We start from the raw sequence: 55,942 nt of genomic DNA, 5'->3' as shown, positions 1-55,942 counted from the left end.
GAGCAAAATATTGTCCATTTCCTTTAAAGAAATCAGATATTTCGTGAAGGTCTAAAGCAGTTTCAAAAGTGGTCTTCATTGAAGCTTTTCCCAGTCATCGATGTTTTTCAATGAAAAAGGGGATGAGTTTAATTTCAGTAATTTTTCATCCGTAAGCGAAATAAATCTGTAAGCTTTTGTTGCCTGTTTTGTATTTTTTGTCTTTTGATTTGTCTATAAAAAATGCTATCGACCAGTTAAGGTTCTTGTTGTGTGTGCTGCAACTATTCATGCATTCAGGTTTTCGTGAGGATACCTTTGGTTGAAACTTTCCGCAAAAGCTCCTGAATAATCTCTTCCATATGGCCCCGGTTCGTTACATTTCTATACTATGTATACTCGATAGCCTGCATCAAAGTTGCTTATCATATGAGAATTGCTAAAGTTGGTATCGAATATTCCCTGGATTTCAGGTTGGGAGCGATTTGCTTGTGAGTTCAATATTCCTACTGATTTCTGAAGTTCTTCGTATGTGGGTATATAGATGTGGTTTGAAGCGTTGAAGTCGAGGGTTACTTTTTTTGGTGAAATGATGGCGAGGTTAATTAATAATTCAGGAGTTGAAAACGATCTCCCGCCGATGTCGTATATTTTATCTTTGTTCTCGAGTTTTGGGCCGTAAGACTCGTGCGTCAAGTAGCCACTTTCCTGGTTCAACAGGCGTATTAATTTTTCGTGACCTTTTGTTTTTTCAAATGTAATAATAGCTTGCTTAATGATCAGGAAGCCGTCTTCGTCCATCTTTTCTAGAAAGTTTGGATTCTGATTTTTTATTGAGTAAATTACTGGTTTGTCTATTAAGTTAAGGACAAAATTAAATAGTTCGATATGGTATTTGTCTTGGATGTTTTCGTTTGGCGGTATATGTATATGTGAAATAACTCCGCCTGCATTATCGAAATCGATAGCGCCAAATGATTCTGTAATGTCAATTGAAAAATTCATTTTGCTATCTCAATTACAAACTGATCAAGTTGTTTTGATTCGATTTGGCTACCATCAATTGAAAAGGGGGCGGATTTATTTCCTTCAACGAAAACAAATTAGCTCCCCTCTGTTTGCAGTTCGGCAACTAGAGCGGGTATTCACACCGCCATGGAGTGGTGAAAAGTTCTGGGTCGATGTCAAGCTTCTCAAGAAGTGCGTTGATTTCCGCCTCAGAGTTCATGGTTTCTATTTTTAAGAGATTGATGTCTCGGTCGTCCACGCCGTCACTTATTTCAAGTGTTTCGGTTGGGATTGTAAATATCACTGTTGCATATCGAAAATTTTTCGATTGATGGATAAAGTCGTAATGCTGATATGGATCACTGGTAAAGGTGTATTTGTAAATGGCGTATACTGAAATCCATTTTCTTAGTGAAGGGGCTTCGGATTCTAGCTCTTGCGCAATGTTGTTGTAGCCTATTCCGTCGAGCCCAAACCATACACTTCGTGCGATATATTTCTGTATTGTCATTTTTGACCCTGGAACCGGTTTGGCCAGCGTATTCCTGCGCCGATCTGAATTGGTTGAAAAAATAAATCTGTCGTCTTTTTGTTATGTTTTAGAGTTTTTAGTTGGCCGCAGATTGAAATGTAGCAAAAAGGTGACAGATTTATTTTCAGTATCTTTGGGGCTGTGGAAATAATCTATCTCCTTTGATCGCTGTCCGGATTGCTGTGAGCGTCTGGTGAACTCCGCTGCGGATTATATCTATATAAGCAAATCTGTTGAGAATTATATGTTTGAAGATTTAGTTAGGGCTTCCAAAATTTAATCCTTTCCATGTGGCGCTCAATGTCATCCATATTGTCGTCCCCTAGTGTCGAATCAAAATTCTTGCTTATGATTTTTCTTATTTTGGCAAGGCGTTGGGTGACTCCTTCGTTATCAATGAAATCAGTGGTGGCTTTTTGGTAGTCTTTGATCGGTTTGCCGGAGTAATAGCTGCCCATATTGTGCAGTGAAATTAATATGAACTCGATATCTACAAGGACTTCGAGAGCATCTTCTCCATTAAGTGCTATTTTTTTGTTTGTTTCTAACATTCTTTCCGCCGATTAAATGTGGGGTTTAAGCGCCACATTTCCTTTGGTCGTAAGATCTGTTGTGCCGTATCTACAGGTCTTTACCCATTCAGGTTGGATAGCAGAAGGGCATTTTAAAAAAAGGGAGTGAATTTATTTTCAGTGTCTTTTGTAAAGTGTGAAAAATAAATTTCCCTCTTGCTTTATTTGCTTTATTTGCTTTGGCTGTTTTGGTGAGTGCTGGGTTTTAAATGTCTGTATCTCACGATTCGATCATGAATGATTCAATTTTTTTAATGAATTCAATTTTGCTTTTGGTTCTGAACTCACCAAGAAAAACTTCGGAGTTTTTAATCGGTTTTCCTTTTTGGTCATAATCGATTTTCAGGAAATCAATTACAAACTCTCCCTTGCGGTCGCCCTCTGGTTCTAATCTAGAATCGAAGCAGTGCCCGCTACTTCGACGCACTCCGCCCAATAGTACTGAGCAAGTGAACCAGTCGCTGGTCTCTGGCGTTAATTCAACTTCAAAAAGGTTGTTGATTGTTACTGTCCAACCGCTTGGCACTCGAATTGGTTGAAGTTCATATTTGAGTTTTGGTCTCATTTTATACTTTCTATGCTTGAAATTTTACGTCACAATGACAGGTCGTCTTTCAAGATTTTCTTGTGATATGTTGTTGGTGTAAATATATATTCTTTGTGCTCATGGTTTTTGGAGAGGGTGCAATTATCTTCATTCTTGAGAAAATTAAAATTTCATGTTTTTTGGTTGTTTGGTTGTTTGTTTGTTTGTTTGTTTGTTTGTTTGTTTGGTTGTTTGTTTGTTTGGGTGGAGATTGAGTTTTTTAGGATGTTTTTCCTCAGTAACTGCCTCGATTCAATAGGGCTTCAACTATACATTCACAAAAGGTCGTCGATTAGCTTAAGGTCTTGCTGTGAGTGTTGAATATTGTTGTACCGTCTAATTTCCTTAAACAGTCCTCTGATTAAAGTTTTCCGCGGAAGATTCTGAAAAATTTTGATCAGACGATCGTAATGGGGGGGGCTCCCTTTAAGTATTTTTCAATCAGTTCTTTTAGCGCTACGTGCGCTTCTGAATCGATCAGCACTGTTACCTCTCCGGCAATACAGCGACTTCATCCTCTTTGATCATATTGGTAGCGCCCAGTTTCGTAAAAACTGTCGCGTACCACCTGAGCCGTAGTCACAGTATTTAGATTAATCTAATGGGTAGTCGCAATTCCACGGAGGAGTGAATAGCTCAGGGTTTATCTGGTTTTTCTCTAGGAAGTCGTTTATTTCGTCCTCTGTCTCCAATGTTTGGAGTTTTGTAATGGTGGTGTCGCTAGCGCCGATGCTATCTCTGGTTTCCAACAAATGAGTTGGTAAAGTAAATTCAATAAAGACGAATTTTGAATTTTTTGATTCCTCTAAGAAACTATAATAGCGTTCTCCCGGATACCTGTTTTCAAAGTTTAAGTGGTATACGGCGTAAATTGCAGCCCATTTTCGAATTGAGCTATCATTTGAAGGGAGTTCTTGGGCGATTTCTGTGTAAGACTTTGCTTCTAGTCCCCACCAGACTTTTCTAGGAATTTTTTTTTGGATGCTCATTTTTGCCCTTCGAATTGGTTTGGCCAGTAGATTCTAATTACTTCACCTTTCACTGGGTGAAGTTGCAAGTGTGGGTTGGCGCCATGTGGGTCACTCGGGTCATGATTCGCCATCGTGACTTTTCTTGTCTGAATGTCTGAAACTGGGGTGTCATCCCAGTGGTAGTATTTTTCAGGGTCCTTTACTTTTCTAAAGTGTGTCTTGGCAGTTGCGGAGTTGAACTCTTCAGCATTCCTGTATCCTTGGCCTGCATATTTGCCCAAAAATAACTCCTCAGCTTCCGCTCTGCTATTGACGGTAACAGAAGTAGCACCTCTATCAAGTGCCTCGGACGCTCTTTTTACAGAGCTATTTGTCCACGGAATTTCCGGTGTCGACGGTTCTTTGGTATCAACTCTTGCGTTGGTTGTCGGTGCCGTTGAACTACCTTTGCCATCGCCATCAGGGGGGCATCCATTCAACCCCAACGGATCCACCCACCCCGTAGGGTTAGGCACGTACTGGTAGCTATTCAAACCGCCTGCAAGCTTGATCGGATCCGGCGTCAAAAACCGCCCAGTGCTCGGATTGTAGTAGCGGTGCCGGTTGTAGTGTAGGCCCGTCTCTGCATCGAAATACTGACCCTGGAAGCGCAGCGGGTTATCAATCTCGCTGACGTCCAAAGCAGCGAGGTTGCCGTAGGCGCGGTATTTCGCCGACCACATGATTTCACCACTGTAGTCGGTGAGCTCCTGCGGTGTGCCCAAGTGGTCGAGTTGGTAGTAAAACGGCGTGGCTTTGCGCGGGCCTTCGCCGTCGAGCATCGCCAATGGACGGAAGCTGCCCGGTTCATAGATGTAGCTGCGGTAGCGGTTGTCGGCGCTTTCAGCGATCAGACGTTCGCCTTGCCACAGGAATTCCGTGGTGTGGCCGTCGAGGGTTTTTTCGACACGGCGACCAAAGGCGTCGTATTTGTAAGACGCGGTGCTGCCACTCGGCAGGCTGACGCCAATGAGACGGTGCTGGCAGTCGTATCTGTATTCAGTGACGAGTTTCTGGCCGGTGCCGCGACGTTCGCGGATCAGATTGCCATAGGCGTCATAGTCGTAATGACGATCGCCCTGCATCAGCAGACGGTTGCCTTTGACGTTGGCGAGGTTCGCTGTGCCTTCGTTGTTCTGACCCAGGAGGTTACCCGCTGGATCGTGGGCGAAGCTTTCCGGTGTCGTGCCACGTACGCTGACCAGACGATCGAGCGGATCGTAGTGATAGCTGCGATTGCCTTTGCGGCTATCGTCGATGCCGGCGAGGTTGCCGTTGGCGTCGTAGTTGTAGCGACGCTGGAACAGGTTTTTATCACGCTGACCGACAGTGTGGGCTTGCAGGCGGCCTTGTTCGTCGTATTGGTATTGGCTGAGCAACAGGCCTTGCTGGCGCTGTTGTTCGCGACCGGCGCTGAACTGGTGAGCGGTGAGGCGTGAGCCGTTGAGGTCGATGCTGCTCAGGCGTCCGCCGGACAGGTGACGGTAGTCGAGTTTGCTGCCATCCGGAAGGCGGCAGTGGCTAAGCTGGCCAACGCTGTCGTACTCGTAACGCAGGGTGCCCCAGCCTTGGTGTTCCTCGATGAGGCGGTCTTGCAGGTCGTACTTGTAGGCGAGCGGCCAGTGACCGTCGTCGACGTTTACCAGGCGGCCGAGAGCGTCGTAGCTGTAGTGAATCTCCTCGCCATCGGCGAGAGTTTTTACCAGCAGACGGCCAGCGGCATCGCGTTGATACTCGGTAACGAGTTCGCTGCCGTCATCACCGAACTCGGTTTTCTTCAGCAACTGGCCGTTGAGGTCGTATTCGTAGGCGGTACGACGACCGTCGAAGCCGGTTTCCTGCTGGATCAGGCCGTTCGAGTAGTAATCGAGTTGGTAATGTTCGCCGCGCTCGTTCTCTATTTCGGTGAGCAACAGACGCGAGTTGTCGTAGCGGTAGCGCAGCTGGCTGCCGTCCGGATTGATGCGGCGGCTGACCAGGTGCAGGTTGTCCGCATACTCATATCGCGTGACGCGACCGAGTTCGTCGCGTTCGGCGGTGACGTTGCCATAGGCGTTGTAGGTGAAGGCACGTGTTGCACCGCCCGGCAGCGTGACTTGTGCCAGGCGGTTGGCCGCATCCCATTGGTATTGGGTGATGGCGCCGGATTCTTCCTGGCGGGTAATCTGCCGACCCAGTGCGTCGTAGCGATACTTGCGTTGACCGCCGTCCGGCAGGCGTTCTTCCAGTAACTGCCCGAGGTTGTTCCAACCGAGTTGATGGCGGCTGCCATCGGGGTGGCGGATCTCCAGCAGGCGACCCTGGGCATCGTAGCTGTATAGCGTGGCATTGCCGTCCGGGTCGATTTGCTGGGTGATGTCGCCCTGACGGTTACGTTGGTACTTCCAGCTGGCTTTGCCGCGATGAACATCGCTGACGAAGCCATTGATGTATTCATACGTGGTGGCTTCGTCTTCCGGCGGGATGACGGCAGTCATCAGTCCGTTGTCGTCGTACCGGTATTCGGTGACGGCCCCTAACGGATCTTTTTCCGCGATCAACTGACCTTTGTCGTTATAGGCCTTGAGGTGTTCGGCGCCGTCCGGGTCGACCTTGCTGATCAGTCGCGCCTGGTCGTCGTGGGTGTAGACCTCTTCGCTGCCGTCGGCGTTGGTTACCGTTACGCTGCCTTTATCGTCCCAGGCGTAATGCGCTTCCATCTGCGAGAAGTTGGCCCAGTGACGGATGCAGCGAGACAGTTTGCCTTCGTTCTCCCACTCCCAATAGAAGGCCGCGCCGCCCGCCAGTTGCCGCTCCAGAATCACGTGCTGTTCGTTGTAGCGATAGCGCTCGGCTTCGCCGGCCGCGTTCTTCGCTTCGATCAGACGGTGCTGTGCGTCATAGCTGTATGTCACCAGCGTTTGAACGGTGTTCCAGGCATCTTCAAGGTTGTCCGCCGGCAGGAACTGTTGATAGTCCACAGCGATAATGTGTTTGCGGTCGTAGCGCAGCAGCAGGGCGCGACCGGCACCGTTATCGAGACGCTTGATCCGACCGTGGATATCGCGCGTGACGTGCAGCCGATTGCCATAGCTGTCGCTGATGGCGATCAGGGTGGCGCCTTTGCTGTTGAAGCGGAAGTGGTAGAAAGATGGGCGTTTGCCTGCCTGCGCCAGAACCAGTTCTGACGGATCGTCTCCAAGAAATATCGCGGCCTTCGACAGGCTGTTGGTAATTGCCGGACGTTGTTCGCTTGGGAGGGGGAAGGGTGTCGAGCGGTTTTCGTGGTCTGTCCAGATGACTTCGTCGTCACTGATCTCGAGGCGATGCGCCAGAGCATGGCTCCAGCCATAACCCAGGCCACAATCGATTTCCACTGCACTGGTTCGGTAGAGACGGGTCCATTCAAACGGCAGCAGACCGTCAAGTTGGCCGTCGGTCAGCGTCAACAGTTCTTCACCGGTCACCATTGAAACCGGACATCCATTGGTGCAAGTGTCGGCTGCCGGTTCCGCGCTTTTGTCGGCGGGCGTTTTTGCCTGTTTGGAGGCATCGTCGGCTATTTTGCCATCCGCGAGTTTGGCGTTTTTCTTCCCGTCAAAACGCAACTCTGAAATACCATTCCTCACCTTGGCCGTCACACCCCGCGCCGCAACCGCTGTGTACTTCGCGACGTATTCCATAAAGCCGTTGATGATCTTGAACAATGACTTCACGAAACCGATGACGGCGTTGAGCACCAACTCACCGTACTTCTTCAGTCGGGCAGCGAGATAGATGATCCCGGTGCCTTCGGCTGCGATGGTCAGGACCACACCAATCACGATGTCGATCGCGATACCAACGACGATCGCTGTGGTCATTTTCGCCACGTCGCCTGCCATCTTCATGGGTGGCAAACCGGCCAGCCAGATCACTGCACTGCGCACCAGCAGGAACAGTGCGGCTTCGTCACTGGCCAGCAACATGGCCTTTTTCATGACTTCTGGTGAGCTTTTGGCGACCTTGATCAGCTCATCTGCGCCAGCCCCAAGATCCTTAGCAAATTTCTTCGGGTCTTGCAGGATATCGAGCACCAGACTGATGCCATCCCACACACCCTTGATGGCCTCCCAGCCACCTTCAAGAATGCCATTGCCGATGGCCATCGCGGTGCCCGAAGCTGATAGGTTCGACCATTGCGGTTTGAACCCGGCCCACTCTTTACGCAGGAAACCCTCCAGGTCAGCGGTCACGCCGCTGTAGGAGCTGAAGAGGGCGTCGATCTGCGCCGGTGTCACTTCGTTGTGAACGCGGATCTGATAGAACTTGCCGGGAATACCTCCGGTCCACTCAGCTTTGCCTTGAGCGTCGAGTTTGACTTTGCTGACCGCACCACCTTCCACGGCGACGATCTCTACTTCGATCTCGCCAATCGGGATGTCGTAGACCGATTCGAATTTACTTTCGATCAGCAATGGACCTTTGAGAGGACACTGAGCCACGTTCGAGGAGAAATCACCGTCGGTCATGCTCACCGATTTACTGGTGTCGCCCACCTTGATCACACGCTCCATGCCTAGCAGGGAGGGCAGGTCTGCGGCTCGACTGGCCTTGTCGGCAGCCCTTGCGTACCAGGTTTTGGTTTGTTCCTGATACAGCTTCAGACTGTCCTTGAAGGTGTTCAGTTGGTTGTCAACAAAGGCAACGCGATCCATCAGCCTTGCTCCAGAATCAGGTGGTTTAACAGTGCTTCTTTAAGGTTTTTCGGCGCATCCGGGCGGCGCACGAAACGGCTGACTTTCAGCTTCAGGTTGTGCTCAGGCCAAGCGTTGTAAATGTCCGGGCGATCTTCTTCCAGCCACTGCATCAGGTTGCTGATCAGTGTCGTCGGGTTCTCCTTGGCTAAGCCATCCAGCAACTCCTTCGGCACCTCCCACCACGGCCAATCCTTCACCTTCGGCAACACCCGTGTCCCAACCTCCAGCGTCTGTCCATTAATCAGATACCGTTCAAACATCGGCAGTACTTCCCCAGCCTTCTCCCCAAGCCCCTTCAGAATCGGGTAGATATGCCGCCCATCCCAAAAGCGGAAGAACACCTCGGTCCCGTCGGGCATCTTCACCTGCGTCAGGCTGCGCAGGTGCTCGAACACCTCGTTCGGTTCGGCGCGTGAGACGGCCAGCCAACCCCAATCGAGCGCGTCGGTTTCGGCGATCCATGGCAGGAATGCCGAGTTCGGTTTGAGTTCGTTGACGTAGGGCATCACTGGTTGCCAGGTGGAGTAGGGCGTGCCGCCCCAGATTGGCAGGAGCTGGGCGGTGGGTTCGGTCAGGTACAGGGTTTTCAGCGCGTCGGCATCGCTTGCTGCGCTGATGATCAGGTACAGGCGCTCGCCGGTTTGCAGCGGCTGTTGTGCCAGCCAGTCCTTGGGTGTCAGTCGATCAGATGGCACAGGCACCTGCCTTGCATTTTTCGCATTCTTCGCAGAACGGCGCGTTGCGTTTTAGGGTGTTGATCTGGGCCGGGGTCAGGACCTGGCCGGCCTTGTCGGCGTCGGCCTGTTTCAGCACGCCGGGCATCAGCGGGGCGGCGCCGGTGCCGCTGCCGGGGCTGCCGCCGGAGTTGATGTTGATCGTCGGGCCGCTCATGGTCACGCCGCCGGCGTCGATCTTGATGAAGCTGCCGCCGCCGACCAAGGTCAGCTCGGCGCCGGCTTCGAGCACGACTTTCATGCCGCTGCTGAGGTGGATTTCCTGACCGGCATCAATGAACTGGCCGGTGCCGATCTTGATGTGCTGGTTGACGCCCACGGTCAGGTGGTCGTTGGCGCGGGCTTCGACTTTGCGGTCTTCGTAGACGGTGTGATGTTCTTCGGCTTTGAATTCCGTGTAGCTGTTCTGCTCGACGGTGTCGTGGCGTTCGTTGCCGACGCGGATCTTCTGGTCGTGCTCGATGTTCTCGTCCCAGTCGCGCTGGGCGTGGAGGAAGATCTGCTCCTGACCTTTTTTGTCTTCGATGCGCAGTTCGTTGTAACCGCCGCCACCCATCGAGCTCAGGGTCTTGAAGGTGCTACGGGTCTTGTTTGCCGGCAGCTCATACGGGACGGTGTTTTCCTTGTGGTACAGGCAGCCGCTGATCAGCGGTTGATCGGGGTCGCCCTCAAGGAAGGTGACCAGCACTTCCATGCCGATGCGCGGGATGGCGATGCCGCCGTACTGGGCGCCGGCCCAGGCGCTGGAGACGCGCAGCCAGCAACTGGTCTTGTCGTCGGCCTGGCCTTCGCGGTCCCAGTGGAACTGGACTTTGACCCGGCCGTACTGGTCGCAGTGGATCTCTTCGCCTTTCGGGCCGGTAACCACTGCGCTCTGGCTACCGAGGATGCGCGGTTTCGGGTGGCGCAGCGGTGGACGGTTCGGCACGTCCCACGGGGTCGCCTGGAAGCGGTTGCGATAGCCCTGATGGAAATCGTCTTTAAGGGCAGTGGTGTCGCTGGTCACCGACTCTTCGAGCACTTGCGGCTGTTTGCCTTCGTGCAGGACTTCGGTGAGTAGCCACAGGTCGTTCCATTTGGCTTTCGGGTGTTCGGTCAGGGCGAGGAAATGGCCGCTGACCAGCAGCGGCTGATCGCTCTTGCCTTCGGCGAGCTGGAAGTCGCTGCGGTGGCGTTCGAGGGCGCGTTTGGCCAGGTGTTTGCCGCGCTCGCGGTCGATGAACCGGCCCGGGTAATCGTAGTCTTCGAGGTCGGGAAGGGCGTCGCCGCGGTTTTCGCTTTCCAGCGTCAGGCGTGGTTTTTCGAAGTCGTAATCGCGGCGCGTGGTGCGGCTGGTGCGGGTTTCCAGGCGCAGGTCGAAACGCTTGATCACCGGGTTGCTGGCGACCATGCCGGAGTCTTGCTGGTAGGCCACAGGCTTGAGTTTCGGGAACACCGTCTGGTCATCGCCGAAGACGAGCTTGTGCGCTGTAGCGCTGTGCTGGAAGTGGTAGTGAATACCTTCTTCCTCGCACAGGCGCTGGATGAAATGCAGGTCCGATTCATCGTATTGCACGCAGTAGATGCGCTCGGGATAGATCGAACCGGTCTTGAATTCGTAGGCGTTGCTTTGAATGCCGTGCTCTTCGAGAACCATGCCGATGATTTTCGGCACCGTGAGGTTCTGGAAGATCCGCTGGTTGACGCGGTGCGCCAGGTACGACAGTTGCGGGCGCAGGGTCACCGAATAGCGCGTCAGGCGCTTGCCGGAATCGCCTTGCGCGGCGCGGTAGATCTGGCCGTGGATGCCGCTGCCATCGGGCGACAGCTGCAGAAAGGCCGGTTTGTGCAGCAGGGTTTCGAGGTCCAGCGACGGCTGCTCACTGACCAGCTCCACCTCAAAGACAAAAGGCTGGCTGATGGCTTCCCGGCCGGTCAGGGTAAATACCTGAAAATCGGCGGAGAGCCCTTCGATGGTCAGGGCAAAGTGGGTTTCATTGGCCGGCGCGAACATCCCTTGTTCCTCGTGCTGTACAGCGGCGCTCGTCGACGGCCGCAAAAAAAGCGGCTCAACGTACGCGAAATTCTGGAGGGGCGTAAACAACATCGACCAGCAGGGCTGGTCGATGCTTGTAACGATCAGCCGTAATTAAACGACTGGAGCACGCCAGTCATCGGAACCCGAAGTACCGGATACTTCGTGGGTCCAGGTGATTTTACGGTAGGTGAACTGCACTTCTTCCAGGTGGGTGAAGTGCGAGTTGCCTGGATCCTGGCAGTTGTGCATTTTGTTGTTGATGGCGACGATGATCGCGTCTTCCAGTTTGGTGGTGTAGTAGTGCTCTTGAGTACCTTGAGCCGAAGTACGGTACCACTGGATAACGATTTCGCTCATGCGCTCGCCGGAGGTCAGAGCCGCTTGCAGCAGAGGCGAAGCCTTGTCGTAGACCTTGGTGATGATCACTGGCTTGTGAACGCGCTGACCGGTTGGCTGACCGGATTGTGGGTCACGCGGGATGATCACGTCGTGGCTGAAAGCCTGAACCATGACCTGGTCTTCGTGGCCTTCCTGGTAGGTGTTGCCAACGGAGTCGGCGGTGAAGGCGCCGGCAGTGATCAGGCCTTGTTTTTCGCCGGTAACCGACATGTACGCTGGTGTTGCCATGGGGTGCTCTCCTTGCGGATAAATTTAGGGTGCCCGGGGCGGAATCGCCCGGTGGGTGCCTGACTGTTATCAAGGAGCGTGCCAGGTTTGTCGAAGGTCCCGGCAGCCGGGGGTGAAGCTGCTCTAGCCTGCGTTATGACCGATGTTTTTTGCTGAATCGAGGTAGAAAGTGCGCAACTTCTTGCGCAGTACTGCGCAAGAAGTTGCGCACTTGGCTGTAAGCCAGGCCAGTCAAGGCCTGCAGCGAGATGATCAGGTTTTTTTGCCGAACAAGTGCGCAAGAAGTTGCGCAGTAAGGCCAAGGGCCAGCGTCGAGCGTTGCGTCTTGTTGTCACGGTTGCGCTAGAGGCAACATTTGATTCTGTGGCGAGGGAGCAAGCTCCCTCGCCACAGTCAGAGCGGTTTCAGGCCCAAAGCCTGGGCACACTCCTCAATCGAACGCCGCTGCGTCTGGGCATACAACTCCAGCTCATCAATGGTCGCACGCCCCAGCGCTTGCTCGAATGCCTGGCGGTTGGAATGTTCGCCATAGTGCGTCTGCGCAGCATCCCCAAGGTTCGACTGAAAAATCCCCGCCGCACTCACCGGCAGGAAATCTTCGTACACCAACGGTTCAGCTTTCACATGGCCCTCACGGAGCAAATCCTCCAGCGATGCCGACGTGAGGCTACCCGCTGTCAGGCCTTTTTCGGTAGGGAAATAGCGAAAATACGCCAGCTCCTGTTCGCGCATGCCTTCGATGCTGTCAGGAAATTCGCCAAAGTGCTGAGTCATCAGCTCGTTATAGCGTGCGGCGTTGCCTTCGTTGGGGAAGTCACCGAGTTCATCGCGGGCGGCATTCAGCAATCGGTCATACAGCGCTCGCCCCTTGGGCGTCAGCGCCGCGCCGCGTTGTTCGATCTCGCCGAAGCGCGCGCTGTGGCTGCCACGGGTGTTGTGCTGGTCGGTGAAAGTGATCGGCTCATCCAGCGCTTTGAAACTGGTCTGGCGCAGCAGGATGGGGCAGTGCCGACGCGGTGGCCCTTCGATTACCGCTTTCGGGGTGATGCCATGCACCGGCATTTGCGCCTGAACCTTGTCGATGTCCAGCGTGCGCGGGGTCAGGTGGTTGATGTGCGGGCCTTTGAACGCCACCACATCGGCGATCAGGCGGTGCTGGGCGCTGAGCGTCTGGTACTGCGCGGCGGTGACGGTTGCGCTGTGGTGCCAGCGAAAGGTCTCCAGGGCCTGCAGGACAAATTCCTCCGCTTCAGGCTCATTCAGCCCACCCGCTGACTCAGCCTGCTCGATCAGGTGCAAGACAGTAGGGGTAAAGATCGAACGCTGATTCAGTACCGATTCAGCAAACGTGCGCAGCTCGGGATCTTCGATCAGTTCCAGACGCAGCAACGAAGTGAACACCCGAAACGGACTGACCTGCAGCGCCGCTTCATGCACCGCGCGAAACGCCGTGGAGTGCACCGGCACACCCGCCGGGGTCAGGTCGTAGTAACCCACCGGTTGCATGCCCATCACCGCGAACAAACGGGCGAGGGTCGCCAGCTCTTTGCCGGTACCGACGCGAATCGCGCCGTGGCGCTCCATGTCCAGGCGCTCGATTTCACCGGTGCTGTCGAGCTGCCGTGCGATGTCCGGCTGAGCCGCCAGCACTTCGCGATTGGTCTGTTCCACCAGTTCCATCAGCGCGCCGTACAGCGGCACTTCTTCGCGGTACATGTCGGACATCGCTTTGGAGAAGCGTTGGCGGATCAAGTCGGGGCTGACGAAAGGCTGCAAGGTCATGAAAAAAATTCCTGCCACGGTCACGGTTTGGATGGAGGAAAAGATCGCAGCCTTCGCCGGCGGCGGCAAACGAAGAATCCTACGAACTTCATTCTGCCAACGACTGATCCACCAGTTCGATCCAGTGCATAACCTGCGTGCGCCCGGCGCCGGCCAGATGATTCTGACAACCGATGTTGGAGGTGACGATCAAGTCCGGGCGATCGCTTTCCAAGGCGTTGAGGCGGTTGTCGCGCAGTTGCCGGGCAAGGGTCGGTTGCGTCAACGAATAGGTGCCGGCCGAACCACAGCACAAATGCCCGTCCGGCACCGCCGTGAGGTTGAAGCCCAGCCGGGTCAACAGTGTCTCTACCGCGCCGCCGAGTTTCAGCGCGTGTTGCAAGGTGCAGGGGCAATGCACGGCGATCCGGCGTTGGCTGGCGGCGCACAGTTTCTCCAGGGGCTCCCGGGCCAGGATCTGTACCAGATCCAGCGTCCGTTCGCTGATCTGCCGCGCCTTGTCGGCGTAGCGCGGATCCTGTGCCAACAAATGCCCGTAATCCTTAATGAAAGCGCCGCAACCGCTGGCCGTCTGCACGATGGCTTCCGCGCCGTTTTCCAGGTGCGGCCACCACGCGTCGATGTTCTGCCGCGCGCGGTCGAGGCCCTTGGCCTGGGCGTCGAGGTGATAGTCCAGCGCGCCGCAGCAACCGGCCTCGGCCACCGGCGTCACGCTGATCCCCAACCGATCGAGCACCCGCGCCGTCGCATCATTGGTGTTCGGCGACAGGCCCGGTTGCACGCAACCTTCGAGCAGCAGCACCCGCCGTGCGTGGCGCGGAGCAGGGCGTGTGCCAGACGCTGGCGAGCGCTGGGGCAATTTGCTTTCGAACAGGCGCGGCAGCAAAGGCCGGAACGTCGTGCCGACCCGCAACAAGCCCTTGAACACCCCGGGATTCGGCGCCAGTGCGCGCAGACCCTCGCGTAACAAGCGCTGGGCAGCGGGGCGCGGCACCGCCTGATCGACCACCGCACGGCCGATGTCGAGCAGGTTGTGATAGTCGACACCGGAAGGGCAGGTGGTTTCGCAGTTGCGGCAGGACAGGCAGCGATCCAGATGCAGTTGTGTCTGCTTGGTAGCGGGAGCGCCTTCAAGCACTTGCTTGATCAGATAGATGCGTCCGCGCGGCCCGTCGAGTTCATCGCCGAGCAACTGATAAGTCGGGCAGGTGGCGTTGCAAAAACCGCAATGCACGCAGGTACGGAGGATTTTTTCCGCCTCGGCGGCACGCGGCAGCTGTCGGGCTTGTTCGCTGAGGGTGGTTTGCATGGCTAGAACTCCGCGTACATCCGGCCGGGGTTGAACAGCCCTTGCGGGTCGAGTTGCGCCTTGAGTTGCCGGTGATAACGCATGAGCGCCGGGGCTAGCGGCTGGAACGGTGTGTCGCTGGCGCCATGGGTAAAGCAGGTGGCGTGGCCGCCGAGTTCCTGGGCGAGGATCTGAATGTGCTCGTGATCGGACTTCAGCCAGCGTTGCGCACCGGCCCAGTCGATCAGCTGTTGGCCCGGCAAGTCCTGCGGCCCGAGATTGTTCGGCAGCGACAGGCGCCACAGCGGCAGGCCTTCGTCGAAAAAGCTCAGGCGTTGCTCGTTCAGGTCGCGCCAGAACGTTGAACTCAGGGGCTCGCCGCCGAGCCGTTGATGCGCGGCGGTAACCGAGCCTTCGCCGCCCTCAAGGCGCAGATACAGGCTTTGCCCGTCATGGCAGGCGCCGCTGATCGGCAACGGTTGCTGGCTCCACTCGGCCAGTCTGGTCAGCGCCCGCGCGCAATCGATATCGAGGCGGATACTCAGGCACTGGCGCGGTTTCGGCAGGACTTTCAGCGAAACTTCGGTCAGCACGCCGAGGCAGCCGAAACTGCCGGTCAACAGGCGCGAGAGGTCGTAGCCGGCGACGTTTTTCATCACCTCGCCACCGAAGCGCAGGTGCTCGCCGAGGCCGGTGATAACCCGGGTGCCGAGGACAAAATCGCGTACCGAACCTGACCATGGCCGCCGTGGCCCGGACAGTCCGCTGGCAATCATCCCGCCCACCGTGGCGCTGTCGCCGAAGGCCGGCGGCTCACAGGGCAGCATCTGCCCGGCCGCGTCGAGCGCCGCGAGCAACTCGCGCAACGGCGTGCCGGCGCGCACGCTGACCACCAGTTCCGTCGGTTCATAGCGCACGATGCCGCGATGCGCGCGGACGTCGAGCACTTCACCGGCCACTTCGCGGCCGAGGAACGCCTTGCTGTTGCCGCCCTGAATTCTCAGCGGTGTGGCGTTGGCCCGGGCCTGGTTGACCTGATCGAGCAGCGCGTCGCTGGCGTCGAAATCAGCCATCAGAAACGCTCCAGTTCGGGAAATGGCAGTTGCCCGGCATGAATGTGCATCGCACCGAACTCGGCGCAGCGATGCAGGGTGGGGATATTCTTGCCGGGGTTGAGCAAGCCTTGCGGGTCGAACGCGGCTTTTATCGCGTGGAACAGGGTCAGCTCAGCGCTGTTGAACTGCGCGCACATCTGATTGATTTTCTCGCGGCCGACCCCGTGTTCACCGGTGATGCTGCCGCCAACCTGCACGCACAGTTCGAGAATCTTCCCGCCTAACGCTTCGGCGCGATGCAGTTCGCCGGGCTGGTTGGCGTCGAACAGAATCAGCGGGTGCATGTTGCCGTCGCCGGCATGAAACACGTTGGCCACGCGCAAGCCGTATTCGGCGCCGAGGCGGGCGATGCCGTGCAACACGCCGGGCAATTCGCGGCGCGGGATGGTGCCGTCCATGCAGTAGTAATCCGGCGACAAGCGGCCAATCGCCGGAAAGGCGTTTTTGCGCCCGGCCCAGAAGCGCACGCGCTCGGCTTCATCGCGGGCCTGCCGCACTTCGCTGGCGCCGGCCTCGAGCATGACCTCGCGCACCCGCAGGCAATCGTCGTGGACATCGGCTTCGACGCCATCGAGTTCGCACAACAGAATCGCCTCGGCATCAACCGGGTAACCGGCGTGAATGAAGTCTTCAGCGGCGCGGATCGCCAGGTTGTCCATCATTTCCAGGCCCCCGGGAATGATCCCTGCGGCGATGATGTCGGCCACGGCGCGGCCAGCCTTTTCCACCGAGTCGAAACTGGCCAGCAAGACCTTGGCGAGCTGCGGTTTGGGCAGCAATTTGACCGTGATTTCGGTGATGATCCCGAGCAATCCTTCGGAGCCGGTAAACAGCGCCAGCAAATCGAAACCCGGCGAGTCGAGGGCCTCGCTGCCCAGCGTCAGACGTTCGCCCTCGATGGTCAGCACTTCGATTTTCAGCAGGTTGTGCACGGTCAGGCCGTACTTGAGGCAATGCACGCCACCGGCGTTTTCCGCGACGTTACCGCCGATCGAGCAGGCGATCTGCGACGACGGATCCGGCGCGTAATACAGGCCGAACGGCGCGGCCGCCTGGGAAATCGCCAGATTGCGCACCCCAGGTTGCACCCGCGCGGTACGGGCCGCCGGGTCGATGTGCAGGATGTTGTTGAAGCGCGCCATCACCAGCAACAGACCTTTTTCCAGCGGCAGCGCACCCCCCGACAATCCGGTGCCGGCACCCCGGGCCACCACCGGCACGTTGTGTTGATGGCAGAGCTTGAGCAGGGTCTGCACCTGATCGAGTCGCCGGGGCAGGGCGACCAGCATCGGCGTGGTGCGATAGGCCGAGAGGCCGTCGCATTCGTAAGGCTTGAGTTCGTCTTCACGCCAGAGCAGGTCGAGATCCGGGAGGGCGCGCTGCAGGGTTTTCAGCAACTCGGCTTTGTTTACTTCCGGTAGCGGTCCATCGAGGCGTTCGTCGTAGAGAATGTTCATTTCGACCCCATCGGCGGACGTGATTAGCTGTGGTGAGGGGATTTATCCCCGATGGCTGCGCAGCAGCCCCAACCCAGAGAATGCGGTGTGTCTGATTCAGCTTAGTGCTGGAACTGGGGCTGCTGCGCAACCCATCGGGGATAAATCCCCTCACCACAATAAATCCCCTCACTACAAAAATAGTTGTGGGACTCATCGCTGATTGCCCAGAAACTCCCGATACAACCGCGCGGTATTCCCCGGTTGTTCGACCATCGGCATGTGCCCGACGCCATCCCACACTTCGACCCGCAGATTGGCCATACCCTTGCTCCAGACCGGCACGCTGCTGACGTCGATCAAGCGGTCCTTGCGCCCCCACAACAGCAGCGCCGGGCATTTGATATCGGCCAGTTTCGGCTCCATCGGCGGGCTGGCGCGAAAGTCGCGGAAGATCTCTTCCAGTTCATCACGCTGGCGTTGGTATCGCTGGGCGATGGCGTCCAGTACCAGCCCGGGCACCCACGGTGGCGAGGCCATGGTCATCGCGTAAAACTGGCGGAACTCTTCCCGGGAATTGATCAGGAACGGGTTATGCCCACGGGCGAGGTGGCGCTCCATGTCGCTGGCCTGCGGTGCAGTGACACCGGCCGGGTCGATCAGCGCCACCGAGGCGATCCGCTCCGGGTAAGTTGCTGCCAGCCATGCCGCGATGTAGCCACCCATCGAGTTGCCGATCACGTGGACTTTCTCCACGCCGCACACGTCCAGCAGCTGGATCATGCGCTTGGCCTGCAGCGCAATGTCGTAGCCGCCACCGGCCTTGAACCCGGTTTCCCCATGACCGGCGATGTCCGGAATGATCACCCGGTACTGGCGGACAAAATGCCTGGCGAAGCGCAGCCACAGATTCTTCTCGGCGCTGTAGCCGTGCAGCATCAGGATCGCGCTGGCTGCTTCATAGGGACCACCCTGCCAGGTCGAGACGGTCATTTCGGCAATCGGCACCTCGATTTTGTGCAACTTGTACAACTTGGCCTCGAGCGCCGTGCTGAGGTCGTACAACCAATGCCCGACCGCCGGGTAACTCAACCAGCTCCAGGCCACGAAAACCGCGAGAGCGACAAACAGCACAAGCATCGACGTCTTCCTTTTACGTGTTCAGGACAGAATGTGGTCAGCCGGTTTCAGCGTCCGGGTCAACCGGTAGTAGCTGAAACTGAAGCCCGGAAATATCGCGATCACATGACCGCTCTTGCTCTGATACCAACTGTGACAGCCGCCGGACTTCCACACCGTGCGTTCCATCTCACGGTGGATCATTGCAGTGTAGGTACGTTCCGCTGCGGGGCGCACTTCGATGCTGCGCAGGCCTTTTGACTGCAGCGTGTGGATGCAGTCGAGGATGTAGTTCATCTGCGCTTCGATGATGAACAGCGCCGAGGTATGCCCGATGCCGGTGTTGGGCCCGGTGACGATAAACAGGTTGGGAAAGTCCGGCAGGCTGGTGCCCAGGTAGGCGCGCGGGTACTGCGCCCAGACGTCCTTGAGTTGCACGCCGTGCTTGCCGGTGACCGGGTAAGAGACCACGCCGTCGGTGGCGTCGTAGCCGGTCGACCAGATAATCAGATCGACATCGATGTGCTGGCCGTCCGTGGTGGTGATCCCGGTTTCATCGAGCGCGGCGATGCCTTGTTCGCGGCTGTGCAACGTGACATTGGGCCGGGTCAGCGCCGGGTAATAGGTGCTGGACAGCAGAATGCGCTTGCAGCCGATGGTGAAGTCCGGGGTGAGTTTTGCGCGCAATACCGGGTCCGGCACCTGTTGCTTGAGAAAACGCAGCGCCTGACGCTGGACCAGGTGAATCGCCGGTTTCGAATATTTGAAGGCGATGACCCGGGTTTCGAATTGCCAGTAGAGCAACCAGCGCAGCAGCTTGTAGGCCGGTTTCACCCCCAGCAACCAGCGCTGGAAAGGCCCGAACCTGCGATCGGCGCGCGGCAGCACCCAATGTGGCGTGCGCTGGAACACGTGCAATTGCTCGACTTCGGCGGCAATCGCCGGAATCACCTGGGCGGCACTGGCGCCGCTGCCGACGATGGCCACGCGTTTACCGCGGTAGTCGTAGCTGTGATCCCAATTGTTGGTATGAAAAGTCTTGCCTTCAAAGCGATCCTGGCCGGGGAAGGGCGGGATCACCGGTTGGCTCAACGGCCCTGAGGCGTTGATCACGAACTGCGCGTAAAAAATCCCCTTGCTGGTATGCAACGCCCAGCGCTGTTCGGCATCGTCCCATTCGATGCGTTCGACATTGGTTTGCAGCGCCACGCGCTCGCGCAGGCCGAAGCGCTCGATGACATGTTCGGTGTATTGGTGCAGTTCAGCCTGGGCGGCGAACATCTGCGTCCAGCGGTACGGCGCGAAGGACAGCGAGTACAGCGGCGACGGCACATCCACCGCCGCGCCGGGGTAGGTGTTCTGGCACCAGGTGCCGCCGAAAAAGTCCCTTCTTTCCAGCAAGCGAAAATCGTCGATTCCGGCCTTGAGCAAGTTGACCGCCGCGCATTGGCCGCCAAATCCGCTGCCGATGATCAACACTCGGTAGGTCTGCATGGGCCTCCTTCTTATAGTCGTTTTTCCGTTTTCGTCCTTTCAGGTATAGCTAAAAATTTGCCCTGTGCGCGACGGCGATGGCGCGGTATTCAGCGGCTGGCCGGTGATGGCTATTTAACGGCTGCCTGTTAGACTTCCAGCACATCCGTCTGACGGTGTTCGCAGGTTCCGTTGAGTGGTCGAGGCCCTTATGCGAAACAAGGGGGGAAAGGGACTTTCATTGGCCAGGAGGCTTTATACATCGCGAACCCTCGGGCTGGTGCTGGGGCTGTTGTGCGTGAGCGCGGCGATGTACCCGCTAGACCCGCCGCTGTGGGTCTGGGCGTTGATGCTGTTCAATGGCCTGCTCTGGCCGCACCTGGCGTTTCAATGGGCCCGTCGTGCCAGCGTTCCTTACCATGCGGAACACCGCAATCTGTTGGTTGATGCCTTTATGGGCGGCTTCTGGGTCGCCGCCATGCAGTTCAATCCGCTGCCCAGTGCCACCACCATTTCGATGATGGCGATGAATAACGTCGCCATCGGCGGATTACGTTTTCTCGCCGCAGGCCTGGCGGCGCAGATCCTCGGTATCGGCGTCGGCCTGGTGGTTTTCGCCCCGGCGTTCATCCCGCAAACTTCGCCTCTGCAGCTTTATGCCTGCCTGCCGTTGCTGATGCTGTACCCGCTGGCACTGGGTTGGATCTGCTTTCGCCAAGCCTACACGCTGGGCCTGCACAAGCGTGAGCTACTGGCCCTGAGTCGCACCGACAGCCTCACCGGACTGCTCAATCACGGCGCGTGGAAGGATCAACTGGAAATCGCCTTTCAACGTTGCCGCCGGCAGCAGCAGGGCGCAGCGATCGCGTTGATCGACATCGATCACTTCAAGGCGATCAACGACACCTACGGGCATGTGGCGGGTGACATCGTGCTGCGCCAGTTGAGCAAAATGCTCAAGCAGAACCTGCGCGCTGCGGACGTCGCCGGGCGGTATGGCGGCGACGAGTTTTGCGTGATCCTGCCTGACCTGCCGCTGTTCAATGCCGCGCAGGCCATGGAAGCCTTGCGCGAGCGTTTCGCCACCCTGGGTTACGAGCAGAACCCGGCGCTCAAGGTCAGTCTGAGCATTGGTCTGGCGGCTTACGAACCGGCACACGGCGACGCGACCCGTTGGCTCAATGATGCGGATCAGGCGCTGTACGAGGCCAAGGCGAGCGGGCGCAATCGGGTGATCTGCAACAGTGATGATCTGCCGAAGCAGGAACTGCTCGATTCGGTCTGAATGCCCAGCACAATTTCCTCCTACAGGTGTTCGGTGTTGGCCGCAGAGATGTCGCATCCGGTGTAGAGCCTTGCGCCGATGTCAGGTACGGTTCAATCCCCCCCGACGCGAAACAAGGATCGATTCATGACGTTCTCATTTTCCCGCTCGTTGCTGGCCGCCAGCCTCGGCCTGTCCCTCGTCCTCAGCTCCGCCAGCGCCTTCGCCGAACCGCACAAGCAAGTGCTGGCGGATGCCGAGCAGTATCAGCCCGAAGCCCTGAAACTGCTGGAACGGCTGGTCAACATCGACTCCGGTTCCGGTTATGAACCGGGCCTGAAACAAGTCAGCGAGATCGCCATCGATGAGCTGAAGAAGCTCGGCGCCACCATCGAACTGGTGCCCAATACCCCGGAAAAATCCAATCATGTGCTGGCCACCTTCAAAGGCACCGGCAAGGCAAAAATCCTTTTGATGGCGCACATGGACACGGTGTTCAAGGAAGGCTCCGCGGCCGAGCGTCCGTTCCACATCAAGGACGGCCGCGCCTACGGGCCCGGGGTGATGGACGACAAGGGCGGCATCGTCGCCGGGATCTACGCGCTGAAAATTCTGAAGAACCTCGACTTCAAGGACTATGCGCAAATCACCTTCCTGCTCGACGCCAGCGAGGAAACCGGCTCCGACGTCGCCACCGACCTGATCAAGAAAACCGCCAAGGCTCATGACGTGACCCTCAACCTCGAACCGGGGCGTCCGGCCGATGGTCTAGTGGTGTGGCGCAAAGGCAGCGCGACGGCGCTGGTCGAGGTCAAGGGTAAGGCGGCGCATGCCGGGGTCGCGCCGGAACTGGGGCGGAACGCGGCGATGGAAGCGGCGCACCAGATTCTGCAACTGGGCAAACTCGGCGACGAAGCGAAGAAAACCACCATCAACTTCACCGTGCTCCAGGCCGGTGATCGCACCAACGTGATCCCGGATCACGCCACCGCCAAGGCTGACGTGCGTGCGGCGGTGCCGGAAGAGTTCGACCGGATCGAGAAAGACCTGGCGCGAGTGTCGCAGGACAAGCTGATCGCTGAAACCGAAGTCACCACCAGCCTCAAACGCGGACTGCCACCGATGCCGCAGACGGCGGAGTCGGATCGCTTGATGGCCATGGCGCAAGGGATTTACGGCGAGATCGGCCGCAAGCTGACCGAGGAGGGTAGTGGTGGCGCGGCGGATGCCAGCCTGTCCGCCGGGGTGGGTACGCCGACGCTGGACGGTTTCGGGATTGTCGGCGGCAATATCCACACGCCGGAGGAGTACGCCGAAGTGGCGAGCGTGGCGCCGCGGATCTATCTGTTGTCGCGGATGATCATGGAGTTGGCCAAGCGCTGACTCCCTCGGATTGGCGGTGCTGCAACTGACGCCTTCGCGAGCAAGCTCGCTCCCACAATGGATCTGTGCCGAACACCGATGCTGTGTTCACTGAAGATCCACTGTGGGAGCGGGCTTGCTCGCGAAGGCGGCGGGTCAGGCTAAATGGGTGTTGAATGTGCCGACGTCATCGCGAGCAGGCTCACTCCTACATGGGATCTGTGTTCAACACCAATGCTGTGTTCACTGAAGATCCACTGTGGGAGCGGGCTTGCTCGCGAAGGCGGGGGGTCAGGCTAAATGGGTGTTGAATGTGCCGACGTCATCGCGAGCAGGCTCACTCCTACATGGGATCTGTGTTCAACACCAAAGCGGTGTTCACTGAAAGATCCACTGTGGGAGCGGGCTTGCTCGCGAAGGCGGCGGGTCAGGCTAGAGGGGTGTTGAATGTGCCGACGTCATCGCGAGCAGGCTCACTCCTACATGGGATCTGTGTTCAACACCCATGCTGTGTTCACTGAAAGATCCATTGTGGGAGCGGGCTTGCTCGCGAAGGGGCCAGACCTGACGGAAGCTTATTCCTTGACGCTCATGTATTCCTTCGCCCACAGAATGTAATCCTCAGGCTGGGTATAGGTGTGCGTCAGCTCGGTGGCGCTCAGGTCCGAGGCCTGGGTGAAGATCTGGCGTTGTTCGCGCAGGCTGTCGTAGGTCGCCTTGATCGCGGCGAAGTAGGCGCCGTGGCCGTCGATGGTCACGCGCACCCCGAGTTCGGCCAGGCGCTTGTCGTCGCGCAGCGCCGGGTTGCCGTAGGTCACCAGCATCAGCGGGACCGTCAGGTGTTCGGCGATTTGCTCGAGCTGATCGAAGTCCTGCACCCCGACCATGCAGATGCCGTCGGCACCAGCGGCCTGATACTGCTTGGTGCGGCTGATGATTTCCTGATTCGGCAGAATCCCGGCATTGGTGCGGGCGATGATTGCCATTTCCGAATCAACCCGGGCTTCCAGCGCCGCGCGGATCTTGCCGACGCCTTCGGCGACCGAGATCAGGTCGGTGGACTTACGGCCGAATTGCGCCGGCAGCAGGGTGTCTTCGATGGTCAGGGCGGCGACGCCGGCGCGTTCCAGTTCGACGATGGTGCGCATCACGTTGAGGGCGTTGCCGTAACCGTGGTCGGCGTCGGCGATCACTGGCAGTTGGGCGACGCGACCGATGCGGGTGGCCTGTTCGGCGAACTCGCTGAGGGTGATCAGGGCAAAGTCGGGGGCGCCCAGCACCTGCAACGAGGCCACGGAGCCGCCGAGGATCCCCACTTCAAAACCCAGGTCTGCGGCAATGCGCGCGGACATCGGGTCGAACACCGAGGCGGTGTGGTAGCAGGTGTCGGAAGCCAGCAATTGACGGAAGTTACGGCGCAAATCTTGATGGGAAAGCCTGGTCATACGAGTTCCACCAATACAAAGGAATGGAACGGCTTGAGCAAAGGTGTCAACGCCGAAGAATGAAAAGGCTATCACGCGAATGGGTCAAGGTTCATGACGAATTTGCGAGTGAGGCGTTGATGAAGGATCCAGCGGCTGAAAGGTTTCATCGGCAGTCAGCGGATTTTCACTGGCTAAACCGCAGATCAGGCCGCTACCGCCTGTTGCTGTTGCCTGGGCAGCAGCACGGCGCGCACCGAATTGCCCGGTTGCAGTTGCAGGCGCTTGGCGGTGAGGCGGTCGACCACCAGGGTATTGCCGACCAGACGACCGGGGGCCACGGTGATGCGGCAGTTCTCCAGGCGCCGGTTGTGGATCAGCCACAACGGTGCCTGATCGTCCGGCGTGCCGAGACTCAGGGTCAGCGCCAGGCTGTCGCGCACGGTACGAATGTTGCCGATCGGTGCTTCGATCACCGGGCCACCGTCGAAGATGTCGATGTAGCCCTTATGCACAAATCCTTCTTCGCGCAGGATCTTCAGCGCGGGCTCGGTATTGGGATGCGCCTGGCCGATGGCCGCCTGTGCCTGTTCGGTGAGCATGCAGGTGTACAACGGCTGGCGCGGCATCAGTTCGGCGATGAACGACTTGTTGCCCAGACCCGATAAGTGGTCAGCATGGCTGAAGTCCATCTGGAAGAAATGCCGGCCCAGACTGTCCCAGAACGGCGAGCAGCCGAGTTCATCGGCACTGCCGCGCAGTTCGGCGATCATCTTCTCGCCAAACAGTTGCGGAAACTCGGCTACGAACAGGAGCCGCCCGAGCGACAGCAGCCGGCCATTGTTGCCATGGCGTTGCTCATGCTGAAGGAACAGCGAACACAGTTCCGACTGGCCGGTCAGCTCGTTATTGAGAAACAGTGTGGGGATCTGCCGCGAAATGCCCAGATCCGGTGCCGAACTCACGGTCAGGCCGACTCGGTAGTTGTACCACGGCTCGCGCAGGCCTACCGCGCCGGTCAGGGCGCTGACGCCGACCACCCGCAGGTCGTCATCTTCAAGCACGAACAGATAATCGGCGTCGGCCCGTTCCACTTGTCCGGAAAACGCGCGCTGGGCCCAACGCACCCGGTGGGCGAGGCGATCCTCATTGGCCGGGAGGGTGGTGAACCCCGGGCCAGCCTGTTGCACCAGGGTCATCAGTGCTGGCAGGTCGCTGACTTTGACCGGACGGACGATCATGCGGTAACTCCTTGTACGCGCCGGTTCGGGCACTGTCGTTGGGTATGCAACCGGGCGCGGTTCACAGGGCGGTCAGCCTGATCGTGCTGCCATCGGTGACCTTCAGCGCCGCGCACAGGGCCGGCGTCAGCGACAGCGGTTGATCGGGCTGGTAATCCAGTTCGGCGACGATGGCCCGGAAACCGTGCAGCGCGTCGTTGCTCAACAGATAACGGCCACGCGTGTCGATCGGCGCTTGCTGGCGCACGGTGGCGGTCTGGCTGTGGGCGATCGAACGGATGTTTGCGGTGCGCGCATACAGGGTCGGACCGGCGTCGAACAGGTCGATGTAGCTGTTGGTTTCAAAGCCTTCGCGTTCGAGGATGTCGAAGGCTTCCTGGCCGTCCGGGTGAATCCGGCCGATGCATTCCTGTGCTGCCGGGGGCAGCATCGGTACGTAAATCGGGTATTGCGGCATCAGTTCGGCGAGAAACGTGCGGCTTTGCAGGCCGCACAGGCGCTCGGCCTCGACGTAGGGCAGGTCGAAGAAGTGTTTGCCCAGTGCGTCCCAGAACGGCGAATGACCGTTCTCATCGCTATAGCCGACGATCTCGGTGATCACCGCATCGGCAAAGCGTTGTGCGTGAGCGGCGATGAACAGCAGCCGTGCCCGCGACAGCAATTCGGAAAAGGCGCTGCGCACCAGTGCGTTGTCGATGTGAAACCCGCGCAATAGCGTGTGTCCGCTGAGGTCGTGACACAGTGACAACGCCGGCACCCCGTGCTCGATGTTCAGTTCCCGCGAAGCACTGGTGAAGTGGCGATTGCGCAAGCTGTAGAACGGTTCGTTGAAACCGGCCGTGGCGAGGATCTCCGAGCAACCGACCAGCCGTTGAGTGTCGAGGTCTTCCAGCACGAAGAAGTAGTTCTCCGGGCCTTGCGCCTGAATGTCGTTGTCGAACGAGGCACAGGAGCCGGCGATTTTTTCGCGCAGGCGTTCGCTGTCGTCAGGCAGCGACGTGACGCCGACCAGGCTGTCGCGGGCCAGCTGCTGCAATTGCGTCAGGTCGGTTGTCTCGACTGGGCGTAAGACCAGCATGGATGCACTCCTGTATCAAAGGGTCCGGTGATCCCCACCGAACCTGACTATCACTGTCGGTTGCCACGCTTTAAAGCGGCGGTCGCCTGATTTGATGTCAGACGCCGCTCTTTTTCTTGTCAGCCATTGCTCGGGTCAGGCAGCGCTGTGCTGGCGCCGAGCTTGTTCAGGAAGAACAGGTACACCAGACCCAGCGCAATCCAGATCAGCCCGAGTTTCTGCGCATCGACGCCCATGTTGTACATGATGGCGGCGACGATGATGAAGCCGATCACCGGGCAGATCAGATGGCGTACGACCTGACCGGACTTCTGCCGACGCCAGTAGTAGTTGATCACTGTCAGGTGCAGCAGCATGAAACCGCTGAGTGCACCGAAGTTGACCAGCGAAGTCAGGGTGTCGACCGAATTGATGAACAGGTAGCAGATCACCAGCGACAGCACCGCCACCAGATAAATGCTCAGGTACGGGGTGTTGTGCTTCGGGTGCACCTTGGCCAGCACTTTCGGCAACTTGCCATCGCGGGCCATGCCGAACAGCAGGCGCGACACTGCCGCTTGCGAGGTGATCGCCACCGCGACGCCCCAGGCCAGCGCCGTGGCGACACCGGTCAGGGTGGCCAGCCAGCTGCCAGCGGCGATTTCGGCGATTTCATAGAATGCGGTGTCGGCGGACTTGAAACCCATGCCAGCAGCCAGATCGGTGGCGATCCAGGTCTGTACGACGAAAATCACGCCCATCACCACCAGAGTGATCAGCGCTGCGCGGCCGACGCTGCGGCCCGGATCGCCCTTGATTTCTTCGGCGAGGGTCGAGATCGCATCGAAGCCGAGGAATGACAGCACGGCAATCGACACCGCTTGCATCAGCAGGGCGAAATTGAACGTTTCCGGGTGATACAGCGGCGCCAGGGTCAGCTCGCCGTTGCCGCCGCCGTTGTGCAGGGCGTTCCAGGCGTAGAACAGGAAGATTCCCAGTACCACCAGCTGCGCCAGCAGGAAGATGATGTTCATCCGTGCGGTGAAGGTGATGCCGCGCAGGTTGACGAACGTCGCGCTGACCAGAAACGCCAGAATGAAGCCGACCTTCGGAATGTCCGGGTACAGATGGTTCAGGGCCATCGCCGCGTAGACGTACAGCAGCGGTGGAATCAGCAGATAGTCGAGCAGCATCAGCCAGCCGGCGATGAAACCGACGTGTTGATTGAGGCCGCGTTGCGCGTAGGAATACACCGAACCGGCGACCGGAAACGCCTTGGCCATGCTGCCGTAGCTCAGCGCGGTAAACAGCATCGCGACCATGCCGATGATGTAGGCCAGCGGCACCATCCCGGGCGCCTCGGCATTCACGTAGCCATACACGCCGAAGGGGGCGATGGGGATCATGAAGATCATCCCGTACACCACCAGGTCGGTCAGTGTCAGGCTACGTTTCAACTCCTGTTTGTAGCCGAACTCTTCTATTTCCATGAAGCGCAACTCCTTGTCAGCCTATCCAGCGTTTTTAGTTGTTATATCGGTCCATCGTTTACAGCGTCAGCAGTCTCTAGCGGATTGGTTACAGCAGTGGCGCCAGGCGCTCGGCCCACAGCGATACCGCCTCTGGGGTGCGCAGCAGATCGTTGCGCACCTCGATCAACACCGATTCCAGCCCCCGGGCATCGCCATGCACCGGCACGGTCATGTCGCCCAGCGGATCAACCCGGTACGGCTGGTTGCCCGCGACGTTCAGCGGGTGCTGGCCGAGGCCATCAATCACCCGTTGCGCATAGGCGCCGGCCTGACCGAACAGCACGCCGACTTCCAGCGGGCGCGGCTGGCCGTAATACACCGGGGTAAAACTGTGAATCCCCACTACCCGCACCGCCTGGCCTTGTGCAACGCGCTGGTCGATCAGGGTCTGCAGCCGGGCGTGAAACGGTTTGAACAGCGTTTGGCGCCGGTATTCGCGCGTGGCTTCGTCCAGCTCGCGGTTACCCGGCACCTGATAAATCTCGCTCTGCGCCGGAATGCTGTCGGGCGCATGCCGGGGCCGATTGAGGTCGATCAGCAGCCGTGAATAGTTGGCGCTCAACAGCGTTGCCCCGAGTGTCTCCGAGAGCTTTTCGGCCAGTTGCAATGCGCCGATGTCCCAGGCGATGTGCTCGCGCGCGGCTGCATCGTCCAGGCCCAGATTGTTCAGGGCCTCGGGGATGTAGCGGCTGGCGTGCTCGCACACCAGGATCAACGGATGTGATGAATCTTCGCGGCTCAGGTTGTAGACCGGGCGGGTGTACAACCCCAGCTCGGCGGATTCAGTACAGGCGTGCATAGTGCTCACACAGGTCAGCGGGCGAGAGCTGTTCCGTCAGCGCCAGTTCCTCGGTTTTAAGGGCGTGGTACGTGTCGAGCAACGGCTTGGGCAGCCATTGATTGAAGGCTGCACTGTCACGCAGGCAATCCAGCGCCTGGGCCAGCGAGGCGGGCAGGGCGACGATGCCCCGGGCCTTGCGTTGCTCGTCGTTGAGTGAATCGGGAATTTCATCGGTGATCGCGTTCAGCGCCAGACGCTGTTCGATGCCCAGCCGTCCGGCAATCAGCAGTGCGGCCATCGCCAGATGCGGCGAGGCGGTGGCGTCCATCGCGCGGAATTCCAGGTTGTACTGCGCCGCCACGGATTTGCCGCCCAGGCTCACGGTCGGACAAATGCGCAGCGCCGCTTCACGGTTCTGCTGCCCCAGACACGCATAGGACGCGCTCCAGTGGTGCGGCTGCAAACGCTCGTACGACACCGGCGTCGGCGCGGTAAACGCACACAGCGCCGGCAAGTAATGCAGGATCCCCGCAGCCCAATGCTGGCCGAGGGTCGACAGACCGTTGCTGGTGCCGGCGTCGTAGAGCAGCGGCAGACCTTGCAGGTCGAGCAGGCTGACGTGCAGGTGCACGCCGTTGCACACCGCGTCAGCCTTGGTTTTCGGCGCGAAACTGACGTCGACGCCCATTTGTCGGGCGATTTCGCGGGTGATCTCGCGCACGTTCACCGCACGATCCGCCGCCGCCACGCCGAGGGTCGGCCGGCAGGTGATTTCGTATTGGTGCTTGCCGTATTCGGGCAGGAACATTTCCGGCTCGACACCGCCGGCGCGCAGCGCGCTGAGCAGCCAGCCGCCGAACTCGGCCCCCTGACGCTGGGCTTCGAGGGAAAACGCTAGATGCTCGGCGAAGCCGGCATGCAGGTTGAATTCGTGTTCGAACGCTGCGTTGACCTGCAAACCGAGGTCGTCGCGATAGCGCTCGATTTCATCGCGCAACAACGTGCGCGGGCAAGCGCTCCACGGCCGGCCATCGGTCTCGCGGATGTCGCCGTGGATAAAGTCCAGCGCCGGCGCTGCGGCGTCCGGGCCATTACCGACCGTCACGCGACTGGCCAGATCGGGAATCAGCCGCAAATCACCATAGGCGCCCCATGGGTTGGTCGAGGCGATGATGTCCTGAGGCGTCAGTGCGCTGTTGGCTGGCACCCAGCCGCACCCGGCCGCTTGATAATGTTCCAACTGATCGGTGGGAAACGAGCGGCCACGGGTGATGCCGATCAGGTCGGTGGTGACGATGGTGGTCATCGGCAACGGCGTCAGGCGCTCGCTCATGGACGCATCTCCTGCAAGCGGCCGAGCACGGTTTGTGTGTCAGTGATCCAGCAGTAACCCTTGATCGCGTTCAGGCAGGCGTCATGCCGCGCCGGGGTGTAGGTGGCGCAGGCGTCTTCGACCAGCGTCACCAGATAGCCACGGTCGGCGGCATCGCGCACGGCCATGTCGACGCACTGGTCGGTGACGATGCCGGCAATGATCAGGTGGCGGGTTTCGAGGTTACGCAGGACGTAATCGATGTTGGTCGAGTTGAACACCCCGGACGAGGTTTTCGGCAACACGATTTCGTTTTCCACCGGGGTCAGGTCGTCGATGATCCGCGCCTGGGTGCTGCCCTTGGGCAAGTGCATGTCGGACAGTTTGTGATCCAGCGAGCGGTCGCGACCGTCGGCGGTCAAGCTTTCGATAATCGTGTGTAGCACATTCTGCCGCGCTTCGCGAAAGGCACTGAGCAAGCGGCGCTGGTTGGGCACCACCTGCATGTGCGCGCGGGTCAGGAAATACTCGGCGTCCGGGCCGTTCAGATGCGGGTCGAACTGCGGTTCGAGCCAGGCACGCTGCATGTCCACCAGCAACAGAGCGGTGTGACCGGTGACGAACGGCAAATCCCGCGGCGAGCGGTGGGGAAGACTGAACATCCTTATTTATCCTCCAGCAGATGGGTGTTGAAGTCGTTGCGCAGGGCGTCGATGCCTTCCAGGCGATCGGCCAGATCGGGGCTGCGCAGGGTCAGGCAGGCAATCAGCGCCTCGACCTGAGCCAGCGCCGGCACCATGGTGTCGAACGGCGAGGCCGATTCCACCGGAGCACTGATGATCAGGTCAGCCAGTTCACGCAGCGGCGAGGCATAGATGTCGGTGAACAGCACCACCCGCGCGTTGTTGTTCTTCGCCGCCGAGGCCACCCGCAGGGCTTGGGACTGGTAGCGCCGATAGTCGAACAGCAGCACCACGTCCTGGCGTTGCAGATCGAACAGGCGGTCGGGCAGTTGCGCGTTGTCTTCCAGCGCAAAGCAGCCGGGTCGCAGCAGGCGCAAGTGGTTGAGCAGGTAGTTGGCCATCAGGCTGCTGAAGCGCCCGCCGAAGCAGTAGATCTGGTGCCGGGTATCGAGCAGCCAGTCGAGCAGAATGCGCACGTCTTCGGGTTGCGTCAGAACCTGGGTTTCCACCAGCAGGCGTTGGCTGTCGGCCAGATAATGGCCCCAGGCATCATCCTTGTTCAGGTGCGAACGCGGCTGCAACAGGGTGCGCGGCGAACGCAGGCGGTGGTCCATGTCGCTGAGCAGCGCGTCCTGAAATTCGGCATAACCGCCAAATCCGAGCTTCTTCACCAGCCGCACGATGGTCGGATCGCTGACGCCGGCGTGTTCGGCCAGACGCGCCATCGGACCCAGGCCGTTGCGTGGATACTGGTCGAGCAGGGCGCGAATCACTTTGCGCTCCGACGGCGTCAGTTCCAGGCCGGGGTCGGTGATCAAGTCTCTGAGAGGGGGCATCCGGGCTCCTGCTGGATGAAGGGGGGGGGTGTTGAATTCGTTTCACAATCCGTTAAAACAGTATTTATGTAACTCAGGTTACATGTCTAGTGAATTTTTAGCGTTGGCGATTCGACGTTTAAATAAGCTCACAACCCTGAGTAACAAGGGCTACACCTAAGTCTGTGCCTCTTGTAGTCCATTGCCTCCAGGCGTGTCAGACATTGCCGCTTTTTCTACTTCAGAGTACTGGGCTGGAGGTTCACGAGATCCCCTGAAGCGACCGGGTTACGGCACAATTGCCACAAGACCGGCGATTTGCCGCCGATTCAGCTGATGCTTATCGAGTGAAATCCTGTGCAGTCCACCCGTTTGACTTTGATTTGCCACGCGCGAACCGTCGCACAGAAATTGTCGCGCTTTCCTACGAACGAGCCTGTTGAAAATTCGCCATTGGCGCTCGGCGCGTTGGCCGCGAAGTTCGCCAGCGCCAGTCGTTTGTTGTGCGGGCCGGAATTGCGTACGCGCCAGACTGCCGAGTGGTTCGGTGCGGCGCCGCAAGTGGACGAAGCGCTGCGCGATTGCGATTTGGGGCGCTGGCACGGGCAAGCGATCAAGGATCTGCAAGTGCGCGAGGCCGAGGCCTTGCAGGCGTGGATCAATGATCCGCAGGCGGCACCGCATGGTGGCGAGTCGGTAATGCAGTTGAGCGAACGCGTGGCGGCATGGCTGACCAGTCTGCAAGGCGTATCGGGGCACATCGTCGCCGTCACCCATCCGTTTGTGGTGCGTGCGGCACTGATGCAGGTGTTACAGGGCGCGGCGTTCAACGCCATTGATGTTGAACCGTTGTCCATGGTTGAACTGCGGTTCAACGGCATCTGGCGGCTACGCTTGGTGGGTATCGATCTTGCGGGAGCACTGTGATGAAACGACTGTTGGTCATCGGCATCGGCGCCGGAAATCCCGACTACATCACCATGCAGGCGGTAAAGGCGCTGAATCAGGTCGACGTGTTCTTTCTGATGGACAAAGGCCGGAGCAAGGACAAACTGATCGATCTGCGGCGCGACATCTGTGCGCGCTACATCACTGACCCTGGGTATCGCTTCGTCGAAGCCCACAGCCCCGAGCGCGCGCGCGGCGACGTGGACTACACCCGCGCGGTCGATGATTTGAATCGCGCCAAGCAAGAAACCTTCGAACAACTGATCAATGAAGAATTGGCTGACGAGCAGTGCGGCGGATTTCTCGTGTGGGGCGACCCGGCGCTGTACGACAGCACCGTTCGTATCCTGCAGGCGATTCTGGTGTCAGGCCGCTGTGCTTTCGAGTTTGAAGTGATCCCCGGGATAACCAGCGTTCAAGCGTTGGCGGCGCAGCATAAAGTGCCGTTGAACAGCATTGGCCGGTCAGTCGAAATCACCACGGGCCGGCGTCTGGCGGCGGGGCAGGTGAGTGACACGGACAGCCTGGTGGTGATGCTCGATGCGGAAGATTCCTACCACCATGTGGCGGATCAGCAGACCGAGATTTACTGGGGCGCTTACCTCGGCACGCCGGATGAGATTCTGATCAGCGGCAAGCTCAAGGATGTTGCGGATCAAATCGAGCGCACGCGTAAAGCGGCGCGGGCCGAGCATGGGTGGATCATGGATACCTATCTGTTGCGCAAGCCTTAGATTATGTCTGTCTGGGCTGGCCTCTTCGCGAGCAGGCTCGCTCCTACAGGGGGACCCATTTCAAATGTGGGAGCGAGCCTGCTCGCGAAGGGGTCATCACAGCCACCTCAGGAAATCGCTTTGACCCCACGCCCAAACCGCTCCCGATACACCGACGGCGGTACCCCGACCACGCTGCGAAACGCCACGCGAAAACTTTCCACCGAGCGATAACCGCAGCGCTGGGCGATCTGCTCGGTGTTGTGCACGCTGCTCTCCAGTAATTCCCGCGCCCGGGCCAGTCGCTCGTGTTGCAGCCACGCTTTGGGCGATTGTCCGCTGGCCTCGGTGAAACGTCGCAGAAAGGTGCGCTCGCTCATCGCCGCTTCGCTGGCCAGGTCGCGCACTTCCAGCGGTTGGTGCAGGCGTTCGCGGGCCCACTGCATCACCCGCGACAAGTCGTTGCGCGGCGTCGCGCTGACCGGCGTCGGGATGAACTGTGCCTGACCGCCAGTGCGTTGCGGCGACATCACCAGACGCCGGGCCACTGAATTGGCGACCTGGGTGCCGAAGTCCCGTGCCAGGAGATGCAGGCAGGCATCGATCCCGGCGGCGCTGCCCGCCGAGGTGATCAACTGTCCGGAGTCGACGTAAAGCACATCCGGATTGACCGCGATCGCCGGGTAGCGTCGCGCCAGTTCATCGGTGTAGCGCCAGTGGGTGGTCGCACCGTGACCGTCGAGCAAGCCACTGGCGGCCAGCACAAACACCCCTGAGCAAATTGACAGCAACCGCGCACCCTGGGCGTGGGCCTGTCGCAAGGCGTCGATCAGCGCCGGCGGCACCGGGGCCTCGCGGTCGCGCCAACCGGGAATGATGATGGTGCGCGCCTGCGCCAGCAGCTCCAGGCCGCCGTCGGCCAATACGTGAATCCCGCCCATGGCGCGCATCGGCCCTTGATCGACGGCGACGATGCGGTGCTCGTACCACGGGAAATCGAATTCCGGCCGGGGCAGGCCGAAAATCTCCACGGCGATGCCGAACTCGAAGGTACAGAGGCCATCGTAGGCCAGAATCGCGACCAATCCAGGTGAGTCAGGCATTTGGCGGAAAATTCCCGGTGAGTGTCTTGCGCGCCACTGTAGCGCCAAGTGCCGGCCCGATAAAGTCTGCTCACACCCCAACAGATGAAGGAGCCACACAACATGACCAGCTTGGTTCGCGACATTCCTGCTGCACCGTCGGCGATTGCCCTGATGCATTTCAGCAACCGTCTGACGTTTGAAACCGATTGTACTGACGTGTACAGCAGCCAGGAAGCCGGTGAAGTCGATTTTGTCCTGGTCGATGTGCGCGGGCCTTTGGCGTTCGAGCGCGGTCACGTGCCGGGCGCGATCAACATTCCGACCCGCTTGCTGACCGCCGAAGGCCTGGCGGAGTATTCGACGAGCACGTTGTTCGTGGTCTATTGCGCCGGCCCGCACTGCAACGGCGCCAACAAGGCTGCGGTGAAACTGGCGGCGTTGGGTTACCCGGTCAAGGAGATGATCGGCGGCGTGACCGGCTGGCTGGATGAGGGTTTTTCGCTGAGTGTCGAACAGCCTGCCCGAGTTGTCATTGCCTGCGAATGCTGACAGTTTTTTCAGCCATTTCCTGAGCAGAATCGGAGTTTGCCCTACAGCCTTTGCACCATGTCGGCGCACCGTTGATCCCGGTCAACGCGTGCGCCGATTTTCTGTAAGTATTTGTCGCCTAAACACAATTTGCCCTGTGCGCGCCGCCATAGACTGCCGGCCACGTCGGTTTTTGCTGCTCAATGGCCATGACCGAACGCCAATCGAAAGCTGCCAATAAAAGCCTCCGCACACAGGAGTAATAAATGAAGAAGCTAGTGATGTTCGGTGCCCTGGCACTGTCGATGTTGTCCCTGACCGCAGTGGCCGAAGACGCCAAACCGATTCGTCTGGGGATCGAAGCCGCTTACCCGCCATTCTCGATGAAAACCGCTGATGGCAAACTCACCGGGTTCGACGTCGATATCGGCGATGCCCTGTGCAAACAGATGGACGTCAAATGCGTGTGGGTCGAGCAGGAATTCGACGGTCTGATCCCGGCACTCAAAGTGAAGAAGATCGACGCGATCCTGTCCTCGATGACCATCACTGACGACCGCAAGAAAAACGTCGATTTCACCATCAAGTACTACCACACCCCGGCGCGCTTCGTGATGAAGGAAGGCTCCGGTGTCAAAGACCCGCTGACCGAGCTCAAGGGCAAGAAAGTCGGCGTGCTGCGCGCCAGTACCCACGACCGCTACGCCACCGACATGGCCAAGGACGCCGGGTTTGAAGTGGTGCGCTACGGCTCGCAACAGGAAGCCAACCTGGATATGAAATCTGGTCGTCTTGACGCGATGCTGGCCGACTCGGTCAACCTCAGCGACGGTTTCCTGAAGACCGACGCCGGTAAAGGCTTCGAATTCGTCGGCCCGACCTACGAAGACGCCAAGTACTTCGGCGGTGGCGCGGGCATCGCGGTGCGCAAGGGCGATACCGAGCTGGCCGAGAAATTCAACAAGGCCATCACTGAAATCCGCGCCAATGGCGAGTACAAGAAAGTCCAGGACAAGTACTTCGACTTTGACGTGTACGGCCATTAATACGCTGTAGAAAAAAGTGGTCCCGTTTGCGCGGTGGCCACTTTTTTTATGCTCTGCTTCATAGGAGACCCGTGTAGGAGTGAGCCTGCTGGCGATGGCGGTTTAACATCCAGCCGCTTTAGGGCCTGACACCCCGCTACCGCGAGCGGCCTCACTCCTACAGGGGATCTGCGTGATCCAGCCATTCAGGAGTTACCCATGCAACGCATCGACCATGTCCTGCCCTGGAGCCATCTGGGCAGCGAACGTTCCCTCAGCGTCTTCCGTTACGGCGCGGGCAGCCGCAAGGTGTACATCCAGGCCAGCCTGCACGCCGACGAACTGCCGGGGATGCGCACCGCGTGGGAACTCAAGCAACGCCTCAACGCGCTGGAACAGCAGAGCCGTCTGCAAGGCGTGATCGAGCTCGTGCCGGTGGCCAACCCGATCGGCCTCGACCAGCATCTGCAAGGCAGCCACATGGGGCGCTTCGAGTTGGGCAGCGGGAAGAATTTCAACCGCGCGTTTGTTGAACTCAGTGCGCCGGTGGCGGCGCGAATCGGTGAGCAACTGGGCAGCGACGCCGAGGCCAACATCGCGCTGATCCGCCAGACCATGGGCCAGGTGCTCGATGAGTTGCCAGCCCCGGCCTCGCAACTGGAAGCGCTGCACCGCTTGCTGCTGCGCCATGCCTGCGACGCCGACATCACCCTCGATCTGCATTGCGATTTCGACGCGGCGATTCACATTTACGCATTGCCGCAACACTGGCCGCGCTGGCAATCGCTGGCGGCGCGACTGAAGGCCGGCGTGGCCTTGTTGTGCGAAGACTCCGGTGGCAGTTCGTTCGATGAATCGTGCTCATCGCCGTGGCTTCGTCTGGCGCGAGCGTTTCCAAACGCGGCGATTCCCCCGGCGAACCTCGCCACCACCCTTGAGCTGGGCAGCATGGGCGACACGCGGGTCGATCAGGCGCAGGCCAATTGTGAAGCGATTCTCGGCTTTCTCGCCGAGCAGGGTTTCATCAGCGGCGAATGGCCGGCGGCACCGAGCGAATGCTGCGAAGGCATGCCGTTCGAAGGCACCGAATACCTGTTCGCGCCGCACCATGGCGTGGTCAGTTTCCTGCGCAATGCCGGGGAGTGGGTCGAGCAGGGCGATGCGCTGTTCGAGGTGGTGGATCCGTTGAACGACCGCCTCACCACCGTCCGCGCCGGCACCAGTGGCGTGCTGTTTGCGATTGATCGTGGGCGCTACACCCAGCCGGGGATCTGGCAGGCCAAGGTGGCGGGGCGTGAGCCGATTCGGGTGGGCAAGCTGATCAACGACTGACAGATTTCCTTGGATTTTCCGGCCTCATCGCGAGCAGGCTCACTCCTACATTTGGAATGCGTTTTCCCTGTAGGAGCGAGCCTGCTCGCGATAGCGGTCTCGCCAGCACCACAATCTTCAGAGAGTGTTAGGCTCACCGACGAACCCGACACTCTGTGAAGGAAGGCTCTATGTTGAAGGCGTTTGCCCTGTTAACCCTGCTGGCGTCCAGCGTCGTCCACGCGCAAACCACGCTGCAAAGCGATTTGCCACTGAAATACATCGAACAGGTTCACCCGGACGCGAACACTCGGCCGCTGGTGATTTTTCTGCACGGTTACGGCAGTAACGAAGCCGATCTGATCGGCATGAAGTTTCAGCTGCCGGCGCAGTACAACTACCTTTCGGTGCAGGCGCCGTTGGCGTTGGGCGAAGGGCGTTTCCAGTGGTTTCGCAAAAAAGGCGAAGGCGCCTACAACGGTGAGACCGATGATCTGAAGGCCAGCGGTCAGAAACTGCGGGAGTTTGTCGCCCAGGCGGCGAAGAAATATCACGCCAGCCCGGACAAGGTGTACCTGATAGGCTTCAGCCAGGGCGCGATGATGACGTACGAGGTGGGCTTGCGTCCGCCCGTGGCGGTCGGCGGCATTGCAGCGTTGAGCGGACGCCTGTTGCCGGTGTTGAAAACCGAGCTCCAGGCGCAGCAACAACCGTTGCCGCTGAAGATCTTCATCGGCCATGGCACCGCCGATGATCGAGTGCCGTACCGCGACGGCACCGAGGCCAATGCGCTGCTGCAGAAACTCGCCTACAGCCCCGAGTTTCACGCTTATCCCGGTGTCGGCCACAGCATCAGTTCTGCCGAGCTGCGGGACTTGAACGCCTGGCTGCAGCAGCTCAATCCGTAAGGATCACTTGTCCTTGAGGATGGTTTTCACCAGCGCATCGTGACCGCTCTTGTCGCTGGCCCGGGAAATCACCTGAACCAGCGCCATGCGCTTGCCGGAGGCGGCGAGCAGGGTGGTATTGAGGGTCTGGCCGCCGCCCTGAGTGGCGGTGCTGTCGACCTGACGCACGCCGAGGCCGCTGCTTTTCTGGGTCAGGCTTTTTTCGCTGAGCTTGTTGAAGTCCGGCAGGGCCTTGCGCTGGTCATCGATGAAACTCGCCAGGCTGCCATCGAGAAATTCGTTGTCGTTGTCCTTGACGCTGGCGCCGCCGGCGATCTGGTTTTCCGCGGCGATGACCACGGTCTTGGTCGCCTGATTGGTGTACATCGTGCCCTTGGCACCGGTTGGCCCGGCCGGCAGCGGGTCGGCGGTGAAGCCTTTGGGCAGGACGAAGGTGAACTTGCCGTCGAGCATCGACACGTTGTTGGTCGAGGCCTTTTCCTTGGGCTTGGCTGCCTGGGCGTTGAGGGCGCCGAGGCCGGCGACCGCCGCCAGCAACAGGACGACGGCTTTCTTGCTGAGCAATGACATGTGAATCTCCGAGGGATGGTCGCGCCAGGGCGGCGATGATCCCACGGAGCATGCCTGGCATTCCAGCGCGGTTTGTCAGGCTGCCTCAGCCTTGAGGTTGTGGGCTTTTGGCGGGAGTCGGTCGGGCCAGCAGTTTGCGGGTGACCCCGAGCATGGCCACCGACACCGCGACACCGGCGATGAATCCGCTGAGGCCGAGACTCGGCAGGGTCAGCGCCGTCACCAGGCAAAATGCCGAGAACGAGTACATGCCGGTCGCCGTCGCCCGCAGTAATGCTGCGGTAAACGCTGGGCCACGAGTCTGCTGAGAGAATACCGCCATCACACTGCCGAGCACCGGGAACACCGCGAGCAAGCCGCTCCAGCGCTCGCCCACGGTACTCGCAAGCATGGTCACCAGTAGCGTCAGCGCCGCGCCGGCAATCATCCGCCAGAGCAGTTTGTCCGACTTCGTTGCCGGGCCGTTAAGCACCGGCTGCACGTCGGGAAACAGGTACGGCGCGGCGAGCAGGGCAATCGCCGCCGCAGCGACCGAGAACGTCAGTGACGGCGGAACCAGCGACAACACCAGCGCCAGTCCCGCCCACACCGACAGTGACGCCGTCAGCGCCAACGGCCAGTTCGCCCGCTGCGCCACCTGCGCGTAGGTGATGCAGAAGGCGATCATGGCGAACATCGCTGACAGCGCCGCCACCGCCGATTGCGCGGCAAACTGCGGCCCCTGTTCGATGGCGAGGAAAAACAGAATCGGCCCGACCACCACCGGCAGCCCCGACAGCCAACCGGCGACGCTTGGTCCCCAGCGCTTGCCGGCGAGAGAAATCAGCAGCAGAAAAGCGGGGATCAGCAGTAATTTGAGGATCAGCACGCGGGAGGCCTCCGGGGATGGAACGGCCAAGGTAACCGATTGCTGCATTGATCGACAATTTTTGTATACAAAGTCTGCGGGTGATATCCGCTATGCTCTGAAGATCAGGGTTTACCGGAGTCGATGCCGCGATGAGCAAACCATCGAAGTTGCTGCGTGGGTGCTGTGGCATCGGCTTGTGGGCGTTGTTACTCACGCCGACCTGGGCCAATTGGCAGGACGCCGTGCCCGGCGCGCAAATCATCGGCACCGGCGATTTCAGTGTGCTCGGCTTCGACGTCTACAACGCCCGGTTGTGGAGCGCGGCACGCCCGTTGTCCACCGAACAGCCCTTCGCCCTGGAGTTGATCTATCGGCGCAAGATCTCCCGCGATGATCTGGTGCAGGCCAGTGTCGATGAAATCAAACGCCTGGCAGGCTCGGGCGTCAGTCCCGCGCAACTGGCCAGGTGGCAAGGACAAATGCAGCAATCGTTCGTCGATGTGCAGGCCGGCACGCGGATTACGGGCGTGTATCTGCCGGGGCAGGGCGCGCGGTTTTTTGTCGGTCAGCAGTTGCAGCATGAAATCGATGATCCGCAATTTGCCCGGGCGTTTTTCGATATCTGGCTGGATCCGCGTACGCGCAATCCCGAACTGCGTGAGCAACTGTTGGGCATGAGCCGATAGAGTTTTTGTTCTTCAAGGCGCTGACTGAAACCTCTAAGCTGCGTCTTTCGAACTTGTTTCTGGATGTGTGCGTGAAATTCAGCTTACCCAAAATCGCCACCGCGCCGTTCTGCCCGCCGGAGGTGGCCGGCAGTGTCGCGGTGGATCCGAGCGCTTCGTTCTTCAAACGCGTGCTGCGTTTTGCCGGGCCTGGCTTGCTGGTGTCGATCGGCTACATGGACCCGGGCAACTGGGCGACCGCGATCGAGGCCGGTTCGCGTTTTGGTTACAGCCTGCTGTTCGTGGTGTTGCTCGCAAGTCTGGCAGGAATGGTCGTGCAGTGCCTGTGCTCGCGTCTGGGCATCGCCACCGGTCGCGATCTGGCGCAATTGTCCCGCGAGCGCTACAGCACCCCGACCGCACGCCTGCAATGGGTGCTGGCGGAAATCTCGATCATCGCCACTGATCTGGCCGAAGTGCTCGGCTGCGCCCTGGCGTTTCACTTGTTGCTTGGCTGTTCGCTGACCTTCGGCATTGCCCTGACCGCCTTCGACACGCTGCTGGTGCTGGCCTTGCAGAACCGTGGCTTCCGTCGGCTGGAGGCGATCATGCTGGTGCTGGTGGCGACCATCGGCGTGTGTTTCTTCGTTGAACTGGTGCTGATCAAACCCTACTGGCCGGATGTGTTCGCCGGTTTCAAACCGTCGCTCTCGGCGATCAGCGATGCCGCACCGCTGTATCTGGCGATCGGTATTCTCGGCGCGACGGTGATGCCGCATAACCTCTACCTGCACACTTCGATCGTGCAGACGCGGATGATCGGCAAGGACCTGGCCAGCAAGCAGGACGCGGTCAACCTGGCGCGCATCGACACTATCGGCTCGCTGGCGCTGGCGCTGCTGGTCAACGCGGCGATTCTGATTCTGGCGGCGGCTGCGTTTCACCAGTCCGGGCATACCGACGTGGTCGACATTCAGGACGCCTACCACCTGCTCGACCCGCTGGTCGGCGGCGCGCTGGCCAGTGTGCTGTTCGGCGTGGCGTTGCTGGCGTCGGGGCAGAGCTCGACGTTCACCGGGACCATCGCCGGACAGGTGATCATGGAGGGTTATCTGAACCTGCGGATTCCCTGCTGGCAGCGGCGGTTGATCACTCGCGGACTGGCACTGATCCCGGCGTTCATCGGCGTGTGGCTGATGGGGGATAACGCGGTGGGCAAGTTGCTGGTGTTGAGTCAGGTGGTGCTCAGCCTGCAACTGCCATTTGCGCTGTACCCGCTGATCCGCATGACCAGCGACAAGCAACTGATGGGGCCGTTTGTGAACCGGCTGCCGACCCGGGTGCTGGCGTGGGGCTTGTTTGCGGTGATCAGTGGCGCGAATGCCTGGTTGATTCTGCAGATGGTGGTGTGAGCCCTGGTTTTTCTGTTGCCTGAACTGGCCCCTTCGCGAGCAAGCCCGCTCCCACCCTGGAATGCATTCCCCTGTGGGAGCGGGCTTGCTCGCGAAGAGGGAGGTCCATTCAAAGAAGATTTTGAATGAGCAAAAAAACACCCGGTGCAACGCAAGTCGCACCGGGTTTTTTGTTGCCAGCGAGTAGCGGATGTCGTGGATCCGCCGCCCGCTGTGAACTCGGGGGTTAAGCGCGTTCCAGCGCCAGCGCCACACCCTGACCGCCGCCGATGCACAGGGTCGCCAGACCTTTTTTCGCATCACGCTTGATCATTTCGTGCAGCAGCGTCACCAGCACGCGGCAGCCCGATGCACCGATCGGGTGACCGAGGGCGATGGCGCCGCCGTTGACGTTGACCTTGTCCAGATCCCATTGCAGATCCTTGGCCACTGCCAGCGATTGCGCAGCGAAGGCTTCGTTGGCCTCGATCAGGTCCAGTTGGCCGATGTTCCAGCCCGCCTTGTCTAGGCAGCGACGGGTGGCCGAGACCGGGCCGATGCCCATGATCGCCGGGTCAACACCGGCGTTGGCATACGCGGCGATTTTTGCCAGCACCGGCAGGCCCAGGGCCTTGGCCTTTTCGGCGCTCATCAGGATGACTGCGGCGGCGCCATCGTTCAGCGAGGAAGCATTGCCGGCGGTGACGCTGCCGTCCTTCTTGAACGCCGGACGCAGTTTCGCCAGCGATTCGGCGGTGGTGTCGCCACGTGGTTGTTCGTCGACCTTGAACGCCACCGGATCACCTTTGCGCTGCGGGATCAGAATCGGGGTGATCTCATCGACAAAGCGCCCGGCTTCGATGGCAGCCGCAGCTTTGCGCTGCGAGGCGGCGGCGAAGGCGTCCTGCTGCTCGCGGCTGATCTCATATTTATCGACCAGATTCTCGGCAGTGATGCCCATGTGGTAATCGTTGAAAGCGTCCCACAGGCCATCGCTGATCATGGTGTCGACGATTTGCGCGTGACCCATGCGCAGACCGGTGCGTGCGCCCGGCATCACATAGTTGGACAGGCTCATGTTCTCCTGACCGCCGGCGATGATCACCTCGGCATCGCCGCAACGGATCGCTTGCGCGCCCAGGTGCAGGGCTTTCAGGCCCGAGCCGCAGACCTTGTTCAGGGTCATGGCCGGCACGGCGTGGGGCAGGCCGGCCTTGATCGCCGCCTGACGCGCCGGGTTCTGGCCGGCGCCAGCGGTCAGCACCTGGCCCATGATCACTTCATCGACCTGCGCACCGTCCAGACCGGTTTGTTCCAGCAACTGGCGAATTACCGCAGCGCCCAGATCCACGGCGGACACGCTGGCCAGCGAACCCTGGAAACTGCCGATCGCGGTGCGGGTGGCGGCAACAATTACGACGTCTTGCATTTTCGAATTCCTCACTGGGCAGCGAACTGCATTTCCGGTACGTGATCCGGGACGATCAGTTTACCAGCGGTTTTGGCGACGATTTCCTCGACGCTGACGCCAGGTGCGCGTTCCTTGAGGACAAAAGCGCCATTTTCGATTTCCAGATAGGCGAGGTCGGTCAGCACGCGCTTGATGCAGCCGGCGCCGGTCAGCGGCAGGCTGCACCTGGCCAACAGTTTGGACTCACCGTCCTTGGAGGCGTGGGTCATGATCACGATGATGTTGTCGGCGCCAGCCACCAGATCCATCGCGCCGCCCATGCCCTTGACCAGTTTGCCGGGAATCATCCACGAGGCGATGTTGCCTTCAACGTCGACTTCGAACGCGCCCAGCACGGTCAGGTCGACATGCCCGCCGCGGATCATCGCGAAGGATTCGGCGGAGTTGAAAATCGATGCGCCGATGCGCGCGGTCACGGTCTGTTTGCCGGCGTTGATCATGTCGGCATCGATGGTGTCTTCCGTCGGAAACGGGCCCATGCCGAGCAGGCCGTTTTCCGATTGCAGCATGACTTCCATGCCGTCGGGAATGTAGTTGGCGACCAGGGTCGGAATGCCGATGCCGAGGTTCACGTAGTAGCCGTCCTGCATTTCGCGGGCGACGCGCTGAGCCATTTGTTCGCGGGTAAGTGCCATGTTTTTATTCTCCGTCAGCCTGAATTATTTGCGGATGGTGCGCTGTTCGATGCGCTTTTCGAACGTGCCGCAAATGACCCGGTCGACGTAGATGCCGGGGGTGTGGATCTGCGACGGATCCAGCTCGCCGGGCTCGACGATTTCTTCGACTTCGACCACGGTGATCTTGCCGGCGGTGGCCGCCAGCGGGTTGAAGTTCTGCGCGGTGTGACGGTAGACGACGTTACCGAAATGGTCGGCTTTCCAGCCTTTGACGATGGCGAAGTCGCCGGTGATGGACTCTTCCATCAGGTACTTGCGCCCGTTGAATTCGCGCACTTCCTTGCCTTCGGCGACCGGGGTGCCGACGCCGGTGGCGGTAAAGAAGGCCGGGATGCCGGCGCCGCCTGCACGCATTTTCTCGGCGAGGGTGCCTTGCGGGGTCAGGATGACTTCGATGTCGCCCTTGAGAAGTTGCTCTTCGAACAGTTTGTTTTCGCCGACGTAGGAGGCGATGACTTTGCTGATCTGGCGGTCGGTCAGCAGCACACCGAGGCCGAAACCGTCGACGCCGCAGTTGTTGGAAACCACGGTGAGGTCGCGGGTGCCCTTGCGCTTGATCTCGGCGATCAGGTTTTCCGGAATGCCGCACAGGCCGAAGCCGCCGGCGATCACGGTCATGCCGTCTTCAAGACCGGCCAGAGCTTCCTCGTAGGAACTCACGCGCTTGTCGAAACCTGCCATATGCACCTCTTTTATTGTTTGTCGGGCGGCTGGCTAGCCGAATGACTGGAGTGTCTCGCTGGAGAATATATTTGTTAAGTTGATTTTTAAGGTTGATTGATTGATAAAGTTCAACAATTGATTGATTGCAGATACGGAAGCATAGCGCTCATGACCATCAAACAGATCCGTGCTTTCCTCGCTGTGGCTCAGAGCCTGAGCTTCGCCGTGGCCTGCGAGCGTCTGCACCTGTCGCAATCGGCGCTGAGCCTGACCATCAAGGCGCTGGAGGAGGGGCTGGGCGGGCGGTTGTTCAGTCGCAACACGCGCAATGTGGCGCTGACCGCCGAGGGCGAATCGCTGCTGCCGCTGGCCCGGCGTCTGATTGCCGACTGGGACAACGCCGAAGACGAAATGCGTCAGCGCTTCAGCCTGCAACGCGGGCGGGTGACGCTGGCGGCCATGCCGTCGTTTGCCGGCAACCTGCTGCCGCCGATCCTCAAGAGCTTTCGCGCGCGCTATCCGAACGTCAACGTCACAGTCAACGACGTGATCAACGAGCAAGTGCTGGAAATGGTTCGCGACCGGCAGGTGGAGCTGGGCGTGGCGTTCGAGCCGATGCAGAACACCTCGCTGACGTTTACCCCGCTGTACATTGATCGCTTCGTCGCAGTGGTGCCGCAGGATTCCGCGCTGGCCGGGCGCACAGAGATCGACTGGCAGACTCTGCTGCAGGAACCGTTCATCACCCTGCAACGGCCGTCGACGGTGCGGGTGATGCTCGAAGAGCACTTGCAGGCCCGGGGCATGAAACTGCCGGTGGAATTCGAGAGTCATCAACTGGCAACCGTCGGGCGCATGGTCGCCAGTGGCCTGGGGGTGAGTGCGGTGCCAGCGTTGTGCGCCGAGCAGATGCAGGAGCTGGGCGCCTGTTGCCTGACCTTGAATGATTCGGTGGAGCGGGCGATTGGTGTGCTCACGGAGCCGGGCAATGAGCTGTCGGCAGCGGCGCAGGCACTGTTCGACATCCTCAAAGCCGAACATTGATCCTGTGGGAGCGGGCTTGCTCGCGAAGGCGGGGTATCAGTCGAGGAAAGTCTTGGCTGAAAGGACGCTATCGCGAGCAGGCTCGCTCCTACAGGGGAATCATCGGTTCAGGTGGTCAGACGTTGCACCAGCAACGGCAGCAGCTGTTCGCATGACGCCTCGATCTTCAGATCCAGCAGATCATCGGCGCGGGTCTTGCCCAGATTGATCGCCAGCAACGGCCTGCTCCGATCGGCGATCACCCGGCACAGACGAAACGCCGAATACGCCATCAGCGACGAACCCACCACCAGCAATCCCGCAGCATTCTCTGCCGCCGCCATGGCTCGCGCCGCTGTCGGTTGCGCTACGTTCTCGCCGAAAAACACCACGTCCGGCTTCATCCGCTCACCGGCGCAATACGGGCACTGCGGTGTCTGGAAGCGTGCTTCGAAGGCCGGGTCGAGCAGGGTATCGCCGTCCGGCGCCTGCACCGCATCGACCCCGGCCAGATACGGATTCTGCTCGACCATCCGCTGCTGAATGTCGTCACGCGCGCTGCGCTGGCCGCAATCCAGGCACAACACACGGTGCAGGCTGCCATGCAGTTCGATCACGTCCTGACTGCCAGCCTGATCGTGCAGGGTGTCGACGTTCTGCGTGATCAAGGCGCTGACCAGACCCCGGCGCTGCAAATCGGCCAGTGCTTGATGCGCGGCATTGGGCCGCGCCTGACGCACCCGCGGCCAGCCAAGCATGGCCCGCGCCCAGTAGCGGCGACGGGATTCCGGGGCGGCGAGAAATTCCTGATACATCATCGGCTGCCGACCCCGTCGTACGCCCTCGCTGTCGCGGTAATCCGGGATGCCCGACGGCGTGCTGATGCCCGCGCCGGTCAGCACCACAAAGCCGCCATCGGCCATGGCCTGGTGCAGGGTGTCGAGGTGTTCGCGGGTCGGGCTGTCGAGCATGGTCAGCACTCCGGGGAGGACGATGCCCGCAGGTTAGCATTAACCGTGTGGCGAGGGAGCTTGCTCCCGCTGGACTGCGCAGCAGGCCTCTGTTTTCAGGGTCGCTACACAAACCGACGGGAGCAAGCTCCCTCGCCACCGGTGATAGCGGTGATTTATTTGCGCGCCTCCAGAATCAGATTGAACGGCGTCTGCGTCGCCCGGCGAAAATGCTTGAACCCGGCCTCGGTAAACACCTTGCGCAAGCGCATTTCACCGGCCTGCGCACCCAGCCCCAGGCCAACTTCCTGGGACAGCGAATTCGGCGTGCAGATAAAGGTCGAGGCCGCGTAAAACAGGCGTCCGACCGGGTTGATGTTGTCGTCCAGCGCATCATTGGCAAACGGCTCGACCAGCAGCACCGTGCCGTCCTTCTTCAATGATTTGAATGCATGCCGGGCCGCGCCGACCGGGTCGCCCATGTCGTGCAGGCAGTCGAAGTAACAGATCAGGTCATAGTCGTTGCCGGGGTAGCTTTTGGCGTCGTTCTGGAAGAATTTCGCCCGGCTGCTGACGCCGCCTTCTTCGGCGCGCTGGGTGGCGACGGTGATCGACGGCGCGTGATAATCGAAACCGACGAAGCGCGAGTTGGGATACGCCTGGGCCATGATCACCGTCGAGGCGCCGTGGCCGCAGCCGATGTCGGCGACTTTGGCGCCTTTTTCGAGTTTGGCGACCACGCCGTCCAGCGCCGGCAGCCATTCAGCGATCAAGTGACCTTTGTAGCCGGGGCGAAAGAAGCGTTCGGTGCCGCTGAACATGCACGGATGGTGATCGCCCCAGGGCAGGGCGCCATTGCCGCGCATGGCTTTGACCAGTTTGTCCTTGTCGTGGAAAAACGAGGCCACCACACCGAGCCCGCCGGCGACGTACACCGGCGAGTCTTCCACGGCCAGTGCCAGCGCCTGCTCTTCCGGCAACCGAAACTGGCCATCGTGATGCTCCATATAGCCGGACGCGACATGTGCGCTGAGCCATTCGCGTACCAGACGCGGGTTGCAGGTGGTTTTTTCGGCGAGGGCTTGCGGGGTGATCGGCTGACTGTCGGCCATCGCCCGGTACAGCCCGAGTTCTTCGCCAACGATGACGTTCGCCAGCATCGCGGCGCCGCCCATGTCGTTGACCAGTTTGCCCATGAAGGCGTTGAGTCGTGTTTCGTCCATCACGAGTGCTCCTGATACAGGATCACCGTCCGGTGGCAAAACGTTGTCGAGGCATGGGCCGCTGGGCGGTGGTCACAGAAGTGGGCAGGGCACAGCTGACGTCGTCCTGCAATCCCCCTCGACTGGGTAATGAAACAGTCTAGTCGGGCTGGGGCAAGATGCAGCGTTTGTGCTCCATGCAAATTCCAATGTGGGAGCGGCGGTACTAAGATTCGATTTGCTCGCGAACGCGGTGTGTCAGTCGATGCATCAGGGGCTGATACGCCGCTTTCGCGAGCAAGCCCGCTCCCACAGTTGATTAGTGTGGGGATCAGCGCAGGGGCAATTTCAACTCCGCGCACAGGCCTCCGCCCTCGCGGTTGCTCAGGGTCAGTGATCCGCCGAGGGCCATGGCCAGTTGCTGGGCGATGGCCAGGCCCAGGCCGGTGCCGCCGGTGCTGCGGTTGCGCGAGTTTTCCACCCGGTAGAACGGCTGCATGACCTGTTGCAACTCGGCTTCGGCAATGCCTGGCCCGCGATCGAGGATTTTGATGCAAAGACCGTCGTCGATATCGACCTGCAACTGCGCGGCACCGGCGAATTTCAGTGCGTTGTCGGTCAGGTTCACCAGCACCCGGCGCAGGGCCTGGGGACGGGTATCGATCACCGCCGCGCTCTTGCCGCTCAGCTGCACGTCCTTGCCCATGTCCTGATAGTCGAACACCAGGCTGTCGAGGAACGAGTCGAGATCGGTGCGCCGGCTTTCCTCGGTCGAGCCGTGGATGCTGCGGGCATACGCCACGCCTTCGCGCACCAGATGCTCCATCTCGCCGAGGTCGTTCCACAGTTTGTCTTTCTCGACCGAGTCGTCCATGAACTCTGCGCGCAATTTCATGCGGGTGATCGGGGTTTGCAGGTCATGGGAAATCGCCGCCAGCAGTTGCATGCGCTCTTTCAGGTATGCAGCGATGCGCGCCTGCATCGCGTTGAAGGCCCGTGCGGCGTAGGCCACTTCGGTCGGGCCTTGCTCGTCGAGCATCACTGGATGGGCGTTGGGATCGAGGGATTCCACGGCATTGGCGAGGCGGGCGAGGGGGCGTATGGCAATGCGCACCGCCAGCCAGGTGCAGGCGATCAGCAGCGCCAGTTGCCCGAGCAACACCCCCGGCAGCCACGGCGACAGCGGCGGCATGGCCGGGCGCACATCGATGGTCAGCGGGCTGCCGTCGCTGAGGCGCAAATGGGCCTGGAAGTGTTTTTTCTCCGCGGGAAAACGGCTGAAGGACAGCGGACGGGCGCCGCCGATCGCACTGCTGATCGAGGTCGCGGCCACCGGTACCTCCTCGGCGTCGAGCGGGGCGCCGGGATCGCCGTCGTTCAACCGATAATCGTAGTTGGTGCGAGCCAGTCTTGGCAGCCAGGCGGGGCGCTCCTGCGCGGGCAAGCGGTCGAGGATTGCAACCGACGTCGAAACGTCGTTTTGCATATTGCTGAGCATGGTGCTTCTGGCGCTTTGGAAACGCTCGTAATACTGCGCGCCAAACGACAGGGCCTGGGCCAGGATCAGCCCGATCAGAAAGATCAGCGACAACCGCGAAGCCAGGGTGCGTGGCCAATGCAGCTTGAGGCTCATGCCGAGGCCCCGAGGATTTCCACCGGTAGCGAAAAAACATAACCCTCGCTGCGCACGGTCTTGATGTAGGCCGGCTCACGCGCATCATCAAGCAGGCGCTGGCGCAAACGGCTGACCAGCAGATCAATCGAGCGATCAAACAGATCGGCTTCGCGGCCCTGGGTCAGGTTGAGCAATTGATCACGGCTGAGCACCCGTTGTGGATGATCGAGGAACACCCGCAGCAAACGGTATTCGGCACCACTGAGGGCGACCAGTGTGCCGTCATTGTCCAACAGATGCCGGGCCGAGGTGTCCAGTTGCCAACGGCCGAAGGCCAGCAGGCGACCGCTTTCGGTGACCACCAGATTCGGTGGCAGCATGCGCGTGCGCCGCAGCACCGCGTTGATCCGCGCCAGCAGTTCGCGGGCGGCGAACGGCTTGGTCAGGTAATCGTCGGCGCCCATTTCCAGGCCGATGATGCGGTCGGTTTCATCGTTGCGCGCCGTGAGCATCAGCACCGGCGTGGCCTTGTGCTTGCCCACGCGCAATTCGCGGCACAGCTGCAGGCCATCATCGCCGGGCATCATGATGTCGAGCACAATCAGGTCGACGGTGTTGGCTTCGAGAAAACTGCGCATCTGCCGGCCATCGGCGACCACGGTGGTGCGCAGTCCGTTCTTCTTCAGGTAATTGCCGACCAGCTCGCGGATCTCGCGGTCGTCGTCGACGATGAGGATGTGATCGACATGTTCCATCGGTGCAGAACCTCTATCAAAGGGCAATGCCGTGCAGTCTATCGAGCCTGCGCCGGCTTGCCTGCCCGGGTTTGTATTGCAGTGTATCTGGCGTAATGGCGGATACATACACATGCAAAAACGCGATTTTTTCAGGGTTTTGTATCGCTGTGTATCTCCGGGCGGCAGGGATACACAGTGATTGATAGCGGTCGTTTCCTGACACAGGCGCGATACCTCACGCGCTTCAAATAGGCTCCATCGAGGCCCGCACAGCTTGCCTCGGCTCAACCCATACAAGCCTTGAGGAAACCACCATGACGCACAAAACCGTTGTCGCCGCCTGCCTGTTCGCCGCCCTGAACATCTGCACCCTGTCGGCCCGGGCCGAAGCCGATGTCAGCCCGCACACCTACACCTACGGCACGCACCTGGACATCCAGAAAGTGCTGTCGATGACCGAGGACAACTCGGTGACCTGCGACATTATCGATGCGCGCATGACGTACCTGGATTCGGCCGGAAAAACCCAGGTGCTGGATTACCGCAAATTTGCCGATGGCTGTAACAACCAGAACTGAGTGCTCAGATGCATCGACAGTCACCGCCCGCGCATATCAATGGCTCACAGGTCGCGCACCATGAGCCATTGCTCGTTGTCCCAGGCGCGAAAGCGCTCCAGCACTGTCCAGCCGCGTTTGGCGTAGTAGTCCTGCTTGTTCTGTGTGTGCAGATAGAAACGTGCGAAACCGCGCTGTTTCGCCGCCTGGCTGATGCCATCGATCAACCGCTCTGCCAACCCCTGGCCACGAGCTTGCGGGCTGACAAACACGCACGCCAGCCAAGGGCCGAGATCCGGACGCAGGGCCAGATCCGCCCGGGCCAGCGCCGCACCGCCGAGCAGACGCTCGCCGTCCAGCGCAATCAGGCATGACCAGTCGCCATTGTTCTGGCCGGCAGCGAACTCGCGTTGCCATTCGGCCAAGGGTTGCTCGGCGTATTCGTAGGCGAACTGGCGGTGGATCCACTCGGCGTAAGTGTCGCTGTGCTGCGGGTGATCGACGAGCCATTCAAGACGCAGGGACATGATGGAAATCCATTCATGGAAGACGGGAAGGCATAAAAGCCGATTGCCCCACGCAATGGCAATCTCGGAGTGTCTCGAGGCCTTTACAAAAAACCGCCACTCATCGGCCCGGCCGTTGTTTTGCCGGCTCTTCGGACGATTGGCAGGGACGCCATCGACCCTCGGCGCGATAGTGGATGAGCAGGGCCACTGTCGGCCCTGTCACTGATAAAAAGAACGCGAGGTTGCCATGCCGAAATTCGTGATTGAACGCGAGATTCCAGGGGCCGGAAAGCTGTCGCCGCAAGAACTCCAAGCCGTATCGCAAACCTCCTGCCAGGTGTTGCGTGGACTCGGGCCAGAGGTGCAGTGGCTGCAGAGTTACGTCACCGCCGACAAAATCTATTGCGTCTACATCGCCCCTGACGAAGAGCAGGTGCGCGAGCACGCCAGGCTGGGTGGATTCCCGGCCAACAGCGTGGCGCGGGTGATGACGGTCATCGACCCGACCACGGCCGAATGAAGTCCTTCTACCTGCTGCGGAGCACGATTGATGAGTACTCCCATTGATCTGACGGGTCTGAAAGAGCGCCAGAAAGTCGCCTGGGCCAGCGGTGATTACGCGGTGATCGGCACCACCTTGCAGATCGTCGGCGAAAACCTCGCCGAGGCCTGCGACCTGCACTGCGATGAGGAGGTGCTGGATGTCGCGGCCGGTAACGGTAATGCGACTCTGGCGGCGGCGCGACGTGGTTGTCAGGTGACCTCGACCGACTATGTCGCGGCGCTGCTGGAGCGGGGACAGGATCGGGCGCGGGCCGAGCATCTGGATGTGATTTTTCAGGTCGCCGATGCCGAAGCGTTGCCGTTCGCCGACGAGAGTTACGACGCGGTGCTGTCGACCTTTGGCGTGATGTTTGCCCCGGATCAGGCCACTGCAGCTGCAGAACTGGCGCGGGTCTGCCGAAGGGGCGGGCGCATCGGTCTGGCGAACTGGACACCGGAAGGTTTCGTCGGCCAGATGTTCAAGGTGCTTGGTCGCCACGTCCCACCACCCCCCATAGCCCAGCCACCGTCGAACTGGGGCACTGAAGCGTGGTTGCACAGCCACTTCAATGAGCGCGAATTTCTGCTGCAGGTCACCCGCCGCACCTTCAACTTCCGCTATCGCTCGGCGGCGCATTTCATCGACATTTTCCGCCACTGGTACGGGCCGGTGCACAAGGCCTTCGCGGCATTGCCGCCGGAAAGCGGGCAGGCGCTGGAGAGTGATCTGGCGGATCTGCTGAACCGCTCGAACCGCGTGGGAGAGAAGTCGCTGGTGGTGCCGAGCGAGTATCTGGAGGTGGTCATTACCAAGCGCTGAATGTTCAGAACCATGCAAAACCCCTGTGGGAGCGGGCTTGCTCGCGTATGCGGTGGATCAGTAGACAGAATTATTGACTGGACAGACGCATTCGCGAGCAAGCCCGCTCCCACAGGTTTTAGGTGTGGCGATCAGGCCTATTTCAGGTGCGGCCGATCAAACCACTCCAGCGCCGTACGCCAGATGCAGATCCCCAGAAAGTACGCCGACGCCAGCAACCACAAACCCATCACCAGCGGATTGATCACCGGGTGATTAAGCACCAGCGACAGGCTGCACAGCAGCCAGATGGCCGTCACCGCGATGTTGATCGGCATGAACCGGCGTACCCGGAACGGGTGCAGGAACTTCATGCGGGTCACGGTCAGCAGCGCCAGACCGATGATGGTCAGAAAGGTGATCCACGGCCCCGGGTCGATGATGTACAGGCACAGGGCAACCACGTTCCACGCGGCGGGGAAACCGACGAAATAGTTGTCCTTGCTCTTCATGTTGACGTTGCAGAAACAGAACAGCGACGACACCAGAATCAGCGACACGCTCAGCAGCAGGGTGTAGTCGGGCAGGGGAATGTAGCGATAGATGAACAGCGCCGGAATGAACACGTAGGTCAGGTAGTCGATCACCAGATCGAGGATCGAGCCGTCGAAACTCGGCAGCACCGATTGCACATTGACCTTACGCGCCAACGCCCCGTCGAGACCGTCGACGATCAATGCCACGCCCAGCCACATCAGGCAGTGAGTCGGCTGGTTCTCCAGCAGGGCGAGGGTCGCCAGGAAGGCTGTGACCACGCCGGTCGCGGTAAAACCATGGGCGCCCCATGCTTTGAGCCTGGCGATGTGTACGGTCGATATCACAGGGGCGTTCTCCAGAAAAATGAAGCATGCCGGTTATCACCCTCGGGCAATGGGCGCCGGCAAACCAGGTCGGGGTTGCAGCTATCGACCGGTTTGGCCGGGATAAGGTTCACCACCTTTGAATCTTAGCTGCCCGCACAAAAAATACCTCGGCGAAATCTGCCAGCGTCAGCCAGACGGTGCTGGCGCGCCGGCGTCGGCGGTCTATTGTTGCCTGACGCATTTATTGCCAATGGCTGAGGACGAGATCATGAACACCAGTGATTTGCTCGAACAACTACTGCGGGGCCAGGCCTCGGTGGGACAACCAAGTGGCGCTTCGGCCGGCGCAGGTCTGGGCGGACTGGGCGGCTTGCTCGGTGGCCTGTTGGGCGGCGGCGCGAGTACAGGCGCCAGTGGCGCGCAGTCCGGTGGGCTGGGCGGTTTGGGTGGATTGCTGGGTGGTCTGCTTGGCGGCGGTGGCGGCGGTGGATTGGGCGGCGCGTTGGGCGGGGCACTCGGTGGCGGCGGTACACAAAGCCGTTCCAGCGGCACCAATTATGCGGCACTGGCCTCGCTGGGGATGATGGCGTTCCAGGCGTATCAGGCCTGGCAACGCAGTCAGGCGTCGGCGGCGCCACAACAGATTCCGCCAACCGCAAATCTGCTGGCCGGGCCCGAAGTCGAGGAGCACGGGCATGCTGTGCTGCGGGCGCTGATCGCGGCAGCCAAGGCTGATGGTGAGATCGATGACCGGGAACGGCAGATGATCGATGAAGAGATTGGCAAACACACCGACGATCCACAATTGCAGCAATGGTTTAACGCTGAAGTTGCCAAACCGCTGGATGCGAACGAAGTCGCGCAGGCGGCCAACGACGACCCGGCGACGGCCGCCGAAATGTACCTGGTCAGCGTGATCCTGGTGGACGATCAGCAAGACGCCGAACGCAACTACCTGGATGAACTGGCTGCCGCGCTGCAGATCGACCCGCAATTGCAGGTGCACCTGGAGGCTCAGGCCAAAGGTCAGGCCTGAAGCACCGTCAAAAATTGCGGTCTCGGGCAGCCCTTGCCGGGACCACGATGCTCCGTCCGTCAGGGCGATTTTCATGTCGATTGAATTTTTCTCCGTAGCGGTTGCTCTGCTGATGTAGAGGCGTGAAACAACGCCCTGACCGGCCAACCGAACGAGAACACTGACATGACTGCCCTGACCCCTCTGCAGGCGCCGAGCGCGCAGCAACAGCCCATCATTGCCGACGGCGATCTGCGGCGTATTTATGAGGCACTGCTGCTTGAGGATGCGCCTGATACCCTCGCGCAGGATTTTCTCGCCGAGCAGTTGCAGCGCGCCGCGCTGTTGCCCGAAGAACTTCCGCAGGATCCGTCGGCGTGGCAAGGCTGGGTCGCCGGGCACTGCACAGAAGTTGCCCGGCAGTACGCCGATTACCTGCAACAGCGCCAGTCCGGCGGACCGCGTCAGTTCTTCAGCAACAAGGCTCACGCGTTGTATTTTCTGCAAGCCGTGGCGCCGACCAAACTGGTGGATGGCGCGTGGCTGTACGGTTTGTTGGCGCAGTGGCGCGACCCGCGTTTCGACGGGTTGCTGTGTACCTATCTGGAAGAACTGGGCGACGGCAATCCGGCGCAAAACCACGTAGTGATCTACCGCAAACTGCTCGCTGAGCACGGTTTGCAGGACGCCAGCGCCATCGCCGATGAACGCTACCTGCAAGGTGCGCTGCAACTGGCACTCGGTGCCTGTGGCGAAAGCTTTCTGCCGGAGGTGATCGGTTACAACCTCGGCTACGAACAACTGCCGCTGCACTTGCTGATCAGTGCCTATGAACTCAGCGAGTTGGGCATTGATCCGTACTACTTCACCCTGCATGTGACCATCGATAACGCCAGCACCGGCCATGCGCAAAAAGCCGTGCAGTCGGTGCTCGACCTGCTACCACTGGAAGCCGATCGCGGCGAATTCCTGCGCCGGGTATCGCTAGGCTATCGACTCAACGACCTGGGGCAGGGCAGCCGCGCGATCATCGAAGGTTTTGACCTGGAGCAGGAAGTGCTGGCGATGCTAGAGCGCAAGCGCCCGTTCGGTCAGCACATGCATTCCGACTACTGCCGTTTCGAAGGCAAAACGGTCAATCAGTGGCTGGCCACTCCCCAACAGCTACCGGGTTTCCTGCAGGCAATGCAGGACAAAGGCTGGATCAAACGCAATGAAGATCCGCAAGCCAGCCGTTTCTGGCAGTTGATCGACGGCGACGGTGCGGCGATGTTCGGCGTGTTCAGTCCGTATGAAAAGCAGCTGCTGCACGACTGGATTGCCGGTGACTGGACCCCATCCGACCAACGCAAAGCGCCACGACGCAGCCATCAGGTCGCCACCCCGGACGCCGCCGTGCCCGAACACGATCCCGATGTGCAGCGCCTGACATCTGCGCTGCAAGGTCAGGACGGTCACGCGCAAATGGCCACGCTGATCCCATGGTTGGCACCGGCCCGCCATGCCCACCCGGCGGGGCTTCTGGCGACGCGTCGCTTCATCGAACTCAAATCCAGTCTGCGTTAAGGAAATCCCCATGAATCAGGAAGAACAACTGTCCGCCAACGACCTGACGCTGCTACAACTCGGCCGGCGCTTGCAGGCTGACGGCTACCGTTTCGTCACGCCGACGCCCTTGACCCATCAGCGCGTAAACCAGCGTGACGAAGGGCAGGTCGCCGATACCCTGCGCGACGTGTTCGGCTGGTCGCGTCCGTTCGAACCTGGCTTGCTGTCCGCCGATGAACAGCGGCAGTTGCAGGATGCGCAAGTGATTGACGTCTACGACGGCCGCCTGAAAAGCCGGGTGCGCTGGTC

Annotated in this window: 53 protein-coding genes (2 of these 53 only partly in view); 17 read left to right on the top strand and 36 right to left on the bottom strand. The window is 59.8% G+C overall.

What is annotated here, in order from left to right; genetic code table 11:
• From LVD08_RS18285 to LVD08_RS18210, 16 genes are all read right to left on the bottom strand, one after another.
• Positions 1-79 carry the 5' end (the start) of a hypothetical protein gene (locus tag LVD08_RS18285; RefSeq protein WP_247268861.1) on the bottom strand. 392 nt of this gene lie to the left of the window's left edge, so only the first 79 of its 471 coding nucleotides appear in the window; the start codon lies at positions 77-79; its stop codon lies off the left edge, out of view.
• A gap of 284 nt (positions 80-363) precedes the next feature.
• A complete protein-coding gene (locus LVD08_RS18280; RefSeq protein WP_247268860.1) occupies positions 364-984 on the bottom strand; it encodes a hypothetical protein in 621 nt (206 codons plus the stop codon).
• Positions 985-1,111: 127 nt separating this feature from the next.
• A complete protein-coding gene (locus tag LVD08_RS18275; protein ID WP_247268859.1) occupies positions 1,112-1,498 on the bottom strand; it encodes a hypothetical protein in 387 nt (128 codons plus the stop codon).
• 281 nt (positions 1,499-1,779) lie between these two features.
• Positions 1,780-2,070 (bottom strand): hypothetical protein, encoded by a 291-nt coding sequence (locus LVD08_RS18270; RefSeq protein WP_247268858.1) that lies wholly within the window; start codon positions 2,068-2,070, stop codon positions 1,780-1,782.
• A gap of 241 nt (positions 2,071-2,311) precedes the next feature.
• Positions 2,312-2,656, bottom strand: a complete 345-nt coding sequence (locus LVD08_RS18265; protein WP_247268857.1) for a hypothetical protein — start codon at positions 2,654-2,656, stop codon at positions 2,312-2,314.
• Between the two features lie 614 nt (positions 2,657-3,270).
• Positions 3,271-3,666, bottom strand: coding sequence for a hypothetical protein (locus LVD08_RS18260; protein WP_247268856.1), 396 nt, complete (start codon positions 3,664-3,666; stop codon positions 3,271-3,273).
• The gene (locus tag LVD08_RS18255; RefSeq protein WP_247268855.1) at positions 3,663-8,363 is read right to left on the bottom strand and encodes an RHS repeat-associated core domain-containing protein; all 4,701 of its coding nucleotides are present in this window, start codon (positions 8,361-8,363) and stop codon (positions 3,663-3,665) included. Before LVD08_RS18255 ends, LVD08_RS18260 begins: the two co-directional genes overlap by 4 nt.
• Positions 8,363-9,100: a DUF4123 domain-containing protein gene (locus LVD08_RS18250; protein ID WP_247268854.1), complete on the bottom strand. Its 738-nt coding sequence runs from the start codon at positions 9,098-9,100 to the stop codon at positions 8,363-8,365. Before LVD08_RS18250 ends, LVD08_RS18255 begins: the two co-directional genes overlap by 1 nt.
• A complete protein-coding gene (gene tssI / locus LVD08_RS18245; protein ID WP_103367668.1) occupies positions 9,090-11,132 on the bottom strand; it encodes a type VI secretion system Vgr family protein in 2,043 nt (680 codons plus the stop codon). Before tssI ends, LVD08_RS18250 begins: the two co-directional genes overlap by 11 nt.
• A 135-nt stretch (positions 11,133-11,267) precedes the next feature.
• Positions 11,268-11,783 (bottom strand): Hcp family type VI secretion system effector, encoded by a 516-nt coding sequence (locus LVD08_RS18240; RefSeq protein ID WP_003226246.1) that lies wholly within the window; start codon positions 11,781-11,783, stop codon positions 11,268-11,270.
• Positions 11,784-12,176: 393 nt separating this feature from the next.
• Positions 12,177-13,565, bottom strand: a complete 1,389-nt coding sequence (gene hglS / locus LVD08_RS18235) for a 2-oxoadipate dioxygenase/decarboxylase HglS (protein ID WP_247268853.1) — start codon at positions 13,563-13,565, stop codon at positions 12,177-12,179.
• 88 nt (positions 13,566-13,653) lie between these two features.
• Entirely contained in the window at positions 13,654-14,874 is a 1,221-nt protein-coding gene (glcF, locus tag LVD08_RS18230) for a glycolate oxidase subunit GlcF (RefSeq protein WP_247268852.1), read from the bottom strand.
• Between the two features lie 2 nt (positions 14,875-14,876).
• On the bottom strand, positions 14,877-15,926 hold the full coding sequence (gene glcE, locus LVD08_RS18225) for a glycolate oxidase subunit GlcE (protein ID WP_247268851.1): 1,050 nt from the start codon (positions 15,924-15,926) through the stop codon (positions 14,877-14,879).
• Positions 15,926-17,425 carry a glycolate oxidase subunit GlcD gene (glcD, locus tag LVD08_RS18220; RefSeq protein WP_247268850.1) on the bottom strand — a complete coding sequence of 500 codons (1,500 nt, stop codon included), beginning with the start codon at positions 17,423-17,425 and terminating at the stop codon, positions 15,926-15,928. Before glcD ends, glcE begins: the two co-directional genes overlap by 1 nt.
• A 192-nt stretch (positions 17,426-17,617) precedes the next feature.
• Positions 17,618-18,544, bottom strand: a complete 927-nt coding sequence (locus LVD08_RS18215) for an alpha/beta fold hydrolase (protein WP_247268849.1) — start codon at positions 18,542-18,544, stop codon at positions 17,618-17,620.
• Positions 18,545-18,565: 21 nt separating this feature from the next.
• Positions 18,566-20,017 carry a flavin-containing monooxygenase gene (locus tag LVD08_RS18210; RefSeq protein WP_247268848.1) on the bottom strand — a complete coding sequence of 484 codons (1,452 nt, stop codon included), beginning with the start codon at positions 20,015-20,017 and terminating at the stop codon, positions 18,566-18,568.
• Positions 20,018-20,207: 190 nt separating this feature from the next.
• On the opposite strand from LVD08_RS18210, the gene LVD08_RS18205 reads away from it, so the two are divergent.
• A complete protein-coding gene (locus LVD08_RS18205) occupies positions 20,208-21,281 on the top strand; it encodes a diguanylate cyclase (RefSeq protein ID WP_096796510.1) in 1,074 nt (357 codons plus the stop codon).
• A gap of 126 nt (positions 21,282-21,407) precedes the next feature.
• A complete protein-coding gene (locus tag LVD08_RS18200; protein ID WP_027611634.1) occupies positions 21,408-22,643 on the top strand; it encodes a M20/M25/M40 family metallo-hydrolase in 1,236 nt (411 codons plus the stop codon).
• 554 nt (positions 22,644-23,197) lie between these two features.
• On the opposite strand, the gene LVD08_RS18195 is transcribed toward LVD08_RS18200, so the two are convergent.
• The 8 genes from LVD08_RS18195 to LVD08_RS18160 form a co-directional block, all read right to left on the bottom strand.
• Entirely contained in the window at positions 23,198-24,067 is an 870-nt protein-coding gene (locus LVD08_RS18195) for an isocitrate lyase/PEP mutase family protein (RefSeq protein WP_007968750.1), read from the bottom strand.
• Between the two features lie 185 nt (positions 24,068-24,252).
• Positions 24,253-25,287 (bottom strand): arginine N-succinyltransferase, encoded by a 1,035-nt coding sequence (gene astA, locus LVD08_RS18190; protein WP_027611635.1) that lies wholly within the window; start codon positions 25,285-25,287, stop codon positions 24,253-24,255.
• A gap of 61 nt (positions 25,288-25,348) precedes the next feature.
• The gene (locus LVD08_RS18185; RefSeq protein WP_247268847.1) at positions 25,349-26,365 is read right to left on the bottom strand and encodes an arginine N-succinyltransferase; all 1,017 of its coding nucleotides are present in this window, start codon (positions 26,363-26,365) and stop codon (positions 25,349-25,351) included.
• Between the two features lie 119 nt (positions 26,366-26,484).
• On the bottom strand, positions 26,485-27,834 hold the full coding sequence (locus LVD08_RS18180) for an APC family permease (RefSeq protein ID WP_027611637.1): 1,350 nt from the start codon (positions 27,832-27,834) through the stop codon (positions 26,485-26,487).
• Positions 27,835-27,922: 88 nt separating this feature from the next.
• Positions 27,923-28,675, bottom strand: a complete 753-nt coding sequence (locus tag LVD08_RS18175) for an N-formylglutamate amidohydrolase (protein WP_223008372.1) — start codon at positions 28,673-28,675, stop codon at positions 27,923-27,925.
• The gene (locus LVD08_RS18170) at positions 28,659-29,990 is read right to left on the bottom strand and encodes a glutamine synthetase (RefSeq protein ID WP_123588369.1); all 1,332 of its coding nucleotides are present in this window, start codon (positions 29,988-29,990) and stop codon (positions 28,659-28,661) included. The genes LVD08_RS18175 and LVD08_RS18170 overlap by 17 nt, the downstream gene beginning before the upstream one ends.
• Positions 29,987-30,631: an isochorismatase family cysteine hydrolase gene (locus LVD08_RS18165; RefSeq protein ID WP_027611640.1), complete on the bottom strand. Its 645-nt coding sequence runs from the start codon at positions 30,629-30,631 to the stop codon at positions 29,987-29,989. The genes LVD08_RS18170 and LVD08_RS18165 overlap by 4 nt, the downstream gene beginning before the upstream one ends.
• Before the next feature lie 2 nt (positions 30,632-30,633).
• Positions 30,634-31,488 carry a MurR/RpiR family transcriptional regulator gene (locus LVD08_RS18160; RefSeq protein ID WP_027611641.1) on the bottom strand — a complete coding sequence of 285 codons (855 nt, stop codon included), beginning with the start codon at positions 31,486-31,488 and terminating at the stop codon, positions 30,634-30,636.
• A 336-nt stretch (positions 31,489-31,824) separates the two neighbouring features.
• Between LVD08_RS18160 and LVD08_RS18155 the strand changes: the two genes are divergently transcribed.
• Together LVD08_RS18155 and cobF are read left to right on the top strand one after the other, a co-directional pair.
• Complete coding sequence (locus LVD08_RS18155; protein ID WP_247268846.1) at positions 31,825-32,394, top strand: histidine phosphatase family protein; 570 nt, start codon at positions 31,825-31,827, stop codon at positions 32,392-32,394.
• The gene (gene cobF / locus LVD08_RS18150) at positions 32,394-33,149 is read left to right on the top strand and encodes a precorrin-6A synthase (deacetylating) (protein WP_247268845.1); all 756 of its coding nucleotides are present in this window, start codon (positions 32,394-32,396) and stop codon (positions 33,147-33,149) included. Before LVD08_RS18155 ends, cobF begins: the two co-directional genes overlap by 1 nt.
• Before the next feature lie 107 nt (positions 33,150-33,256).
• On the opposite strand, the gene ftrA is transcribed toward cobF, so the two are convergent.
• Complete coding sequence (gene ftrA, locus LVD08_RS18145; RefSeq protein ID WP_098964537.1) at positions 33,257-34,231, bottom strand: transcriptional regulator FtrA; 975 nt, start codon at positions 34,229-34,231, stop codon at positions 33,257-33,259.
• 102 nt (positions 34,232-34,333) lie between these two features.
• Between ftrA and LVD08_RS18140 the strand changes: the two genes are divergently transcribed.
• The 4 genes from LVD08_RS18140 (at position 34,334) to LVD08_RS18125 (ending at position 37,985) form a co-directional block, all read left to right on the top strand.
• A complete protein-coding gene (locus tag LVD08_RS18140; RefSeq protein ID WP_247268844.1) occupies positions 34,334-34,762 on the top strand; it encodes a rhodanese-like domain-containing protein in 429 nt (142 codons plus the stop codon).
• A 245-nt stretch (positions 34,763-35,007) separates the two neighbouring features.
• Positions 35,008-35,787: an ABC transporter substrate-binding protein gene (locus LVD08_RS18135; RefSeq protein WP_003226194.1), complete on the top strand. Its 780-nt coding sequence runs from the start codon at positions 35,008-35,010 to the stop codon at positions 35,785-35,787.
• A 198-nt stretch (positions 35,788-35,985) separates the two neighbouring features.
• Complete coding sequence (locus LVD08_RS18130; protein WP_247268843.1) at positions 35,986-37,098, top strand: M14 family metallopeptidase; 1,113 nt, start codon at positions 35,986-35,988, stop codon at positions 37,096-37,098.
• A gap of 170 nt (positions 37,099-37,268) precedes the next feature.
• Positions 37,269-37,985 carry an alpha/beta hydrolase gene (locus tag LVD08_RS18125; protein ID WP_247268842.1) on the top strand — a complete coding sequence of 239 codons (717 nt, stop codon included), beginning with the start codon at positions 37,269-37,271 and terminating at the stop codon, positions 37,983-37,985.
• A 3-nt stretch (positions 37,986-37,988) separates the two neighbouring features.
• On the opposite strand, the gene LVD08_RS18120 is transcribed toward LVD08_RS18125, so the two are convergent.
• A complete protein-coding gene (locus LVD08_RS18120; protein ID WP_086792572.1) occupies positions 37,989-38,555 on the bottom strand; it encodes a hypothetical protein in 567 nt (188 codons plus the stop codon).
• Positions 38,556-38,640: 85 nt separating this feature from the next.
• Complete coding sequence (locus LVD08_RS18115; protein ID WP_247268841.1) at positions 38,641-39,423, bottom strand: hypothetical protein; 783 nt, start codon at positions 39,421-39,423, stop codon at positions 38,641-38,643.
• Between the two features lie 131 nt (positions 39,424-39,554).
• Between LVD08_RS18115 and LVD08_RS18110 the strand changes: the two genes are divergently transcribed.
• Positions 39,555-40,091 carry a chalcone isomerase family protein gene (locus LVD08_RS18110; protein ID WP_247268840.1) on the top strand — a complete coding sequence of 179 codons (537 nt, stop codon included), beginning with the start codon at positions 39,555-39,557 and terminating at the stop codon, positions 40,089-40,091.
• Between the two features lie 71 nt (positions 40,092-40,162).
• Complete coding sequence (locus LVD08_RS18105) at positions 40,163-41,482, top strand: Nramp family divalent metal transporter (RefSeq protein ID WP_027611651.1); 1,320 nt, start codon at positions 40,163-40,165, stop codon at positions 41,480-41,482.
• A 226-nt stretch (positions 41,483-41,708) separates the two neighbouring features.
• Here LVD08_RS18105 and LVD08_RS18100 read toward each other — a convergent pair whose 3' ends face one another.
• The 3 genes from LVD08_RS18100 to LVD08_RS18090 are packed head-to-tail and all read right to left on the bottom strand — an operon-like array spanning position 41,709 to position 44,290.
• Positions 41,709-42,890, bottom strand: coding sequence for an acetyl-CoA C-acetyltransferase (locus LVD08_RS18100; RefSeq protein ID WP_027611652.1), 1,182 nt, complete (start codon positions 42,888-42,890; stop codon positions 41,709-41,711).
• Between the two features lie 11 nt (positions 42,891-42,901).
• Positions 42,902-43,567 carry a CoA transferase subunit B gene (locus LVD08_RS18095; RefSeq protein ID WP_027611653.1) on the bottom strand — a complete coding sequence of 222 codons (666 nt, stop codon included), beginning with the start codon at positions 43,565-43,567 and terminating at the stop codon, positions 42,902-42,904.
• 24 nt (positions 43,568-43,591) lie between these two features.
• On the bottom strand, positions 43,592-44,290 hold the full coding sequence (locus LVD08_RS18090; RefSeq protein ID WP_098964529.1) for a CoA transferase subunit A: 699 nt from the start codon (positions 44,288-44,290) through the stop codon (positions 43,592-43,594).
• A 150-nt stretch (positions 44,291-44,440) separates the two neighbouring features.
• Here LVD08_RS18090 and LVD08_RS18085 point away from each other — a divergent pair, with 150 nt between their 5' ends.
• Entirely contained in the window at positions 44,441-45,316 is an 876-nt protein-coding gene (locus LVD08_RS18085) for a LysR family transcriptional regulator (RefSeq protein ID WP_247268839.1), read from the top strand.
• A gap of 107 nt (positions 45,317-45,423) precedes the next feature.
• Here the strand turns inward: LVD08_RS18085 and LVD08_RS18080 are convergent, their stop codons facing one another.
• The 4 genes from LVD08_RS18080 to LVD08_RS18065 form a co-directional block, all read right to left on the bottom strand.
• Positions 45,424-46,266: an NAD-dependent protein deacetylase gene (locus tag LVD08_RS18080; protein WP_247268838.1), complete on the bottom strand. Its 843-nt coding sequence runs from the start codon at positions 46,264-46,266 to the stop codon at positions 45,424-45,426.
• Between the two features lie 155 nt (positions 46,267-46,421).
• Positions 46,422-47,468, bottom strand: coding sequence for a class I SAM-dependent methyltransferase (locus LVD08_RS18075; protein WP_247268837.1), 1,047 nt, complete (start codon positions 47,466-47,468; stop codon positions 46,422-46,424).
• Between the two features lie 310 nt (positions 47,469-47,778).
• Positions 47,779-49,080 carry an ATP-binding protein gene (locus LVD08_RS18070; RefSeq protein WP_247268836.1) on the bottom strand — a complete coding sequence of 434 codons (1,302 nt, stop codon included), beginning with the start codon at positions 49,078-49,080 and terminating at the stop codon, positions 47,779-47,781.
• The gene (locus LVD08_RS18065; RefSeq protein WP_027611658.1) at positions 49,077-49,817 is read right to left on the bottom strand and encodes a response regulator; all 741 of its coding nucleotides are present in this window, start codon (positions 49,815-49,817) and stop codon (positions 49,077-49,079) included. Before LVD08_RS18065 ends, LVD08_RS18070 begins: the two co-directional genes overlap by 4 nt.
• A gap of 296 nt (positions 49,818-50,113) precedes the next feature.
• Here LVD08_RS18065 and LVD08_RS18060 point away from each other — a divergent pair, with 296 nt between their 5' ends.
• The gene (locus tag LVD08_RS18060) at positions 50,114-50,377 is read left to right on the top strand and encodes a DUF2790 domain-containing protein (protein WP_247268835.1); all 264 of its coding nucleotides are present in this window, start codon (positions 50,114-50,116) and stop codon (positions 50,375-50,377) included.
• Positions 50,378-50,421: 44 nt separating this feature from the next.
• On the opposite strand, the gene LVD08_RS18055 is transcribed toward LVD08_RS18060, so the two are convergent.
• Positions 50,422-50,883 (bottom strand): GNAT family N-acetyltransferase, encoded by a 462-nt coding sequence (locus LVD08_RS18055; RefSeq protein ID WP_247268834.1) that lies wholly within the window; start codon positions 50,881-50,883, stop codon positions 50,422-50,424.
• A gap of 229 nt (positions 50,884-51,112) precedes the next feature.
• On the opposite strand from LVD08_RS18055, the gene LVD08_RS18050 reads away from it, so the two are divergent.
• Both LVD08_RS18050 and LVD08_RS18045 read left to right on the top strand, forming a co-directional pair.
• Positions 51,113-51,385 (top strand): DUF4242 domain-containing protein, encoded by a 273-nt coding sequence (locus tag LVD08_RS18050; RefSeq protein WP_247268833.1) that lies wholly within the window; start codon positions 51,113-51,115, stop codon positions 51,383-51,385.
• Between the two features lie 30 nt (positions 51,386-51,415).
• The gene (locus LVD08_RS18045) at positions 51,416-52,228 is read left to right on the top strand and encodes a class I SAM-dependent methyltransferase (RefSeq protein ID WP_247268832.1); all 813 of its coding nucleotides are present in this window, start codon (positions 51,416-51,418) and stop codon (positions 52,226-52,228) included.
• 137 nt (positions 52,229-52,365) lie between these two features.
• On the opposite strand, the gene pcsA is transcribed toward LVD08_RS18045, so the two are convergent.
• Positions 52,366-53,088: a phosphatidylcholine synthase gene (gene pcsA / locus LVD08_RS18040; RefSeq protein ID WP_027611662.1), complete on the bottom strand. Its 723-nt coding sequence runs from the start codon at positions 53,086-53,088 to the stop codon at positions 52,366-52,368.
• A gap of 250 nt (positions 53,089-53,338) precedes the next feature.
• Between pcsA and LVD08_RS18035 the strand changes: the two genes are divergently transcribed.
• The 3 genes from LVD08_RS18035 to LVD08_RS18025 form a co-directional block, all read left to right on the top strand.
• Positions 53,339-54,106, top strand: a complete 768-nt coding sequence (locus LVD08_RS18035; RefSeq protein WP_247268831.1) for a tellurite resistance TerB family protein — start codon at positions 53,339-53,341, stop codon at positions 54,104-54,106.
• A gap of 165 nt (positions 54,107-54,271) precedes the next feature.
• Positions 54,272-55,651 (top strand): iron-containing redox enzyme family protein, encoded by a 1,380-nt coding sequence (locus LVD08_RS18030; protein ID WP_247268830.1) that lies wholly within the window; start codon positions 54,272-54,274, stop codon positions 55,649-55,651.
• A gap of 10 nt (positions 55,652-55,661) precedes the next feature.
• Positions 55,662-55,942 carry the 5' end (the start) of a methyltransferase gene (locus LVD08_RS18025; RefSeq protein ID WP_096796486.1) on the top strand. It continues 673 nt past the right edge of the window, so the window shows 281 of its 954 coding nt (coding positions 1-281); the start codon lies at positions 55,662-55,664; its stop codon lies beyond the right edge, outside the window.

The organism is Pseudomonas sp. YL2 (assembly GCF_023063025.1).
Taxonomy (GTDB): domain Bacteria; phylum Pseudomonadota; class Gammaproteobacteria; order Pseudomonadales; family Pseudomonadaceae; genus Aquipseudomonas; species Aquipseudomonas putida_A.
Note: the sequence above shows the minus strand (reverse complement) of the source record. Positions and strands in the feature narration are given on the sequence as shown.

What these genes read in the sequence shown, in the direction of transcription:
- LVD08_RS18280 (WP_247268860.1), bottom strand. Translation starts at nt 984, where the DNA reads ATGAATTTTTCAATTGACATTACAGAATCATTTGGCGCTATCGATTTC.
- LVD08_RS18275 (WP_247268859.1), bottom strand. Translation starts at nt 1,498, where the DNA reads ATGACAATACAGAAATATATCGCACGAAGTGTATGGTTTGGGCTCGAC.
- LVD08_RS18270 (WP_247268858.1), bottom strand. Translation starts at nt 2,070, where the DNA reads ATGTTAGAAACAAACAAAAAAATAGCACTTAATGGAGAAGATGCTCTC.
- LVD08_RS18265 (WP_247268857.1), bottom strand. Translation starts at nt 2,656, where the DNA reads ATGAGACCAAAACTCAAATATGAACTTCAACCAATTCGAGTGCCAAGC.
- LVD08_RS18260 (WP_247268856.1), bottom strand. Translation starts at nt 3,666, where the DNA reads ATGAGCATCCAAAAAAAAATTCCTAGAAAAGTCTGGTGGGGACTAGAA.
- LVD08_RS18255 (WP_247268855.1), bottom strand. Translation starts at nt 8,363, where the DNA reads ATGGATCGCGTTGCCTTTGTTGACAACCAACTGAACACCTTCAAGGAC.
- tssI (WP_103367668.1), bottom strand. Translation starts at nt 11,132, where the DNA reads ATGTTCGCGCCGGCCAATGAAACCCACTTTGCCCTGACCATCGAAGGG.
- LVD08_RS18240 (WP_003226246.1), bottom strand. Translation starts at nt 11,783, where the DNA reads ATGGCAACACCAGCGTACATGTCGGTTACCGGCGAAAAACAAGGCCTG.
- hglS (WP_247268853.1), bottom strand. Translation starts at nt 13,565, where the DNA reads ATGACCTTGCAGCCTTTCGTCAGCCCCGACTTGATCCGCCAACGCTTC.
- glcF (WP_247268852.1), bottom strand. Translation starts at nt 14,874, where the DNA reads ATGCAAACCACCCTCAGCGAACAAGCCCGACAGCTGCCGCGTGCCGCC.
- glcE (WP_247268851.1), bottom strand. Translation starts at nt 15,926, where the DNA reads ATGGCTGATTTCGACGCCAGCGACGCGCTGCTCGATCAGGTCAACCAG.
- glcD (WP_247268850.1), bottom strand. Translation starts at nt 17,425, where the DNA reads ATGAACATTCTCTACGACGAACGCCTCGATGGACCGCTACCGGAAGTA.
- LVD08_RS18215 (WP_247268849.1), bottom strand. Translation starts at nt 18,544, where the DNA reads ATGCTTGTGCTGTTTGTCGCTCTCGCGGTTTTCGTGGCCTGGAGCTGG.
- LVD08_RS18210 (WP_247268848.1), bottom strand. Translation starts at nt 20,017, where the DNA reads ATGCAGACCTACCGAGTGTTGATCATCGGCAGCGGATTTGGCGGCCAA.
- LVD08_RS18205 (WP_096796510.1), top strand. Translation starts at nt 20,208, where the DNA reads ATGCGAAACAAGGGGGGAAAGGGACTTTCATTGGCCAGGAGGCTTTAT.
- LVD08_RS18200 (WP_027611634.1), top strand. Translation starts at nt 21,408, where the DNA reads ATGACGTTCTCATTTTCCCGCTCGTTGCTGGCCGCCAGCCTCGGCCTG.
- LVD08_RS18195 (WP_007968750.1), bottom strand. Translation starts at nt 24,067, where the DNA reads ATGACCAGGCTTTCCCATCAAGATTTGCGCCGTAACTTCCGTCAATTG.
- astA (WP_027611635.1), bottom strand. Translation starts at nt 25,287, where the DNA reads ATGATCGTCCGTCCGGTCAAAGTCAGCGACCTGCCAGCACTGATGACC.
- LVD08_RS18185 (WP_247268847.1), bottom strand. Translation starts at nt 26,365, where the DNA reads ATGCTGGTCTTACGCCCAGTCGAGACAACCGACCTGACGCAATTGCAG.
- LVD08_RS18180 (WP_027611637.1), bottom strand. Translation starts at nt 27,834, where the DNA reads ATGGAAATAGAAGAGTTCGGCTACAAACAGGAGTTGAAACGTAGCCTG.
- LVD08_RS18175 (WP_223008372.1), bottom strand. Translation starts at nt 28,675, where the DNA reads ATGCACGCCTGTACTGAATCCGCCGAGCTGGGGTTGTACACCCGCCCG.
- LVD08_RS18170 (WP_123588369.1), bottom strand. Translation starts at nt 29,990, where the DNA reads ATGAGCGAGCGCCTGACGCCGTTGCCGATGACCACCATCGTCACCACC.
- LVD08_RS18165 (WP_027611640.1), bottom strand. Translation starts at nt 30,631, where the DNA reads ATGTTCAGTCTTCCCCACCGCTCGCCGCGGGATTTGCCGTTCGTCACC.
- LVD08_RS18160 (WP_027611641.1), bottom strand. Translation starts at nt 31,488, where the DNA reads ATGCCCCCTCTCAGAGACTTGATCACCGACCCCGGCCTGGAACTGACG.
- cobF (WP_247268845.1), top strand. Translation starts at nt 32,394, where the DNA reads ATGAAACGACTGTTGGTCATCGGCATCGGCGCCGGAAATCCCGACTAC.
- ftrA (WP_098964537.1), bottom strand. Translation starts at nt 34,231, where the DNA reads ATGCCTGACTCACCTGGATTGGTCGCGATTCTGGCCTACGATGGCCTC.
- LVD08_RS18140 (WP_247268844.1), top strand. Translation starts at nt 34,334, where the DNA reads ATGACCAGCTTGGTTCGCGACATTCCTGCTGCACCGTCGGCGATTGCC.
- LVD08_RS18135 (WP_003226194.1), top strand. Translation starts at nt 35,008, where the DNA reads ATGAAGAAGCTAGTGATGTTCGGTGCCCTGGCACTGTCGATGTTGTCC.
- LVD08_RS18130 (WP_247268843.1), top strand. Translation starts at nt 35,986, where the DNA reads ATGCAACGCATCGACCATGTCCTGCCCTGGAGCCATCTGGGCAGCGAA.
- LVD08_RS18125 (WP_247268842.1), top strand. Translation starts at nt 37,269, where the DNA reads ATGTTGAAGGCGTTTGCCCTGTTAACCCTGCTGGCGTCCAGCGTCGTC.
- LVD08_RS18120 (WP_086792572.1), bottom strand. Translation starts at nt 38,555, where the DNA reads ATGTCATTGCTCAGCAAGAAAGCCGTCGTCCTGTTGCTGGCGGCGGTC.
- LVD08_RS18110 (WP_247268840.1), top strand. Translation starts at nt 39,555, where the DNA reads ATGAGCAAACCATCGAAGTTGCTGCGTGGGTGCTGTGGCATCGGCTTG.
- LVD08_RS18100 (WP_027611652.1), bottom strand. Translation starts at nt 42,890, where the DNA reads ATGCAAGACGTCGTAATTGTTGCCGCCACCCGCACCGCGATCGGCAGT.
- LVD08_RS18095 (WP_027611653.1), bottom strand. Translation starts at nt 43,567, where the DNA reads ATGGCACTTACCCGCGAACAAATGGCTCAGCGCGTCGCCCGCGAAATG.
- LVD08_RS18090 (WP_098964529.1), bottom strand. Translation starts at nt 44,290, where the DNA reads ATGGCAGGTTTCGACAAGCGCGTGAGTTCCTACGAGGAAGCTCTGGCC.
- LVD08_RS18085 (WP_247268839.1), top strand. Translation starts at nt 44,441, where the DNA reads ATGACCATCAAACAGATCCGTGCTTTCCTCGCTGTGGCTCAGAGCCTG.
- LVD08_RS18080 (WP_247268838.1), bottom strand. Translation starts at nt 46,266, where the DNA reads ATGCTCGACAGCCCGACCCGCGAACACCTCGACACCCTGCACCAGGCC.
- LVD08_RS18075 (WP_247268837.1), bottom strand. Translation starts at nt 47,468, where the DNA reads ATGGACGAAACACGACTCAACGCCTTCATGGGCAAACTGGTCAACGAC.
- LVD08_RS18070 (WP_247268836.1), bottom strand. Translation starts at nt 49,080, where the DNA reads ATGAGCCTCAAGCTGCATTGGCCACGCACCCTGGCTTCGCGGTTGTCG.
- LVD08_RS18065 (WP_027611658.1), bottom strand. Translation starts at nt 49,817, where the DNA reads ATGGAACATGTCGATCACATCCTCATCGTCGACGACGACCGCGAGATC.
- LVD08_RS18060 (WP_247268835.1), top strand. Translation starts at nt 50,114, where the DNA reads ATGACGCACAAAACCGTTGTCGCCGCCTGCCTGTTCGCCGCCCTGAAC.
- LVD08_RS18055 (WP_247268834.1), bottom strand. Translation starts at nt 50,883, where the DNA reads ATGTCCCTGCGTCTTGAATGGCTCGTCGATCACCCGCAGCACAGCGAC.
- LVD08_RS18050 (WP_247268833.1), top strand. Translation starts at nt 51,113, where the DNA reads ATGCCGAAATTCGTGATTGAACGCGAGATTCCAGGGGCCGGAAAGCTG.
- LVD08_RS18045 (WP_247268832.1), top strand. Translation starts at nt 51,416, where the DNA reads ATGAGTACTCCCATTGATCTGACGGGTCTGAAAGAGCGCCAGAAAGTC.
- LVD08_RS18035 (WP_247268831.1), top strand. Translation starts at nt 53,339, where the DNA reads ATGAACACCAGTGATTTGCTCGAACAACTACTGCGGGGCCAGGCCTCG.
- LVD08_RS18030 (WP_247268830.1), top strand. Translation starts at nt 54,272, where the DNA reads ATGACTGCCCTGACCCCTCTGCAGGCGCCGAGCGCGCAGCAACAGCCC.